The organism is Novosphingobium lentum NBRC 107847 (genome assembly GCF_001590965.1).
Classification (GTDB): domain Bacteria; phylum Pseudomonadota; class Alphaproteobacteria; order Sphingomonadales; family Sphingomonadaceae; genus Novosphingobium; species Novosphingobium lentum.
Genome location: NZ_BCTW01000006.1, coordinates 168,420 through 218,264 on the forward strand (window position 1 = coordinate 168,420; position 49,845 = coordinate 218,264).

The 49,845-nt window shown below is 65.9% G+C and carries 49 protein-coding genes (1 of these 49 cut by a window edge); 25 read left to right on the plus strand and 24 right to left on the minus strand.

Translation table 11 applies throughout. The features are described from left to right. Both NL2_RS07155 and groL read left to right on the plus strand, forming a co-directional pair. Nucleotides 1-18, plus strand: the 3' portion of a protein-coding gene (locus NL2_RS07155; RefSeq protein WP_068073391.1) for a co-chaperone GroES. The gene continues 270 nt to the left of window position 1, outside the view; the window shows 18 of its 288 coding nt (coding positions 271-288); the start codon falls outside the window, past its left edge; the stop codon is at nucleotides 16-18. A 41-nt stretch (nucleotides 19-59) separates the two neighbouring features. Beyond that, the gene (gene groL / locus NL2_RS07160; protein WP_068073393.1) at nucleotides 60-1,706 is read left to right on the plus strand and encodes a chaperonin GroEL; all 1,647 of its coding nucleotides are present in this window, start codon (nucleotides 60-62) and stop codon (nucleotides 1,704-1,706) included. A gap of 100 nt (nucleotides 1,707-1,806) precedes the next feature. Here the strand turns inward: groL and NL2_RS21765 are convergent, their stop codons facing one another. From NL2_RS21765 to NL2_RS21070, 8 genes are all read right to left on the minus strand, one after another. Further along, complete coding sequence (locus NL2_RS21765; RefSeq protein ID WP_369405440.1) at nucleotides 1,807-2,223, minus strand: DUF5615 family PIN-like protein; 417 nt, start codon at nucleotides 2,221-2,223, stop codon at nucleotides 1,807-1,809. Beyond that, nucleotides 2,202-2,852, minus strand: a complete 651-nt coding sequence (locus NL2_RS20690; protein ID WP_169799481.1) for a DUF433 domain-containing protein — start codon at nucleotides 2,850-2,852, stop codon at nucleotides 2,202-2,204. Before NL2_RS20690 ends, NL2_RS21765 begins: the two co-directional genes overlap by 22 nt. Nucleotides 2,853-2,947: 95 nt before the next feature. Next, nucleotides 2,948-3,484, minus strand: coding sequence for a GNAT family N-acetyltransferase (locus tag NL2_RS07165; RefSeq protein WP_068073504.1), 537 nt, complete (start codon nucleotides 3,482-3,484; stop codon nucleotides 2,948-2,950). A gap of 67 nt (nucleotides 3,485-3,551) precedes the next feature. Next, on the minus strand, nucleotides 3,552-4,757 hold the full coding sequence (locus NL2_RS07170; protein ID WP_068073506.1) for a DUF445 domain-containing protein: 1,206 nt from the start codon (nucleotides 4,755-4,757) through the stop codon (nucleotides 3,552-3,554). Between the two features lie 83 nt (nucleotides 4,758-4,840). Next, nucleotides 4,841-8,056: an efflux RND transporter permease subunit gene (locus tag NL2_RS07175; RefSeq protein WP_068073395.1), complete on the minus strand. Its 3,216-nt coding sequence runs from the start codon at nucleotides 8,054-8,056 to the stop codon at nucleotides 4,841-4,843. 18 nt (nucleotides 8,057-8,074) lie between these two features. Next, a complete protein-coding gene (locus tag NL2_RS07180) occupies nucleotides 8,075-9,268 on the minus strand; it encodes an efflux RND transporter periplasmic adaptor subunit (RefSeq protein ID WP_068073397.1) in 1,194 nt (397 codons plus the stop codon). Nucleotides 9,269-9,662: 394 nt separating this feature from the next. Next, complete coding sequence (sciP, locus tag NL2_RS07185; RefSeq protein ID WP_068073399.1) at nucleotides 9,663-9,962, minus strand: CtrA inhibitor SciP; 300 nt, start codon at nucleotides 9,960-9,962, stop codon at nucleotides 9,663-9,665. Further along, on the minus strand, nucleotides 9,959-10,318 hold the full coding sequence (locus tag NL2_RS21070) for a hypothetical protein (RefSeq protein ID WP_157083081.1): 360 nt from the start codon (nucleotides 10,316-10,318) through the stop codon (nucleotides 9,959-9,961). The genes sciP and NL2_RS21070 overlap by 4 nt, the downstream gene beginning before the upstream one ends. A 146-nt stretch (nucleotides 10,319-10,464) precedes the next feature. Between NL2_RS21070 and mnmA the strand changes: the two genes are divergently transcribed. After that, nucleotides 10,465-11,625 (plus strand): tRNA 2-thiouridine(34) synthase MnmA, encoded by a 1,161-nt coding sequence (gene mnmA / locus NL2_RS07190; RefSeq protein WP_068073401.1) that lies wholly within the window; start codon nucleotides 10,465-10,467, stop codon nucleotides 11,623-11,625. 134 nt (nucleotides 11,626-11,759) lie between these two features. On the opposite strand, the gene NL2_RS07195 is transcribed toward mnmA, so the two are convergent. Next, nucleotides 11,760-12,050 (minus strand): hypothetical protein, encoded by a 291-nt coding sequence (locus NL2_RS07195; protein ID WP_068073403.1) that lies wholly within the window; start codon nucleotides 12,048-12,050, stop codon nucleotides 11,760-11,762. A 131-nt stretch (nucleotides 12,051-12,181) separates the two neighbouring features. On the opposite strand from NL2_RS07195, the gene NL2_RS07200 reads away from it, so the two are divergent. Next, nucleotides 12,182-13,306: a serine hydrolase domain-containing protein gene (locus tag NL2_RS07200; RefSeq protein WP_157083082.1), complete on the plus strand. Its 1,125-nt coding sequence runs from the start codon at nucleotides 12,182-12,184 to the stop codon at nucleotides 13,304-13,306. A 49-nt stretch (nucleotides 13,307-13,355) separates the two neighbouring features. Here NL2_RS07200 and NL2_RS07205 read toward each other — a convergent pair whose 3' ends face one another. The 3 genes from NL2_RS07205 to pdxH are packed head-to-tail and all read right to left on the minus strand — an operon-like array spanning nucleotide 13,356 to nucleotide 15,895. Next, on the minus strand, nucleotides 13,356-14,183 hold the full coding sequence (locus NL2_RS07205) for a PhzF family phenazine biosynthesis protein (RefSeq protein WP_068073405.1): 828 nt from the start codon (nucleotides 14,181-14,183) through the stop codon (nucleotides 13,356-13,358). Between the two features lie 2 nt (nucleotides 14,184-14,185). Then, complete coding sequence (locus tag NL2_RS07210) at nucleotides 14,186-15,244, minus strand: cation diffusion facilitator family transporter (RefSeq protein WP_084355955.1); 1,059 nt, start codon at nucleotides 15,242-15,244, stop codon at nucleotides 14,186-14,188. A gap of 9 nt (nucleotides 15,245-15,253) precedes the next feature. Continuing rightward, nucleotides 15,254-15,895: a pyridoxamine 5'-phosphate oxidase gene (gene pdxH / locus NL2_RS07215; RefSeq protein WP_068073406.1), complete on the minus strand. Its 642-nt coding sequence runs from the start codon at nucleotides 15,893-15,895 to the stop codon at nucleotides 15,254-15,256. Nucleotides 15,896-16,177: 282 nt separating this feature from the next. Between pdxH and NL2_RS07220 the strand changes: the two genes are divergently transcribed. From NL2_RS07220 to fabI, 3 genes are read left to right on the plus strand one after another with little or no spacing between them, the layout of a single operon-like run. Continuing rightward, nucleotides 16,178-17,152, plus strand: coding sequence for a DnaJ C-terminal domain-containing protein (locus NL2_RS07220; protein ID WP_068073408.1), 975 nt, complete (start codon nucleotides 16,178-16,180; stop codon nucleotides 17,150-17,152). Nucleotides 17,153-17,177: 25 nt separating this feature from the next. Then, nucleotides 17,178-18,206, plus strand: coding sequence for a YihY/virulence factor BrkB family protein (locus NL2_RS07225; RefSeq protein ID WP_068073410.1), 1,029 nt, complete (start codon nucleotides 17,178-17,180; stop codon nucleotides 18,204-18,206). Beyond that, nucleotides 18,203-19,024, plus strand: coding sequence for an enoyl-ACP reductase FabI (gene fabI, locus NL2_RS07230; protein WP_068073412.1), 822 nt, complete (start codon nucleotides 18,203-18,205; stop codon nucleotides 19,022-19,024). Before NL2_RS07225 ends, fabI begins: the two co-directional genes overlap by 4 nt. A gap of 9 nt (nucleotides 19,025-19,033) precedes the next feature. Here fabI and NL2_RS07235 read toward each other — a convergent pair whose 3' ends face one another. Together NL2_RS07235 and NL2_RS07240 are read right to left on the minus strand one after the other, a co-directional pair. Beyond that, nucleotides 19,034-19,537: a nuclear transport factor 2 family protein gene (locus NL2_RS07235; protein ID WP_068073414.1), complete on the minus strand. Its 504-nt coding sequence runs from the start codon at nucleotides 19,535-19,537 to the stop codon at nucleotides 19,034-19,036. Beyond that, entirely contained in the window at nucleotides 19,534-19,947 is a 414-nt protein-coding gene (locus tag NL2_RS07240) for a VOC family protein (RefSeq protein ID WP_068073416.1), read from the minus strand. The genes NL2_RS07235 and NL2_RS07240 overlap by 4 nt, the downstream gene beginning before the upstream one ends. 127 nt (nucleotides 19,948-20,074) lie before the next feature. Between NL2_RS07240 and NL2_RS07245 the strand changes: the two genes are divergently transcribed. Then, nucleotides 20,075-20,884, plus strand: a complete 810-nt coding sequence (locus NL2_RS07245; RefSeq protein ID WP_068073418.1) for an SDR family oxidoreductase — start codon at nucleotides 20,075-20,077, stop codon at nucleotides 20,882-20,884. Between the two features lie 104 nt (nucleotides 20,885-20,988). Here NL2_RS07245 and NL2_RS07250 read toward each other — a convergent pair whose 3' ends face one another. The 3 genes from NL2_RS07250 to NL2_RS07260 all read right to left on the minus strand — a co-directional run bounded on the left by NL2_RS07250 (nucleotide 20,989) and on the right by NL2_RS07260 (nucleotide 24,272). Beyond that, nucleotides 20,989-22,044 (minus strand): LLM class flavin-dependent oxidoreductase, encoded by a 1,056-nt coding sequence (locus tag NL2_RS07250; protein WP_068073420.1) that lies wholly within the window; start codon nucleotides 22,042-22,044, stop codon nucleotides 20,989-20,991. Between the two features lie 158 nt (nucleotides 22,045-22,202). Further along, complete coding sequence (locus tag NL2_RS07255; protein ID WP_068073422.1) at nucleotides 22,203-23,288, minus strand: oxygenase; 1,086 nt, start codon at nucleotides 23,286-23,288, stop codon at nucleotides 22,203-22,205. A gap of 18 nt (nucleotides 23,289-23,306) precedes the next feature. Beyond that, the gene (locus NL2_RS07260; RefSeq protein ID WP_068073424.1) at nucleotides 23,307-24,272 is read right to left on the minus strand and encodes a Rieske (2Fe-2S) protein; all 966 of its coding nucleotides are present in this window, start codon (nucleotides 24,270-24,272) and stop codon (nucleotides 23,307-23,309) included. A 71-nt stretch (nucleotides 24,273-24,343) separates the two neighbouring features. Here NL2_RS07260 and NL2_RS07265 point away from each other — a divergent pair, with 71 nt between their 5' ends. Next, the gene (locus NL2_RS07265; RefSeq protein WP_068073426.1) at nucleotides 24,344-25,087 is read left to right on the plus strand and encodes a TetR/AcrR family transcriptional regulator; all 744 of its coding nucleotides are present in this window, start codon (nucleotides 24,344-24,346) and stop codon (nucleotides 25,085-25,087) included. Here the strand turns inward: NL2_RS07265 and NL2_RS07270 are convergent. Continuing rightward, nucleotides 25,080-26,648 (minus strand): phytoene desaturase family protein, encoded by a 1,569-nt coding sequence (locus NL2_RS07270; protein ID WP_068073428.1) that lies wholly within the window; start codon nucleotides 26,646-26,648, stop codon nucleotides 25,080-25,082. The genes NL2_RS07265 and NL2_RS07270 overlap by 8 nt on opposite strands. Nucleotides 26,649-26,803: 155 nt before the next feature. On the opposite strand from NL2_RS07270, the gene NL2_RS07275 reads away from it, so the two are divergent. Beyond that, nucleotides 26,804-27,937, plus strand: coding sequence for a phosphotransferase family protein (locus NL2_RS07275; RefSeq protein WP_157083083.1), 1,134 nt, complete (start codon nucleotides 26,804-26,806; stop codon nucleotides 27,935-27,937). A 60-nt stretch (nucleotides 27,938-27,997) separates the two neighbouring features. On the opposite strand, the gene NL2_RS07280 is transcribed toward NL2_RS07275, so the two are convergent. Continuing rightward, nucleotides 27,998-28,825, minus strand: coding sequence for an SDR family NAD(P)-dependent oxidoreductase (locus NL2_RS07280; RefSeq protein WP_068073430.1), 828 nt, complete (start codon nucleotides 28,823-28,825; stop codon nucleotides 27,998-28,000). A gap of 152 nt (nucleotides 28,826-28,977) precedes the next feature. Between NL2_RS07280 and NL2_RS07285 the strand changes: the two genes are divergently transcribed. Beyond that, on the plus strand, nucleotides 28,978-29,802 hold the full coding sequence (locus NL2_RS07285; protein WP_084355967.1) for an SDR family NAD(P)-dependent oxidoreductase: 825 nt from the start codon (nucleotides 28,978-28,980) through the stop codon (nucleotides 29,800-29,802). A gap of 63 nt (nucleotides 29,803-29,865) precedes the next feature. Here the strand turns inward: NL2_RS07285 and NL2_RS07290 are convergent, their stop codons facing one another. Together NL2_RS07290 and NL2_RS07295 are read right to left on the minus strand one after the other, a co-directional pair. Next, nucleotides 29,866-30,945, minus strand: a complete 1,080-nt coding sequence (locus NL2_RS07290; RefSeq protein ID WP_068073434.1) for a phosphotransferase family protein — start codon at nucleotides 30,943-30,945, stop codon at nucleotides 29,866-29,868. A 3-nt stretch (nucleotides 30,946-30,948) separates the two neighbouring features. Continuing rightward, the gene (locus NL2_RS07295; protein WP_068073436.1) at nucleotides 30,949-32,049 is read right to left on the minus strand and encodes a CapA family protein; all 1,101 of its coding nucleotides are present in this window, start codon (nucleotides 32,047-32,049) and stop codon (nucleotides 30,949-30,951) included. Nucleotides 32,050-32,187: 138 nt separating this feature from the next. Between NL2_RS07295 and NL2_RS07300 the strand changes: the two genes are divergently transcribed. Together NL2_RS07300 and NL2_RS07305 are read left to right on the plus strand one after the other, a co-directional pair. Next, on the plus strand, nucleotides 32,188-32,964 hold the full coding sequence (locus NL2_RS07300; protein ID WP_157083084.1) for an SDR family NAD(P)-dependent oxidoreductase: 777 nt from the start codon (nucleotides 32,188-32,190) through the stop codon (nucleotides 32,962-32,964). A 44-nt stretch (nucleotides 32,965-33,008) separates the two neighbouring features. Then, entirely contained in the window at nucleotides 33,009-33,734 is a 726-nt protein-coding gene (locus NL2_RS07305; protein WP_068073441.1) for an SDR family oxidoreductase, read from the plus strand. Here the strand turns inward: NL2_RS07305 and NL2_RS07310 are convergent, their stop codons facing one another. Then, nucleotides 33,735-34,559, minus strand: coding sequence for a hypothetical protein (locus NL2_RS07310; RefSeq protein ID WP_157083085.1), 825 nt, complete (start codon nucleotides 34,557-34,559; stop codon nucleotides 33,735-33,737). 206 nt (nucleotides 34,560-34,765) lie between these two features. Here NL2_RS07310 and NL2_RS07315 point away from each other — a divergent pair, with 206 nt between their 5' ends. The 3 genes from NL2_RS07315 (at nucleotide 34,766) to NL2_RS07325 (ending at nucleotide 38,127) form a co-directional block, all read left to right on the plus strand. Further along, a complete protein-coding gene (locus tag NL2_RS07315) occupies nucleotides 34,766-36,214 on the plus strand; it encodes a protein kinase family protein (RefSeq protein ID WP_068073512.1) in 1,449 nt (482 codons plus the stop codon). An 82-nt stretch (nucleotides 36,215-36,296) separates the two neighbouring features. After that, the gene (locus tag NL2_RS07320) at nucleotides 36,297-37,106 is read left to right on the plus strand and encodes an SDR family oxidoreductase (RefSeq protein ID WP_169799482.1); all 810 of its coding nucleotides are present in this window, start codon (nucleotides 36,297-36,299) and stop codon (nucleotides 37,104-37,106) included. A 34-nt stretch (nucleotides 37,107-37,140) separates the two neighbouring features. Continuing rightward, nucleotides 37,141-38,127, plus strand: a complete 987-nt coding sequence (locus NL2_RS07325) for a nuclear transport factor 2 family protein (protein WP_068073448.1) — start codon at nucleotides 37,141-37,143, stop codon at nucleotides 38,125-38,127. Nucleotides 38,128-38,376: 249 nt separating this feature from the next. On the opposite strand, the gene NL2_RS07330 is transcribed toward NL2_RS07325, so the two are convergent. Next, nucleotides 38,377-40,917, minus strand: a complete 2,541-nt coding sequence (locus NL2_RS07330) for a TonB-dependent receptor (RefSeq protein WP_169799483.1) — start codon at nucleotides 40,915-40,917, stop codon at nucleotides 38,377-38,379. A gap of 540 nt (nucleotides 40,918-41,457) precedes the next feature. Between NL2_RS07330 and NL2_RS07335 the strand changes: the two genes are divergently transcribed. Further along, nucleotides 41,458-41,841: a carboxymuconolactone decarboxylase family protein gene (locus tag NL2_RS07335; RefSeq protein ID WP_068073455.1), complete on the plus strand. Its 384-nt coding sequence runs from the start codon at nucleotides 41,458-41,460 to the stop codon at nucleotides 41,839-41,841. A 64-nt stretch (nucleotides 41,842-41,905) separates the two neighbouring features. Here NL2_RS07335 and NL2_RS07340 read toward each other — a convergent pair whose 3' ends face one another. Further along, a complete protein-coding gene (locus tag NL2_RS07340; protein ID WP_068073457.1) occupies nucleotides 41,906-42,325 on the minus strand; it encodes a nuclear transport factor 2 family protein in 420 nt (139 codons plus the stop codon). A gap of 160 nt (nucleotides 42,326-42,485) precedes the next feature. Between NL2_RS07340 and NL2_RS07345 the strand changes: the two genes are divergently transcribed. The 8 genes from NL2_RS07345 to NL2_RS07380 all read left to right on the plus strand — a co-directional run bounded on the left by NL2_RS07345 (nucleotide 42,486) and on the right by NL2_RS07380 (nucleotide 49,580). After that, nucleotides 42,486-42,887, plus strand: coding sequence for a nuclear transport factor 2 family protein (locus NL2_RS07345; protein WP_068073459.1), 402 nt, complete (start codon nucleotides 42,486-42,488; stop codon nucleotides 42,885-42,887). 225 nt (nucleotides 42,888-43,112) lie between these two features. Continuing rightward, on the plus strand, nucleotides 43,113-44,384 hold the full coding sequence (locus tag NL2_RS07350) for an aromatic ring-hydroxylating oxygenase subunit alpha (protein ID WP_068073461.1): 1,272 nt from the start codon (nucleotides 43,113-43,115) through the stop codon (nucleotides 44,382-44,384). A 152-nt stretch (nucleotides 44,385-44,536) separates the two neighbouring features. Continuing rightward, the gene (locus NL2_RS07355) at nucleotides 44,537-45,346 is read left to right on the plus strand and encodes an SDR family NAD(P)-dependent oxidoreductase (protein ID WP_068073465.1); all 810 of its coding nucleotides are present in this window, start codon (nucleotides 44,537-44,539) and stop codon (nucleotides 45,344-45,346) included. A 27-nt stretch (nucleotides 45,347-45,373) separates the two neighbouring features. After that, nucleotides 45,374-46,096, plus strand: a complete 723-nt coding sequence (locus tag NL2_RS07360; protein ID WP_068073467.1) for an SDR family NAD(P)-dependent oxidoreductase — start codon at nucleotides 45,374-45,376, stop codon at nucleotides 46,094-46,096. Nucleotides 46,097-46,190: 94 nt separating this feature from the next. Next, nucleotides 46,191-47,318, plus strand: a complete 1,128-nt coding sequence (locus tag NL2_RS07365; protein WP_169799484.1) for a phosphotransferase — start codon at nucleotides 46,191-46,193, stop codon at nucleotides 47,316-47,318. Nucleotides 47,319-47,335: 17 nt separating this feature from the next. Then, on the plus strand, nucleotides 47,336-47,803 hold the full coding sequence (locus NL2_RS07370) for a nuclear transport factor 2 family protein (RefSeq protein WP_068073471.1): 468 nt from the start codon (nucleotides 47,336-47,338) through the stop codon (nucleotides 47,801-47,803). A 114-nt stretch (nucleotides 47,804-47,917) separates the two neighbouring features. Continuing rightward, nucleotides 47,918-48,748 (plus strand): SDR family NAD(P)-dependent oxidoreductase, encoded by an 831-nt coding sequence (locus tag NL2_RS07375; protein ID WP_068073473.1) that lies wholly within the window; start codon nucleotides 47,918-47,920, stop codon nucleotides 48,746-48,748. A 49-nt stretch (nucleotides 48,749-48,797) separates the two neighbouring features. After that, nucleotides 48,798-49,580: a hypothetical protein gene (locus tag NL2_RS07380; protein ID WP_068073475.1), complete on the plus strand. Its 783-nt coding sequence runs from the start codon at nucleotides 48,798-48,800 to the stop codon at nucleotides 49,578-49,580. Nucleotides 49,581-49,845 lie beyond the last annotated feature (265 nt).

The window sequence follows — 49,845 nt, forward strand, 5'->3', positions numbered from 1 at the left end:
CTGGGCGTGCTCGCCTGATCCGCTTTCCCGCTTCACACTGACATTCAAAGGAACACATTATGGCTGCCAAGGACGTACGCTTTTCGCGCGACGCGCGCGAACGCATCCTCAAGGGCGTTGATATCCTCGCCGACGCGGTGAAGGTCACGCTGGGCCCTAAGGGCCGCAACGTGGTGATCGACAAGAGCTTCGGCGCTCCGCGCATCACCAAGGACGGCGTCACCGTCGCCAAGGAAATCGAGCTCAAGGACAAGTTCGAGAACATGGGTGCGCAGATGCTGCGCGAAGTGGCCTCGAAGACCAACGATCTCGCCGGTGACGGCACCACCACCGCCACCGTTCTGGCCCAGGCGATCGTTCGCGAAGGCATGACCTCGGTCGCTGCCGGCATGAACCCGATGGACCTGAAGCGCGGCATCGATCTGGCCGTGCACAAGGTCGTCGCCGATCTCGTCGCCCGCTCCAAGCCGGTTTCGGGCAACAACGAGATCGCCCAGGTCGGCATCATCTCGGCCAATGGCGACGTCGAAGTCGGCCAGAAGATCGCCGAAGCGATGGACAAGGTCGGCAAGGAAGGCGTGATCACCGTGGAAGAGGCCAAGGGCCTCGAATTCGAACTCGATGTCGTCGAAGGCATGCAGTTCGATCGCGGTTACCTGTCGCCCTACTTCATCACCAACCCCGACAAGATGACCGTGGAACTGGATAACCCGTATATCCTGATCCACGAGAAGAAGCTGTCGAACCTGCAGGCGATGCTCCCGATCCTGGAAGCCGTTGTCCAGTCGGGCCGTCCGCTGCTGATCATCGCCGAAGACATCGAAGGCGAAGCGCTGGCCACCCTGGTGGTCAACAAGCTGCGCGGCGGCCTCAAGGTTGCTGCGGTCAAGGCTCCCGGCTTCGGCGATCGTCGCAAGGCGATGCTGGGCGATATCGCCACGCTGACGCAGGGCGAGATGATTTCCGAAGACCTCGGGATCAAGCTCGAAAACGTCACCGTCGCGATGCTCGGCCAGGCCAAGCGCGTTTCGATCGACAAGGACAACACCACCATCGTCGACGGCGCCGGTTCGGCTGACGAGATCAAGGCCCGCGTCGAGCAGATCAAGGCCCAGATCGAAGTCACCACCAGCGACTACGACCGCGAAAAGCTGCAGGAACGCCTGGCCAAGCTGGCCGGCGGTGTTGCCGTGATCAAGGTCGGCGGCGCTTCGGAAGTCGAGGTCAAGGAACGCAAGGATCGCGTCGACGACGCACTCCACGCCACCCGCGCCGCGGTTGAAGAAGGCATCGTCCCCGGCGGCGGCACGGCGTTGCTCTACGCAACCAAGGCCCTCGACGGCATGAAGGGCGCCAACGACGACCAGACCCGCGGTATCGACATCGTCCGCAAGGCGATCCAGACCCCGCTGCGCCAGATCGCCGAAAACGCCGGTCATGACGGTGCGGTTGTCGCGGGCAACCTGCTGCGCGAAAACGACGAGACGCAAGGCTTCAACGCCGCCACCGACGTGTACGAGAACCTCCTCGCCGCCGGCGTGGTCGACCCCACCAAGGTCGTCCGCACCGCGCTGCAGGACGCAGCCTCGGTCGCCGGCCTGCTGATCACGACCGAAGCCGCGATCAGCGAACGCGCCGACGACAAGCCGGCCATGGGCGGAATGCCCGGCGGCGGCATGGGCGGCATGGGCGGGATGGACTTCTAAGTCCAAACCCGACCAAGCAAGCCGACAAGAATTGGGGCCGGAGGGGAAACCTTCCGGCCCTTTTTCTTGTGGTGCGGGGTGCGGGGATTCGGAGAAAGAATTACCGATGTATGCGGATGATTCCGTCCCCTATGTGGATACGGATTGGGACAGAGCTATCGCGCCGTGACCACTCATACTCTATGATCTCAAGTGCCGCTCGAACTCGATCAACAGCACGAAATTGCTCGCAACCGAGTTCAATCCTACATAGTCGATCGGTCTCGGCACGCGTGACCTCATAGTCTTTTACTATGGCTCGAAAATGTTTGATGTTGTGTGTGACGAGAACCAAACCGTGTTCCCTGCAAGCAGCAGCCACTACCGGGTCCGGTGAATTGTCGAGCATCACCTCTCGAAGCCTAACCACCTGATGCCCCGATTCCCGGAGCAAATCACCGACCTTGTCATCTACGTCATTGTCGGTGAAAAAGGGGACAGGAGATTTTTTCGAGCTCAAGCAGCCTCTGCTTGCCAATGTCGGGCTGCATCAATGTCAGCGACCTCTAAGCTCGGGAAACGGTCGATAATTTCGCCCGGTTCATATCCAGCCGATAGAAACCCAGTAACCGCAGTCACCGGAATGCGGGTTCCTGCGAAAACTGGTTCTGAAGAGTGAACGAATTTTTTTCGTGTAATATGTCCTACTTGACCGCCGTTGCGGCGATTCATTAGTTCGATATCCCTACGAGCATCGGATGTGACGACTTCAAGTGCGATTTCAGCGACGAATTGCTTGCTCGCGACCTCGCGCTTTCTCCTCGATTCTGGCTCTTCGAAAACAACCTTTCGGTTCCCTACCCAAAGCTTTTGCGAGGTCCATTTCTCGTCCCCCATGTGCGCCAATGCTCGCTCAACACGTTCCAACTCTGCCATTTGAACGCCGTGGACGTTTCTTAATTGGTTCAAAACGCGAAGTTTCAGGAGATCCTTAAACGAGTAAATGTAGCTGAACGGCTTGCGAGGATTATCGCTGATCCGAAATTCAGGTCGGATGAAGCCCCTGCGATTCCAACCCCGCAATTGGCCAAGTGACAGGCCTGTCAGGCGACTGACCTGTTCTTCGCTAAACGCGCCGAGGATACTGGTCGGTGGCATATCGTTCATAATAACAGATATCCTCCCCCGGTTGAATCCCTCATGAATCATGATTCACTGCCCTAGGCGCGATATCAATCATAGTAAAATTTTCATGCCACCCCCTACCCCCGCTCCAGCAACACCAGCGGCATTTCGCCTTCGCCAGGCACGGCCTCGTCGGGGAAGTGGCGGGCGTATTCGACGAAGCCCAGCCGCGATGCCACGGCGAACGAGGCGGCGTTGCCGTCTTCGATCATGCAGGCGACGCGGAGGGGGCCGTGGTTGGCGTCGAACCAGGCGAGCGCGGCGCTGGCCGCCTCGCTGGCGATGCCGCGTCCCCATGTCTCGCGCGCGAAGATCCAGCCGATCTCGGGCGTGTCGTCCATGCCTTTGCCGAAGCCGCGCCAAGAGTGGAACACGCCGCAGATGCCCAGCACGGCGTCGCTGCCGCGCGTGCGGCAGATGAACGTGCCATAGCCGTACAGCGCCCAGCTTCCGGCGTTGCGGCACAGGCGGTTGAATTCCTCCACCGCGCTGGTCGGCCGGTTGCCGAGGTGCAGGCGCACTTCGTCATCGCCCAGCAGCGTCAGCAGCGCGGCATGGTCGTGCGGCTGGGGGCGATAGAGATCGAGGCGCGGGGTTGTGAGTACGGGGTCCATCGGCGCCCGGTTGTAGCGCGTGCGCTGGCGCGCGCAATGTCCCGGCATCGCGCCGGGGCGGGCGCGGTTACAGCAGCACGTCGATCGTGTGGATCGCGACGCCGACCAGCCCGCCGACCAGCGTGCCGTTGATGCGGATGAACTGGAGATCGCGGCCGACCGCGCCTTCGATCCGGTCGGTGACGGTGCGCGCGTCCCAGCGGCGCACGGTTTCGGATACCAGCCGCACGATCTGCCCGCCATAGCGCGTGGCGACGCCGACGAGCGTGCGGCGGGCAAAGCGGTTGACCAGCAGTTGCAGCCGGGGATCGTTCTGCAGCGCGTTGCCGAGTTCGGCGAGGCTGAGGCCCAGCTGCCCCGCCAGCACGCCACCGGGTTCACGTACCGCCTGCAGGAGCCGCACGCGGCCGCGTTCCCACAGCCCGTCGAGCCAGCGCGCGAAGGCGGGGTTGGCGAGCACTTCGGCTTTCATCCGTTCCACCCGCAGCCGCATCGCGGGATCGTGGACGAGATCGTGTGCGAGTTTTTCGAGGCCTTCCTCGATCTTGGCGCGCAGCGGGTGATCGGGCACGACCACGGTTTCGGCGAGCAGCTTGTACAACCCGTCGAGGATGCCGTTGGCGAGCCGCTGGTCGAGGTTGGTGAAGCGCATCAGCGCGTTGGCGCGTTCGTGGATCATCGTGCGGATGAGGTCTTCGTTGTCCTCCAGCGTCAGTGCGGCCCAGCGCACGAAGCTTTCCATCACCGCCATGTGGCGCCCGTCGGCAATCGCCGCGCCGATCAGCTGGCCGAGCAGCGGCCCGATCTCGAGCTTTTCGAGCTGGGCGCGCAACGCCCCCTTGGCCAGTCCGCCGAGCTTTTCCTGGTCGAGCGATTCGAGCACATCGGCCAGCAGGCCGGCGGCCCCGGCGCGGATGCGGCCTTCGCCGCCGCGCGGATCGGCCAGGAACGCGCCCGCCGCCGCCGCCGCGTTCATCCCGGTCAACCGCCGCGCGACGACTTGCGGGGTGAGGAAGTTTTCCTGCAGGAACGCGGCCATCGTATCGGCGATGCGATCCTTGTTTTCGGGGATGATCGCGGTGTGCGGGATCGGCAGGCCGAGCGGGTGGCGGAACAGGGCGGTGACCGCAAACCAGTCTGCCAGCCCGCCGACCATCGCGGCTTCGGCAAAGGCGCGGACGAAGCCGATCGCGGGGTGCACATGTTCGAACTGGCGCGCGGCGAAGAACACCACCGCCATCGCCAGCAGCAGGCTGGTGGCGAACACGCGCATCTTGCGGGCGCGGTCCACGGGCGGAAACGGAAGGCGGCGGGCGCGCCGGCTCAGCAGGGACACAGGGCCGGGTGCAGTATCGCTCACTCGGCGGGAACGGCCTCACCCGGCATGGGTTCCGTAACGCGCCCGGCTTCTTCCGCCGTCGACAGCCGCGGATCGTAGTTGAGCACCTTGCGCCCGAGCCACGGGCCGAGCCGCTTTTCAAGGCCGTCGGCCAAGCTGAACCCGGCGGGCACGATCAGCAGCGTGAGCATGGTCGACAGCGCCAGACCGCCGATCACCACCGTGCCCATCGGCGCGCGCCAGCCGCTGTTGGTGCCGATCGAGACCGCAGTGGGGATCATGCCCGCGATCATCGCCACCGTGGTCATCACGATGGGCTGTGCGCGCTTGTGCCCGGCATCGGTGATCGATTCGAGCTTGTCGCGGCCTGTGCCCATTTCCTCGATCGCGAAATCGATCAGCAGGATCGAGTTCTTGGCGACGATGCCGAACAGCATCAGCATGCCGATGAACACCGGCATCGACATCGGCTGGCCGGCCACGCCCAGCAGCAGCAACCCGCCCAGCGGCGCGAGGAACAGCGAGCCCATGTTGACCAGCGGCGAGATCAGGCGGCGGTACAGCAGCACCAGCACCGAGAACACCAGCATCACGCCCGCCGCCAGCGCGATGGCGAAGTTGACCAGCATTTCCTGCTGGAAGCGATCCTGCCCGGCGGGCGCGTTGGACACGCCATCGGGCAGCGCCTTCATGATCGGCAGCGCCTTGATCTGCGCGTCGGCCGTACCCTTGGCCACGCCCGAGGCGAGATCGGCGCCGACGAAGATGCGGCGGCTCTGGTTGTAACGCTGGATCGTGGTCGGGCCCGAACCGAAGCCGATGTCGGCCACACGCGAGAGCGGGACCGACCCGCCGCTGGCGATCGGCACGGGCAAGTTGGCGATCGTGGTCAGGTCACGGCGCGAATCGACCGGCAGCTTCACCCGGATCGGCACCTGGCGGTTCGACAGCGAGAACTTGGCGCTGTTCTGGTCGATCTCGCCCTGCGTGGCGATGCGGATCGTCTGGCTGAGCGCCTGCGTGGTCACCCCCAGCGAGGCCGCCAGATCGGTGCGCGGGGTGATGACCAGTTCCGGGCGGCGCATGTCGGCGCTGATGCGCGGGGCCACCAGCGTCTTGAGCGACCCCATCTGTTCGATCAGCGTCTGCGCGGTGGACTGCAGCTTGGCCGGATCGGAGCCCGACAGCATCACGCTGATCGGCCGGCCCGAACCGCCGCCAGGACCGCCGCCGTTGTTGTCCTGGAACGTCACGCGCGCGTCGGGAATACGCTGCAGCACCGGGGTCAGCTGGCGCACGAATTCGATGCTGGTGCGGGCCCGGTCCTTTTTCAGGTTGATGTAGATGTTGTCGCTGGTTTCGCGCACGCGCTCGAACGCCACGGCAACTTCGGGCTGAGCGGCGATGACCTCGTACACCTGATCGACGATCTTCTCGCTCTGCTGCAGCGTTGTTCCGGGCACCAGTTCGATGTTGACCGAAACGAAGTCGCTGTCTTCATCGGGGAAGAACTGTTGCGGGATGACCATGGTCATCACCACCGTCAGCATCAGGGCCAGCAAGCCGATGCCCAGCATCCACAGGCGATGGTCGCGCAGCCGCGCGGCCAGCCGCTGGCGGAGTGACAGCCGGCCGCGAGGATCGGCCACGCGCGCACGATAGGCCCACGCCGACGCGGTATCGAGCGACCAGCGCAGCACACGCATGTAGCGGTCCATCATCGGGCCTTCGCCATGTTCGGCGTGGCCCTTGGCCTTGAGGAAATAGGCCGCGATCATCGGCGTGATCATGCGTGCCACGGCCAGGCTGAACAGCACCGCGACCACCACGGTCAGCCCGAAGTTCTTGAAGAACTGGCCCGATACGCCCGGCATCAGGCCCACCGGCAGGAACACCGCGACGATCGAGAACGTCGTGGCGACCACCGCCAGCCCGATCTCGTCGGCGGCGTCGATCGAGGCCTGGTAGGCGCTTTTGCCCATGCGCATGTGGCGCACGATGTTCTCGATCTCCACGATCGCATCGTCGACCAGCACACCTGCGACCAGCCCGAGCGCGAGCAGCGACATCGTGTTGAGCGTGAACCCCATCAGGTTCATCACCCAGAACGTGGGGATCGACGACAGCGGGATGGCGATGGCCGAGACCATCGTGGCGCGCCAGTCGCGCAGGAAGAAGAACACCACGATGACCGCAAGCACCGCGCCTTCGACCATCGCCGACATCGACGATTCATACTGGGCCTTGGTCTCGTCGACGCGGTTGAACAGCGGATGGAAGGCGACCCTGCCGCCCTGTTCCTTGGCCAGCGCGTTCATTTCCTTGATCGCGGTGTCGTAGACGCTGACATCGGATTCGCCGCGTGCGCGGGCGATGCTGAAGGCCACCACGGGCTTGCCGTTGAACTTGGCGATCGAGGTCAGTTCGCCATAGGAATCACTGACATCGGCGACATCGGCGAGCTTGACCGTGCGTCCACCGGTCAGCGCGATGTCGGTCTGCGACAGATCGTAGGCGTTGCGCGCGTTGCCCAGCACGCGGACCGCCTGGCGCGATCCGGCAACTTCGGCGCGTCCGCCCGCCGCATTGATGTTGACCGAGCGCAGCGTGGCGTTGACCTGGCTGGCGGTGACGCCGAGCGCCTGCATCCGCGCCGGATCGAGCGTGACCGCAATCTCGCGGTCCACACCGCCCGAGCGGTGGACTTCGGCCATGCCGGGGATCGCCAGCAGCCGCTTGGCCACGGTATCGTCGATGAACCATGACATCTGCTCGATCGTCATGTCGTTGGCGGTCACCGCGAAGTAGCCGATCGGATCGGACGACGTCTCCGCCTTGATCACCTGCGGCTCGAGGATGCCGTCGGGAAGATCGCCGCGGACCTGGTCGACCGCGTTCTTGACCTCGTTCACCGCCGAATTAATGTCGGTGCCGATCTTGAACATCACCAGCGTCTGGCTGTTGCCCTCCGACGCGGTCGACGTGATCGTATCGACCCCGGCGATCGAGCGGACGCCCGATTCGATGCGCTGGGTGATCTGGTTCTCGATCTCGGTCGGCGCGGCACCGGGCTCCGAGATGGTAACGATGACCATCGGGAACTCGATGTCGGGCTGTGACTGGACCTTCATGCCCATGAACGAAACCAGCCCGGCCAGCGTCAGGCCGATGAACAGGACCAGCGGCACCACCGGATTGCGGATCGACCACGCGGAGATGTTGCGGAAGTTCATGGGCCCGGCCTCTCGCGATCAGCCGGCGGTCGGCTTGGTCGCGACCGGAATCACGACGTCACCGGCATTGAGGAACCCGCCCGCACGCAGCACCACGCGTTCGTTGCCCGACAGGCCTTCCATCACCACGATGCCTTGTTCGGTGACGTCACCGGTCTTGACCGCACGCCGCGCGACTTTGTTGTTGCCGCCGACGACGAACACGTACTGGCCCTTTTCGTCGCTCAGGATCGCCGATTGCGGCAGCAGCGGCGCGTTCACCACACCGGACTTGATCGCGGCACTGGCGAAGCCGCCCGGACGCAGCGCCGCGTTATAGGGCAGCGCGACGCGCGCGATGCCTTCGCGCGAGATGGGATCGATCACCGGCGAAAGCTGCCAGATCTGGCCCGGAAACGCCGTGGTGGTGCCCACCGGGGTCACGCTGGCGGAAATGCCGACCGCCAGCTTGGCCAGATCGGCTTCGGAGACATGCGCCTGCATTTCCATTTCGCCGTCGCGCGCGATGCGGAACAGCACGCCGCTGCCCGCGCCCACGACCTGGCCGGGTTCGACCTTGCGTTCCAGCACGAGGCCTGCGGCGGGCGCGACGATGTTGAGCCGCGCGTTGCGCGCGTTGGTGGCGCCCAGGCTGGCGCGCGCCAGCCGCACCCGCGCATTGGCCGAATCGCGCGTGGCAGTAAGCTTGTCGACATCGGACTTGGAGATGAAGCCGCGATCGACCAGCTTCAGCCCGCGATCGAGATTGGCCTGCGCGATGCGCGCATCGGCGGCGGCGACTTCGATGCTGGCGGCATCGCTGACCGCCTGCTGCGCCTGCACCGAACGGTCGATCACCGCGAGCACCTGGCCCTGGCGCACCCAGCTGCCGGCATCGACCAGCACGGCGGCAACCTGTCCGCCCTCGCCGGCGATGCCGACCGGCAGTTCGCGCCGCGCGGCAAGCGTGCCCGACGACGTGATCGCCGCATCGACCGTGGTCCGGCCCGGCGCGATCACGCTGACGGTTTGCGCCTGCGCGCCCTTGTTCTGGTCCGCAGCGCCCGCAGCGACGTTGTGCCGGTAGGCAAACCATGCGCCGATCAGGATCGCCACGATGACGACAGCGATGATCCACCTGCGCCGCGAACGCGGTGCGCCGCCCTCGACATAGCTGTCGAAAGGCTCAAGCGAGGCTGGTCCGCCGGCGTCGATGCTCGTCTCGTAATTCATGTCGCTCACGTGCCTTTATCCCGGGCGGCCTGAAATCGGGGCCTGCCGCTGTTGGCAGCGGTGTATTACCCCCATAAGCCACCCCCTGCAAGCGGCCCGCGCGCCTTGATCTGACGCATTATCGTCCGGCAATAGACCGCGAAACGACGAGGCGCAATCGTCGCTCGATGAACGGGAATGGCCGAAATGGTGGCGTTGGCGCTTTTGGGGCCATTTCAGCTGAAACCAGTGGCGGCGGCGACACACCAGGCGCCAAATCGACCATGACAGCCGAACGGCCGCCCCCGGGATGGGAGCGGCCGCCCGTTGATGGAGGCCGGTTCAAAGAGCCTCAATGGTCGGATCGGGTATCGCGCCGGGACGAATCGCCCCGCTGCGTGATGCCCCGGTACAATCAGTACTTGAGCTGGCGCTCGTAAAGATCGCGGTAGTGCTGGATCCGCGTCACGCGCAAACCCTGCATGCCCGAACGATCGACCGCGCGTTGCCACGAGGCGAATTCCTCGAGCGTGAGGCTGTAGCGTTCGCACACTTCGTCGATCGTGAGCAGGCCGCCGTTGACGGCTGCCACGACTTCAGCCTTGCGCCGCACCACCCACCGCGTGGTGGAAGGAGCCGGCAGGCTGTCGACGGTCAGCGGTTCCCCCAGGGGGCCGATGACCTGAGCCGGTTTGATTTTCTGGTTTTCGATCATGGTACTTCTCGAAACAGCTCGGCACTGGCTGATGGGTCGGCATGCAACTGCCTTGAGACGGCTATGCATGCATCGGCTTTGCCATTCGTTGAAGACTTTGGGTTAACGAACCGGTCAGCCTGTTGTCGCATTGCGATCAGCCGTGCGGTGTTTCGGTGAAAACTGGCCTGTCCGGGCTGGCGCCGCGGGCGTCGTCCGGTTGTGTTGGTGTGGCCCGTCGCGTCGATCGCGATCAGGCGGCGCAGATCCTGCGCTGCGACGAGCCGCGCGCAAAGCTCGCTCCAGCCGAACGGCCGGAGATCTTGCGCCGACTCGCCGGAAAGGCGCGAGTCATATTCGGTGAATCCCATTTCCATGCGGCGGCTTTAGCAGCGGGGGAGCTAAGGGACCGTAAAGCCGCGATTTACCCAATCTTATTGGAGGTTAAGTGAATCCGGGTGCGAGCGCACGCATTGCCTTTTGCGCCTGCCATTTGGCGACAGAAACGCCTATGGGCCCGTAAATGCCTTTGCTTTCAACCTTGCCGGACCCGCTGGTCGACGATCCAGCCGCGCTGTTCCAGTTCGACGGGGCGATGGCGGGACGGCGGATCGTGGTCGCCATGTCGGGCGGGGTGGACAGTTCGGTGGTCGCAGGCCTGGCGGCTGCCAGCGGGGCCGAAGTGATCGGCATGACCTTGCAGTTGTACGATCACGGTGCCGCGACCGGGCGCAAGGGCGCGTGCTGCGCGGGCGACGACATCCGCGATGCGCGCAGCGTCGCCGACCGGCTGGGTATCGCGCACTATGTGTTCGACCATGAATCGCGCTTTCGCGAAGAGGTGGTCGAAACGTTTGCCGACGAATACCTCGCCGGGCGCACCCCGATCCCGTGCATCCGCTGCAACATGGGGCCCAAGTTCACCGACCTGTTCGCGATGGCGCGCGAGCTGGGGGCCGATTGCCTCGCCACCGGGCACTACGTCCGCCGCGTCGCCGGGACGGCTGGCCCCGAACTGTGGCGCGCAGCCGATCCGGCACGCGACCAGAGCTATTTCCTTTACGGCACGACCGAGGCGCAGCTCGATTTCCTGCGGTTTCCGCTGGGCGGCCTGCCCAAGCCCGCCGTGCGCCGGATCGCGCAGGACCTGGGCCTGGCCGTGGCGGCCAAGCCCGACAGCCAGGACATCTGTTTCGTGCCCGATGGCGACTATGCCAAAGTGGTGCGCAGCGTCCGTCCGGAAGCGGACGCGCCCGGCAATATCGTCGATGCAGTAAGCGGAGCGGTGCTGGGCACGCATCGCGGCATCATCCACTATACTGTCGGCCAGCGGCGCGGGCTCGAGATCGGCGGGCAGCCCGAGCCGCTGTACGTCACCGCGCTCGATGCGCCCGGTCGCCGCGTGCTGGTCGGACCCAAGGCGCTGCTGGCGGTCACGGCGGCGCGGATCGTCGAGACCAACCGCATCGGCGCGTTCGATCCCGCCGTGCCGCTGACCGCCAAGGTCCGCTCGCTGGCCAAGCCGGTTCCTGTCACGCTCGATGGCGCGATCGGCGACGGCGCGGCGGTCACCATCCGCTTCGCAACGCCCGAGTTCGGCGTCGCACCGGGCCAGGCGGCGGTGCTGTATGCCGGCGACCGGGTGATCGGCGGCGGCTGGATCGAGAGCACGCAAGGCCTTTGATCCCCCGCGAAGGCGGGGGTCTCAAGGGGGTGGACAGTTCGCTCGTACCCGAAACCCTGCGGTCCTTGCCTTCGCGGGGAGGCAAACTCATGCAGATTCATCGGCCAATGTGCCCTGCGCGGCACCGGCCCGCGTTAATCCTTCCAGTCTTCCAGCACGCAGCCCCAGCCTTCGCGGTAGGTGGCGGTCTGTTTGGCCAGCAGCGGGAAGCGCGCGGTCACGCTTTTGGCGGGAACATCCTCGCTCAGCGTGACCATCCCCATGCCCGGCTCGAAATCCTTCTTGCAGTCGCCCAGCGATCGCCCGCCGACAAAGCGGCACGAACAGGCAACGCGCGCACCATACGACGCGCCGGTCTGAGCATAGCCGTTGAGCGGCCGCCAGAAGAACGCCAGCAGCGCGCCGACCACGACCAGCGCCGCCACGAGCCACGGCCAGCGGCGGCGGCGCGGCTTGCCGGTTGAGCTTGAGAACGATGTCCCGGGGGATTTGCCAGAGGGTTTGGTTGTGTTTGCGGTTGCCATGGCCGGGTGATCTGGAGGAAAGGGCAGACCTTATGGTCCGGCGCTCCTGTATCCTGCCACTGCTGATGCTGCCAGCGCTTATCGGCTGCGGCAAGGCAACCGCGCCCGTGGCGCCCCCCCTGGACCAGGCGGCGATGGCCGCCGTGGTCGAAAATCCCGGCGTCGACCGTGACGTGCTGGCGCGCAGCGTCGATGCACTGTTCACCGATCCGGCGGCGGCGGAAACGCGCGCGGTGGTGGTGATGCTGGGCGGACGCATCGTCGCCGAACGTTATGCGGCTGGCTACCATGAGAACACGCGCTTCGTCAGCTGGTCGATGGCCAAGTCGATCACCGGCGTGATGATCGGGCTGCTGGTGTCCGACGGGCGGTTGCGGCTGAACCAGCCCGCGCCGGTCGCGGCGTGGCAGCGCCCCGGCGATCCGCGCGGCGAGATCACCTTGCGCCAGCTGCTGCAGATGCGATCGGGCCTGCGCCATGTCGAAAACGGCGATCCGATCTACACCTCGGACGAAGTGCGGATGCTGTTCCTCGACGGACGCGGAGATATGGCGCGCTATGCCGAGAACCAGCCGCTCGAGGTCGAGCCGGGCGCCAAGTGGAAGTATTCGACCGCGACCAGCGTGATCCTGGCCGATCTGGCGGCGCGCGCGCTGGCGCCCGATGGCGATGCCGAAACGCGCCGCCGCGCGGTGTCGGAATACTTGCGCACCCGGTTGTTCGAACCGGTGGGCATGAAATCCATGCTGCCCGAATTCGATGCCTCGGGCACGCTGATCGGTGGCAGCCTGATCCATGGCCGGGCGCGCGACTGGGCGAAATTCGGCGAATTTCTGCGCAACGAAGGCGCGGTGGCGGGCGCGCAGATCATCCCCCGGGCGTGGATCGAATTCATGACCGCGCCATCGCCGCGCCAGCCCGAATACGGCGCGCAGATCTGGCTCAACCGCAAGCCGTCGGGCAACGAACCCGCCGCGCTGTTTCCCGATCAGGGCCCGGCCAGCCTGTTCGCCTGCGTCGGCCACCTCGGCCAGTACGTGCTGGTCTCGCCCAAACAAAAGCTGGTGGTGGTGCGGCTGGGCAAGACGCAGGAACCGCAGATGCCCGCCGTGGTCCACCACCTGGCCGAGATCGTGGCGCAGTTTCCCGCAAGCTGACCTGAGGTCGTCCCGGGCCCGACCCGGGACGACGCCTTTTATCGGCGCATTACCCCGGCATCAGGAACGTGCCCTCCACCACCGTCACGCAATGGCCGCCGAGCCACGCGCGGTCGCCGTCGAGCCGGCAGGTGAAATCCGCGCCGCGGGCCGAGGCCTGATGCGCGGTGAAGCGATCGCGCCCCAGCCGCGCGGTCCAGAACGGGGTGAGCGCGGCGTGCGCCGATCCGGTCGCCGCATCCTCATCGACCCCGCCGCCGGGCACGAACACGCGGCTGACCACATCGGCACCGCCGGGGTGGCCCGCACCCGGCGCGGTGCAGATGAACTGGTGGTCGCCCAACGCTTTCAGCGCCTTCATGTCGGGCGCCAGCGCTGCGACTTCGGCGGCATCGGCGTAAAGCAGGATGTTGTAGCGATCCGGGCTCTGCCACACTTCGCCCGGTGTCGCTGTGCCGAGCAGCGGGATCACGGCATCCCACGCGCCGGGCTGGGTCGGGATGGCGGGCAAGCCCACGGCATAGCCGTTCGCGCCATCTCGCCTGACTTCGAGCACCCCGGCTTTCCTCGTCCGGAACGTCACCCGGTCCAGCCCCGCATCGCGCTGCAGCAGCACGTGGCCCGAGGCGAGCGTGGCGTGGCCGCACAGCCGCACTTCGAGTTCGGGGGTGAACCAGCGCAGTTCGTAAGCCGCCGCGCCGCTGGCGTCGGGCACGAGGAACGCGGTTTCGGCAAACAGGTTTTCCGCGCCGATCGCCTGCAACAGCGCATCGTCGGGCCAGCTGTCGAGCAGCATCACCGCCGCCTGGTTGCCCTTGAGCGGGGTGGCGGTGAACGCATCGACGTGAACGTACGGGACGGGTTTGGCGTGCGACATGGTCAGGCGGCATTCTCTTGTTGCGGGGCACCGGGTGCAATCGGCGTGGTGGCGGGCACCTCCGGCTCATCGGGCGACAGGATCGCCACCAGATCGGCTTCGGGGGCGAGCAAGTCCTGCGCGCTGACCCCCAGTTCGTCGACATGGCCTTCGGGATCGGGATGGATCAGCACTTCCACGCCGGGAAACTCGCGCATCAGCTTGGCCTCGACCTCGTCCATCACGCGGTGCGCCTCGGTCACGGTCATGCGGCCATCGACCCAGACGTGGAACTGCACGAAATCGCGGTTGCCGCTGGTGCGCGTGCGCAAGTCGTGCAGCCCGATCAGCTCGGGATGCTGGCGCACCACCTCAAGGAACCGCTCGCGCTTTTCGAGCGGCCATTCCTGATCCATCAGCTGTTCGACCGCCTCCTGCGACGCATTCCACGCGCCCCAGCCGAGCCAACCCGCGATCAGCAGCGCGAACCCGGCGTCGGCGCCGGTCAGCCCGGCGTACTGGTCGAGCAGCAGCGCCACGATCACCGCAAGGTTGAGGAGCAGGTCCGACTGGTAGTGGACGTTGTCGGTGCGGATCGCGACCGAATTGGTCCTGGCGATGACGTGGCGCTGGTAGGCCAGCAGGCCGAACGTGGCGACCATGGCGATCGCCGAAACCGCGATGCCGTCGCCCGCTGCTTCGGTATGCCCACCCGCGATCAGCTGCCCGATTGCGCGCCAGGCGATGCCCAGCGCCGAGAACGAGATCAGCATGACCTGGAACATCGCCGCCAGCGCTTCGGCCTTGCCGTGGCCGAACCGGTGGTTGTGATCGTCGGGCATCCCGCCGATCCACACGCCGAGCAGCGTGGCCATGCTGGCGACGAGATCGAGCACGGTATCGGCCAGGCTGCCGAGCATCGCGGTCGACCCGGTCGAGATCACCGCCCACAGCTTGAACACCACCAGCATCAACGCCACGCTGATGCTGGCATAGGCGGCGCGGCGATTGAGGTTGCCGTGGCCGGCCGTGGGGAGCGCGGCGGGAGGCAGCGCCGTAGAGAGGTTTGCGGTTTCGCTCATCGTCGATCCTCAGGGATACAGCAGCGTGCTGGACCAGGGCTGGTCCGGGCCGGAGCGCACGAAGCGGCGGCGTTCGTGCAGGCGGTGGTCGCGGTCCTGCCAGAATTCGATCGCCGACGGCGTGACGCGATAGCCCGACCAGTGCGGCGGGCGCGGCACCGGCGCGCCGTCGAGCGCGGCGCGCAAGGCCTCCACCCGGTCGAGATAGTCGCCGCGCACGGCCAGCGGGCGCGACTGGTCGGACGCGGCCGAACCCAGTTGCGATTCGCGGTTGCGGCTGGCGAAATAGGCGTCGGCCTCAGCCGGGGTAACCTCGGTAATCGGGCCTTCGATGCGCACTTGCCGACGCAGCGACTTCCAGTGGAACAGCAGCGCGACGTGGGGGTTGGCGGCCAGCTCCCCGCCCTTGCGGCTGTGGAAGTTGGTGTAGAACACGAACCCGCCGCCAGATGCGCGATCGGCACCTAGGTGTGCGCCATGCCCTTTCAGCAGCACCATCCGGCACGACGGCACGCCTTCTGGCGTCGCGGTGGCCAATGCCATCGCGTTGGCATCGTTCAATTCCGATTCGCGGGCGGCGGCGAACCACGCTTCGAAAATCGCATAGGGATCGTCGTGGGGAATCGCGTCCCGATCCTGTTCAGCTTTCACCGCGTTTTCCTGATGAAGTTTACGAAGTTGACACACCCTGCGCCACGCCCGCCTCCCCCGCTCGGCGTGCGAACAGTGCCCGGCAGGGCGGCGAGGAGATGCCGATGAAATCGTATCGAGCGGTGCATGTTCCCGGCCTACCGCAGTGCAGCGAAGTAGGAAAGTCCGGCATGCGACGGGCACCGCCCGATCGACCGGCCCGGTCCGGCATGCCAGCCTCGTTTGGCTCGACAGCGGCACGCGCCGCTTGCGGCGAGGCCTTGCGAACCCTAGCTATGCCCCATGGCAGATCCTTATGCGACCCTTGGCGTAGCCCGCAGCGCAAGCGAGAAGGACATCAAGTCCGCCTATCGCAAGCTGGCCAAGGAGCTTCATCCCGACCGGAACAAGGACAACCCGAAGGCGACCGAGCGCTTTTCGGTGGTGACGAGCGCCTATGACCTGCTGACCGACAAGGACAAGCGCGCCAAGTTCGATCGCGGCGAGATCGACGGCGACGGCAACCCCGCCATGCCGTTCGGCATGGGCGGCGGCGGCGGTTTCGGCGGCAGCGGAGCCCAGCGTGGCCATCGCCACGACGGCGGGTTCGAGGGCTTCGGCGGCGGCGGCATGGGTGGCGGTGCCGAGGGCATCGACATCGGCGACATTTTCGAAGGCCTGTTCGGCGGGCGCGGCGGTATGGGCGGCGGTGCCGGTCCCGGCGGCGGCATGGGTGGCGGCCGGCGCGGACCGCCTCCGCGCGGCGCCAACGTGCAATATCGCCTGCAGGTCGCGTTCGTCGATGCGGCCAAGCGCGAGACGCAGCGCATCACCCTGTCCGACGGCAAGACCATCGACCTCAAGCTGCCCGCCGGCGTCGACAGCGGCACGCAGATGCGCCTGCCCGGCAAGGGCGAGCAGGGCCCCGGCGGCGCGGGCGATGCGATCGTCTCGATCGAGGTCGGCAGCCACCCGTTCTTCGTGCGCGACGGCGACAACATCCGCATCGACCTGCCGATCTCGCTCGACGAGGCGATCAACGGCGCCAAGGTCCGGGTGCCCACGGTCGAAGGCGCGGTGATGCTCACCGTGGCGCCGGGCAGTTCGGGCGGCAAGACGCTGCGCCTGAAGGAACGCGGGTTCAGCCGCAAGGACGGCACCCGCGGCGACCAGCTGGTGACCCTGCAGGTCGATCTGCCGCCCGCCGACGCAGACCTGACCCAGCGGCTCGAAGGCTGGCGCGATGAACGCCCGCTGCGCGCGCGGTTCGGCGTGTGACGGTTCGGGAAATTTCCCGACAAGCATGACCGATTCGCTGCCTCCGGGTGCGCGCCCGCTGATTTCGGCGCCCGATCTTTCGCCAGAGGCGCGGCGCAAGGAGGCGTTGCGCTGGCGCGCCGGGCTGCAGCAGCACGGGATGCGCCATCTGGGCCCCGGCAGCCGCTTTTTCGAAGTGGTCAAGCGGGTGTGGACCGGCACGATCAACGACGGCTTCATCCACGCCGGCAACCTTGCCTACATGGTGCTGATCGCGCTGTTCCCGTTCTTCATCGTCGGCGCGGCGCTGTTTTCGCTGGTCGGCGAAACCTCGCAGCGGGCCGCCGCGATCAACGCGGTGCTGCTGGCGCTGCCGCCGGTGGTCGCGGCCTCGATCGGCCCGGTGGCGCGATCGGTGATCCAGGCGCGCACCGGCTGGCTGCTGTGGGCCGGCGGGCTGGTCGGCCTGTGGACCGTGGGCAGCCTGATCGAGACGATCCGCGACATCCTGCGCCGCGCCTACGGCACCAACTGGGAACACGGCTACTGGCGCTACCGCCTGGCCTCGACCGCGGTGATCTTGGTGGCGATGGTGCTGCTGCTGGTCAGCATCGGGGTGCAGGTGGCGATCGGCGCGGCGCAGCAGGTGATCGAGCAGTGGATGCCGCAGTTCGCCGCCGCGATCGGCAGCCTGGCGTTGTCGCGGTTCATCCCGGCGGTGGTGCTGTATATGTCGCTGTACCTGCTGTTTCTGTCGCTGACGCCGGGGGTCTATCGCAAGCGCGTCTACCCCAAATGGCCCGGCGCGCTGCTGGTCAGCGCATGGTGGATGGCGGTGACCGGAACGCTGCCGGTGCTGCTGCGGCGCCTGTTCAACTATGACCTGACCTATGGCAGCCTGGCCGGGGTGATGATCGCGCTTTTCTTTTTCTGGCTGGTCGGCCTAGGGATGGTGGTAGGCGCAGAGCTCAACGCCGCCCTTGCGGAATCGCCCGAGGAACGCGACATGCTCGGCCAGGCAGACAACCGCGCGCGCGATGCGCGCGGCAGGGAGAATGGAACAGGTAACGCATGAGCGGTCTGATGCAGGGTAAGCGGGGCCTGATCATGGGCCTGGCCAATGACAAGTCGCTGGCATGGGGCATCGCCCGCAAGCTGGCCGAACACGGTGCCGAACTGGCCTTTTCGTTTCAGGGTGAGGCGCTGGAAAAACGCGTGCGCCCGCTGGCCGAGAGTCTGGGCAGCGATTTCCTGATCGAATGCGACGTGTCCGACATGGCCGCGCTCGACACCGCGTTCGCGACGTTGAAGGCGCGCTGGGACACGATCGACTTCGTGGTCCACGCCATCGGCTTTTCCGACAAGGCGGAACTGCGCGGCAAGTACCTCGACACCAGCCTCGCCAACTTCCTGATGACGATGAACATTTCGGCCTACAGCCTGGTCGCGGTGACGCAGCGGGCGGCGGCGATGATGCCGCTCAACGAAGACGGCACCGGCGGCGGCGCGATCCTGACGCTGAGCTATTACGGCGCCGAAAAGGTCATCCCGCACTACAACGTGATGGGCGTGGCCAAAGCCGCGCTGGAAACCAGCGTGAAGTACCTCGCCAACGATCTTGGCCCCGCCAACGTCCGCGTCAACGCGATCTCGGCCGGCCCGATCAAGACGCTGGCCGCCAGCGGGATCGGCGATTTCCGCTACATCCTGAAGTGGAACGAGCTGAATTCGCCGCTGCGCCGCAACGTCACGATCGAGGATGTCGGCGGCGCCGGGCTCTACCTGCTGTCCGACCTCGCCTCGGGCGTGACCGGCGAGATCCACCATGTCGACGCCGGTTACAACGTGATCGGCATGAAACAGGAAGACGCGCCGGACATCTCGCTGGTGTGAGCCGGTGACCTAAGGCGTCACGCCCGCAAACACCGCATACGACGGATCATCGCGGTCGCGCCGGCCGCCGAATGCGCCGACCAGCGGCGGCCCGGCGGTCACGATCTCGTCGATGTCCTGCACGTACTCGCGGTGATCGATCGCCCAGCGGCCGTCCCGGCGCGACCAGCGATCGAGGTAGCGGCCATGGACGTTGCCCTGCCGCAGCACGCCATCCTGTTCGAAGCGCAGCACGGCGTTGACGTAGGCCTCGCTCGCCGCGCGGTCGCCATCGAGCACGACCAGGATGTTGGTGATGCGGTGCATGTGCGCGATCATCTGGCTGTGCGTGCCGCAGACCCAGTCGATGAATTCGCGCCCCGTCCCTTCGAACATCGCGCCGTAGCGCGCGGTGCCGTCGGGATGCCACACGCCATAGCCCATATCGCGGTCGATCCGGTCCATCGCCCGGGCATAGTTGGCCAGCTGCTCGGCAATCGCCAGCTTGTCAGCGGTTTGGTCAGGCGCGCTCATGCCGGGTTCTCCGCAAGCGCCGGCAGGGCAAAGCCGAGTTCGACCAGTATCCCGTTGGGGTCGCGCACGAACACCAGCTGCAGGCCGATGGCGGGAACCTCGGTCTGTTCGAACGCCAGCCCCGCCCGTTCCAGCCGCGCGATATGGCTCGCCCGGTCGTCGCAACGCAGCGCGAAATGGTCGATCATGCCGCGCTGCGCCGCGCCGCGCACCGGACCGCCGCTTTCGATCTCGTGCTCGGCCGCGACCAGATGGACCACCGCCTGCCCTGCCGAATCACGGCCCCACGCAGCGGCGCGCATATCCGCGCACATCGGCGGCGGCTCCATCCGCAGACCCAGCACCTCGCCATAGAACGCGATCGACGCATCGAGCTTCGCCGTGCGGATATTGATATGATCGAGCTGCATCGTGGCATCCCTTCCGTTGTGCCGGGGAATGTGACCGCCCCCCTGCCACCCCGCGCCTGACCGTTGGCAGGTGCGACCCACCGGCATTGCACGCCCCTTGCCGCGCAGGACATCACGGGAGAGTGACATGGATCTGGGAATCGCAGGGAAAACCGCGCTGGTCACCGGCGGCACGCACGGCATCGGCCGCGCCATCGCCGAGGAGCTGGGGCGCAACGGCTGCCGGGTGGTGGTGGTCGCGCGCGGGCAGGCCGGGATCGACGAGACGATCGCCGCGATCCGCGCCGAGGGCGGAACGGCAGGCGGGGTCAGCGCCGACCTGACCCAGCTCGACAGCTATCCGCGCATGGTCGCCGAAGCGACCGCGCTGTTCGACGCGCCCGACATTGCGATCTTTTCACCGGTGGGGCCGCCATCCGGTCGGTTCGACGCGATGGCCGACGAGGATTTCCAGACCACGTTCGACAATGTGGTCAAGGCGTTCGCCCACTTCGCGCGCGCGGTGACCCCGGCGATGAAAGCGCGCCAGTGGGGCCGCATCGTCACCGTGGGATCGGGGCATGGCCGCCTGCCGGGGCGGCGCGCGACGCTGGGCTTCGACTATGTCCTGGCCAACACGCTGCGCCCGTCCGCGCTCGGCCTCAGCCGCAGCCTGGCCGACGAGCTGGCCGAACACGGCATCACCGTGAACACCGTGCCCCCCGGTTTCATCGACACCGGCGCGCAATACGAGGCGTTCTTCCGCGAATGCGCCAAGGCGGTCAACCAGACCTATGAGCAGTTCATGGAAGGGCTGATCGATCGCATCCCGATGAAGCGCTTCGGCAAGCCCGACGAAGTCGCCAGCCTGTGCGCCTACCTGTGCTCGGCCCGCGCCAGCTACATCACCGGCCAGTACATGCTGGTCGATGGCGGACGCATGGAGATCTATTACTGAGGTGATGCGGTGCCCCCCTGCTCCCCCGCGAAGGCGGGGGCCTCAGGCCGGTTTCGCTTGCTTGCCCGGGCCCCCGCTTTCGCGGGGGAGCAGACTATTGCCCCTTAACCCTGCGCCTTCGCCGCGGCCACCAGCTGGAACAGCCCGCCGTAGTAATACATCAGCTTGTCCATCGACAGGTCGCGGTAGGGGGTCATCGGCGCGAGCGAATCGACCACATCCCAATAGGGTTCGATCTGCGCGAGAACTTCCTCGACCGACCCGCACGCGCAGAACGCCAGCACCATTTCGTCGGTCACGTTGTGCGCGACCGACGAGACATCGCCGTGATCGCCCAGCGCCAGCTGGCAGGCGCGCGCCTGATCGCCGAAGCCCTGCTTTTCGAAGAACGGTTCGTACTGCTTGTAGCCGGAATAGGCGGCGACCGTGGCGCGGGCATCGTCGATCGCCTGCTGCTTGTCCGGGTTGATCGCGATCCACGGCCAGGCGTTGATCTCGATATCCTCGCGCTTGCGGCCATGTTTGGCCAGCGCGGCCTCGATCACCGGCTTCTGCACTTTGGAGGTATATTCGGCCGACCACAGCGCGTGAACCATCAGGCCATCGCCGATCTCGATGGCGAGATCGGTCATCTTTTCCTGCAGCGCGGCGATCCAGATCGGGATGCGTTCGCGCACCGGCGGTGCGGTGATCATCATTTCCGCAAAGTCGGCCTTGAAGTACTCGCCGTCGTAGGGATCGAGGCCTTTGTGCGCGTTGGCGATGATGTAGCGCACCACGTCGACCGTTTCGCGCAAGTGGCCCAGCGGCTTGGCCTTGGGCATGCCGTACATGCCCTCGACCGCCGAGGGGATGCTGCTGCCAAGGCCGAGCACGAAGCGGCCGCCGCTGATCCGGTCGACATCCATCGCGGCGAATGCGGTTTCGACCGGGCTGCGGGTGCCGGCAATGGCGATGCCGGTGCCCAGCTTCAGCGTTTCGGTAACCGTAGCGGTGGCGGCCAGCGGCACGAACGGCGGGCCGTAGATCTGCAGCACGAACACGCCTTCGAAACCCAGCGCCTCCATCTGGCGCGAGGTTTCGGTCAGCTGTGCGGCGGGCAGCACGGGCATGGTGCCCCAGAAGCGGCGCGGCCCGCCGACGGCGTTGGTCTTGGACATCTGGGTTCGGCCTCTCGCTGGAAACGGTGCCTGCGATCCGCCTGCACCATGGTGCAGGATCGCCGCCCGTCGCTTTTTTCGGATAAGGTGAGTTCGGGCCGGTGTCCGGGCGCCGCTCGGTTCAGGAGCGACGCCCGGGCAACGAAGCGCCAGTCAGGTCAGAACTGGAACAGTTCCTTGCGCAGCCCGATGATGTCGCTGCAATCGGTGCCGACATTGTCGCGATAATCGAAATCGCCCGCGTCCTGGCGGTTCGCCAGTTCCATCATCAGCAGGCGATAGCGCTGGCCCGCCTGGTCGAACCGCGAATGCAGATCCTTGCGCGGGGTCAGATCCATGTAGCGCGGGCTTTGCGGGTTGGTCATCGAGCTGTCCTGGCGCGAGACCTTGTACCCCGCCTTTGGCATCACGTGGCGGAACATGCGGCCCGCGTTCGAGGTGTTCATCACCATTTCCATCCGCGTGCGATCGCGCGATTCGGGCGTGCACGGGTGGAACAGCGGCACATCGTCGCCCGGCGAAAAGCGGCCATAGGCGATCGCGCAGTGCGAGCGCAGGTAGATGCGGATGACCTGGCGAACGTTCTGCGTCGGCTGGCGGATGCCGCTGAAGAACTTCATGATCGGCGCGACCGACTTGTTGACCAGCGTGCGCACCATCGTGATCGTTTCGCTGTCGTAGAACACTTCGACCTGTTCGCTGTCGGACCGTTCATCGCCCACCACGTCGGCATGGAGGAAATCGGCGTGGGTCAGGTCGATCAGGTTTTCCAGGCTGATCGGCGCCGAGCAATCGAAGCGGATGGTGGCCGTCATGTGCTTGGGCAACCCGCCCTTGGGGGGCAGGAACGGCAGGCTGGGCAGGTGCGCCGGATCGGCGGCTTCGGGACGGCCGAACCAGCCCCAGATCAGGCCGTAGTGCTCCATCACCGGATAGCGACCGCGCGCGTCGGTGAACGGGCTTTTGTCGCGCGTGACGATTTCCAGCGGGTGGAATTCCGAAGCGACCGCCTTGCCGTCTTCGCGCCAGATATAGAACGGATGCGAATAGACCGCGCGGCGCACCGGCTTCTTGCCCACGGCATGATCGTGGGCGAGCGGGAACCACGAATCGCGCATCACCAGGTCATGCGGCACCCAGTTGTTCACGGCGTTCATCGACGGCTTGAGATCGCGCGGCGGAGCCGACGGCGCGTCGTGGTGATCGGTATCGGTCGAAGCGGGGCGGTCGGCGACTTCAAGCATGGGAATCTCCTGCAAAAATCAGGCTGCTGCCGAAATGGTTGGGGCCGGAACGGATGGTTCCGAAACTGATGGGCCAGAAACAGCGGGCGCTGAAAGCAACTTGTCGCGCAGCTGTTGTCCGTGATGCGATGCCGACCGGATGAGCACGCGCAACGCCGCAGCATCGACCGCATCGCGCACTTCGAACGATCCCTTGCGGCGCAGCGCCAGCGCGTGACGGCCCTTGAGTTCATCGCCAAGCTTAGCGCGCCAGCGAACCTGGGTGACGCCGCGCGCGGCCTGCACCGGGGCAAGCTGGGCGGTCAGCAGGGTGCGGAAGCTGTCGTCGCGCAGCACCACCTCGGTCTCGCCGGTATCGGGGCGGGTGCGGGTGATCAGCGTGATGGGAAACTCGGCGGTGGCGTACGAGGGGTAGTGCAGTTTGCCCCACTGGCAAAAGCGCTCCATCACCAGCAGGCCGTCTTCCTCGCGCAGTTCCGACATCAGGTACGGCGTGGGCTGAACGCCGCGGATGTTCAGGACCAGACCCGGATCGTCGAACAGCGCATCGATCCACTCGCCTTGGCTCAGGCCGACAACCGTGGTGCCGCCCAGCGGGAACGTCTGTTCGGCAACGGGTGCGGGTGCGGAGGTCTTCTGGTCGAGGTTGACCGAGACGAAGCCACCGCTTTCGGCCACGGCATACGCGGCGGCCTTGTAGACCGGCGGAAACTTCTGCTCGTCCTTCATGTTCGGAATGTCTTTGAGGCGGCCGGTCTCGCCATCATAGCTCCAGCCGTGATAGCCGCACTGGATCCAGCCGTTGTCGCGAATGCAACCGCGAGACAGCGGGGCGCGACGATGCGGGCAGCGATCTTCCAGCGCGCGGGCAATGCCTTGCGCGTCGCGCCACAGCACCACCGGCTGATCGCCGATATCGACCGCCAGCGGCTTGGCCGAGGTCACTTCCTCGCTACGCGCAACTTTCCACCAGGGACTCGCCATATCTTCGGCACCACTCTCCACATCAGGCGTTCAAATTGACACACGCCAATTTAAATGTCAACAATCGCTCCATGGCTGCGAGCGACCCTGCCCCGACCAAGACTCCGGCATCTGCCCCGGCGCCCAACAGCCGTCGGCGCGGGCGCCCGCCGGCCGACGCGGCGAGCGCGGTGCCCGAAGAACGCGTGCTGCACCTCGCCTTCGAAAGCTTTGCCGAATTCGGCTATGAAGGCACCACGGTGCGCGAACTGGCCAAGCGGCTGGGCGTCAGCCACAACCTGCTCAACGTGCGTTTCGGATCGAAGGCGGACCTGTGGCGGCGCGCGGTGGACTGGCGCGTCGCGCGGTTCGGCGCCCCGGTGTTTTCGGTGTTCGACCGCACCGATCTCGATCCGGAAAGCCGGCTGCGGCTGCTGGTGCACCGGTTTTGCGGATGGGCGGCGGAAAACCCCAGCTTCATCAGCATCAGCCACGCCGAGGGCCGGCGCAGCACGTGGCGGCTGGACTACCTCGTCGCGCTGTACATCCAGCCGTTCAAGCACAGCCTCGACGCGCTGTTCGGCGAGGTGCTGGCGATCCGGCCGATGCGCGGCATTTCATCGTCCGCGTTCATGGCCATGCTCGTGCAGGGGGTAGGGTTCTATTTCGCCTCGACCCCGATGCTCGAAGCGCTGGGCGTGGGCGAAGAGGCCGATCCCGAGGCCATTCCGCAGCGCGTCGGCCAATTTGCCGATACGCTGCTGGCCGGACTGCTCGGCCCGGCCTCGTCCATGGCTGTCCCCGATCGTCAGGCGGACGCGATCCCCGTTACTTGAGCGTGCGCAGGATGCGCTTGGCGGCGATCTTGCCCGGCAGGCCCGAAATGCCGCCACCCGGATGCGCGCCTGCGCCGCCGATGTAGAGCCCCGGCACCGCCGGCTTGGGCCCGCCGAACCCGGTCGCCGGGCGGTTCTGGCCCGACCGCAGCGACCCGAAATCGATGTGGGTGACGCAGCCGTTGGTGGCGTTCAGTCGCTGTTCGCGATCGCGCGCGGTTTCCACGAAGCGGCCGACTTCGGCATCGAGGCCGTCATAGAATTCCGACATCTGCGCGATCAGGTCGCGCATCGTCCGGTCCTTGATCTCCTGGCTCCACCCTTCGCGCGCATCGACCGCCATGCCCGGCACGTAGATGTACGCCAGCCCGCCGCCTGCCGGCGCCTGCGACGGATCGGTGTTCGACAGCGGGGTGACCGAGACCGCGTTTTCCTTGGGAATATCGCCGCGCCGCGCCGCCGCGAACGCTTCGCGCACCTGTTCGGGCGTGCCGATGTAGCCGACCGCCTTGTTCAGATCGGCTCCGTCGTGGCGCATGTCCTGATGGCGCTTGAGCGTCAGCGGCTTGGACAGCGCGAGGTTGGCGAGGAACGGCGCGGCGTTCGATCGGTTGGCCGGGGCATGCTTGATCCGTTCGAGCAGGCGCCGCTCGACCTTGCCGGGCGTGGTCATGGCAAAGGCGGTGCGCGGATCGCAACTGGCGATGACCGCCTTGGCCTTGATCACGCGGCCGTCTTCCAGCCGCACGCCGCGCGCCGCGCCATCGTCGATCAGGATTTCGGCGACCGGCGCGTTGAGCATAATCTTCGCGCCCGACGCCTCGATGCTGGCGGCCATGGCGTTGGCAAAGCTCTGCAGACTGCCGATCGGCTTGCCCGTGCCCAGCCGGTGCAGCGCCGCCAGGATCATGTAGGCCGCGCCGTTGCCATCGTCGTCGACCGGCCCCGCGCCCGCGGCGGTGTTGGTCATCAGCGCGATGTTCGCGGGATGCTCGAACCATTCGCAGGCGATCTGGTCGGCGGTGCCGGCGGCGAGGATCTGCAGTTCGTTCTTCAGCTTGGCGTTGCGCACCAGGCTGCCGACCAGTTTGCTCGCGTTTTTGAGATCGGGGCGGCCCGGTTCCGACTTCATGATCGGAAAGCCGATGTCCATCAGCGCGTTGAGCAGTTCAAGGAACTTGAGATAGTTCTTGCCGTCCTGCGGGTTGAGGCGGCCCATGTCCTCCGCCGTCCGCTTGGGATCGCGGAACAGGCACACGCTGGCGCCCGACGGATCGAGATAGGCGTACGTCGGATCGGGATCGACCCAGCGCAGCCCGTGCTTTTCAAGCTCGAGCTCCTCGATCAGCCCGCTGCCGCGCACGAACAGCAGTTCGACCGCGCACGGCGTGACCAGATGGCTCGGCGCTTCGGGGATCATGTAGCCCGCGCTGGTCATGCCGCCGACTTTGCCCAGCCGCTCGACCACGATCACGCGTTTGCCGGCGCGGCTCAGATAGCCTGCGGCGGCCATCCCGTTGTGCCCGGCGCCTACGACGACGACATCTGCTTCCTCGGTCACTTCAGGCCCTCCGGTTGCCGGGTGCCGACATGCGGCACGTCCGGTATGGTCGCACCATGGCGACGGACGGATTTTTGACGCTCCTTCCCGAAGACAGGTCATGGCGTGGGCGGGGCATTGTTTTGGGACAGGGAATTGTCAGGAGAAGATGAGCGATGTCGGTCAAGCTGGACGCAAAGACGGTCCATGATCGGTTGACCGAGTGGCTCGGCCGGACCAAGCCTGCCTGGCAGGGGCTGACCGTCGCGCCGATGGACGTCGTGCTGGGGTCGGGCTTTTCGGCCGAAATCTTCTTCGTCGATGTCGAATACCGCGAAAACGACGCGCCTGTCCGGCGCACGCTGGTGGTGCGCCGCCAGCCGCAGACGTTCGAAGTGGTGTTCGAAAGCGACCTGACGCTGCAGGCCAACATGATGGCCGCGCTCGATGCGCGGGGCGATCTGCCGGTGCCGCCGTGGGTGGGCAAGGAAGACGACGCCACGATCCTGGGCGCGCCGTTCCTCGTGATGGGCCGCGTCGAAGGCCAGGCGGCGACGCAGCGCCCCAACTACAATGTCGAAGGCTGGCTGGTGGACCGCACCCCGGCCGAGCGGATGGGCCTGTTCCGCAATGCGCTGACCGCGCTGGCCAAGCTGCACGAGATCGACTGGCGCGACGGCTTCCAGTTCCTCAGCCGGCCCGACCGGGGCGCACCGGGGCTGGAGCAATACCTGGGCTATCTGGTCGAATGGCATGCCGCGCGCGGCCAAGGGCGCAAGCTGCCGATCCTCGATGCGGCAATGCGCTGGGTGCTCGAAAACCGGCCCGAACAGACCGATACCTGCGTGCTGTGGGGCGATCCCACGCCGTCCAACGTGATGTGGCGGGCCGATGGCAGCGTGGCCGCGCTGATCGACTGGGAACTGGCCGCGCTCGGCCCGCGCGAGCTGGACCTGGCGTGGTGGCTCTATTTCGACGACCTGTTCAGCCGCCGCTTCGGCGTGACCCGGCTGGAAGGCCTGCCGACGCGCGACGAAACCGTGGCGATCTACGAGGCTGCCGCCGGCCGCAAGCTGGGCGATCTCGATTACTACGATGTCGTGGTGGCGCTGCGCATGGCGCTGGTCGCGGTCGGCGCGTTCGACCGGCAGGTGTCGCTCGGCAACATCGCGGCAACCAACACCTCGGCCGACAACAACCTGATGACGCTGTACATCGCCGAAAAGCTCGGCCTGCCGCTGCCCGAGCTGGGCAGCGACTTCCGTGACTTCATGCGCAACCTGACGCCGGTGGAAGAAGCGGCGGAGTAAGGATTTCGGCGGGCTGAGATCACCTGCTCCCCCGCGAAGGCGGGGGCGCGGGGCTTCAGATCATAACTGGTTGCTGCCCGCTGCGGCGAACAGCCGCTGGAAATCGACCATGCTCGCCTGGTGCGCGGTGAACCCGCCATCGACCGGGATCAGCGCGCCGTTGATGAACCGCGATTCGTCCGACGCGAGGAACGCGACGACGTTGGCGATGTCGCGCGGGCTGCCCAGTTCGGGGTTGAGGTGGTGCGCCAGCAGCACGTCCTTGACCGCCTGCGGCGTGGATTCGACCGCGTTTTCGCTCAGCACGAAACCGATCGCGATCACGTTCGAACGCACGCCCTGCTTGCCATACTGGGTGGCGATGAAGCGGCCCAGATTGATCAGCGCGGCCTTGGATGCACCGTAGGCGGTCAGGGTCATTTCGCCGAGCAGGCCGAAACCCGATGCCGAATGGATGATCGATCCGCCGCCGCCCGCGATCATCGTGGGCAGCACATGCTTGCACAACAGCATCGGCCCGCGCGCGTTGACGGCAAACGCCTTGTCCCACGCATCGGCGGGCAGGTTGATCACATCGAGGTCGCGGGCGCGCTGCTCGTTGGTCTGGAACGCGGCGTTGTTGTGGACGATGTCGATCCGGCCATGCGCCGCCACGATCTTGCCCACCGCTCGGGCGATGTCGTCCTCGTCGGTCAGGTCGAACACCGAAGCTTCGGCCCGAAAGCCGCGCGCGCGCATCGCAGCGGCGGTTTCCTCGACCCGGTCGGCCATGATATCGTTGAGAATGACCGTCGCGCCGCGCTCCGCCAGCACCGTCGCAACCTCCGCGCCGATCCCCTGGCCCGCGCCGGTGACGATGGCGATGCGGCCCTGCAATGGATTGGTCATGTTTCTCTCCCGAAATCTTCGCGGCCACTCAGAATGCGGCTCGCTGCGGCGACACCTATAAAGCGATAGGCACGCTTCGGCGCGAAGCGATGAAAATCGGCGCAACACGACAATCGGACCCTTGCGGCCCAGAACCGGGAAGAGAGATGCACATGGGCGTACTGGACGGAAAAGTGGCGATCGTGACCGGGGCCGGTTCGGGCATCGGCGCCCGCATCGCGCACGTGCTGGCCGAGCAAGGCGCCAAAGTGCTGGTCGCCGCCAGCCGCGCCGAAAGTGCGGCGGGCACCACGCAGGCGATCCGCGACGCGGGCGGTCAGGTCGCTTCGGCGTTTGGCGACCTTGCCGATCCGGCCACCGCCCAGCACCTCGTCGATGCCGCCGTCGCCGCGTTTGGCGGGGTCGACATTCTGGTCAACAACGCCGCGGTGACCGATGCCGCGACATTGGCCAAGGACGCCAACATCGCCGACATGGACGCGGCGACGTGGGAGCGCACGCTCAAGGTCAACACCATAGCGCCCGCGTTGCTGTGCAAGGCGGTGATCCCGCACATGATCGCGCGCGGCGGCGGGTCGATCGTGATGGTCGCGTCGGGGCGCGGCGTGCAGGGCGATCTGGGCATGCCGGCCTATGGCGCCAGCAAGGCGGCGCTGATCAACCTCGCGCTCAATGTCGCCACGCAATACGGCAAGCAGGGCATTCGCGCCAACTCGGTGGTCGTGGGCATGGTGATGACCCCGCCGCTGGCCGCGTCGATCAGCCCCGAGATGATCGCACTGTTCACCGCGCACCATCTGACGCCCTATGTCGCCGATCCGCAGGACATTGCCGGGCCGGTGGCGTTCCTTGTGTCCGATGCGGCGCGGTTCATCACGGGCGCGACGCTGGCGGTCGATGGCGGGATGACCTCGCACGCCGCCCCGTTTGCCGACGTGATGAAGCTGTCGTCGGCGGGGATGCTCAAGCAGGATTGACGCCCGGATTTGGCAACCTCAAGTGCGCTTTACCTTGCGGGGCACGGCGCATTCTCGGCCCGGTCAGCGGCCGGCTTTGAACTCGTGCAGATAGTGCGCCAGCCGGTTCACGAGGAAATCGGGCAAGGCTTCGGGCGCGCCCATGTCCTTGTCGTTGCCGTAATTGCGCACCGACAGGATCAGGATCTTCAGCGCGGCCACCGCCATGTAGAAGCTGAACTGCGGCATCGGCCGGCCATAGATCCGCTCGAACCCCGCCACAGCCTCCGCGCCGCGCGGCAGTCCGTCGATGCGGGCCACGCCGAAATTCTCGCTGAACACTTCGTCGAGATAGACCCAGTGCGCCAGATCGACTTCGGGGGGGCCGAGCGTGGCCACCTCGAAATCGAACAACGAGGCCACCGCGATACCGTCGGCGGTGTACATCGTGTTGCCCAGCCGTGCGTCGTTCCACACCAGGCCCGATTGCGCGGCGGGAGGCGCATGGGCTTTGAGATAGGCCAGCGCATCGGCGATGACCGCAAACGGCTGGCCATTGCGCGCCCAGTCGAACCAGTTGCCCACGAACCGGTCGAGGTAGAACACCGCGTCAGGCGGCGTGTCGGTGCCGCTCGCCAGAAACGGGAAGCAGCGCCAGTCGATGCGGTGGAGCCGCGCCATTTCCGCGATGCCGTTCCACCACAGCTGCGTCCGCTCCGCCGTGGTCAGGTCGGCCACCCAGCCTTGCGCATGATAGCTCGGAAAATCGGGCGGCACCCGGCCATACAGCCGCTCCATGATGAAGAACGGCGCGCCCACAACGCCCGGATCGCTTTCCGCAAACGCGATCTGCGGCACCTTGACAGTGGAGTTGGCCGCAATCGCGCGCATCACCCGGTACTGGTGGAACACGTCGGCCAGCATCGGCACCGCGACGTCGCGCTGGATGCGCGCGACCAGCGCGCGCTCCATTGCCCGGCCGCTTTCCTGCCACCGCGCGGTGAACAGGATCGTGCGGCTGGAAAAGCCCTGCGCCGGCTCGGTCGCATCGACGATCTCGACCGCCGGCGCACCGGGCCGTTGCGCGGACAGCCATGGCCCGATCTGGCGGGCGAAAACTTCGGTCGGCGTGGCGGTGCCGGTGGTGGGGGTTGCGCTGGTCATCGATCAGCCGAGCGCGATCCGGCCGTCGGCACCCATCGTGCCATTCAGTCCGGCGGCGGCGGTCCGTTCGGTCACCACGGCGAGGATTTCCGCGAAGTTGGGCTCGCCCGGTTGCAGGATCGTGGGCCGCCCGCTTTTGCCGAGGAACACCGGGACCACCTGCACCCCGGTGATCGCGCCATCGGTGATCGTCACCGACGCGGCCAGCCCCCGGCTGGTTTCATCGAGCAGCGGCGCCGATATTCCCGATGGCGTCTCGTCGCGCGACCATGGCGAAATCATCGCGAACTTGCCCATGCAATAGAGGATCGCCTTGCCGCGATAGACCTCGAAGCCCTTGATCGCCAGCGGCCCCTGGCTGACGATCAGGTCGACGCCGGCATCGATGAACGCGCGCGCCGCTTCGCGCTGATAATCGGCAATCGCCGATTCATGCTCCAGAATGCCCCAGTGGCAGCTCAGCACCACGATGTCGGCCTGCGCTTTGAGCTGGGTGATGCTGTCGATCATCGCCGCCAGGTCTTCGCGGTTGATCAGCGTGCGGGTTTCCGGCTCGACGCCCCAGTCGTGCCAGCTGTTGTTCTCGGCATAAGTATGGCGCCGCAGCGGCACGATCCCCGGGGTGCGCCGACCGGCATGCGCGCCCGGCAGGAAGCCCGATGTGCAGGCGAGGAAACCGATCCGGTGGCCGCCGCGCTCCACGATCGCAGGCTGGCGCGCGCTGGCGATGGTGTCGCCGCCGCCGACATGCGCGATACCGGCCTCGTCCAGCAGCGCCATCGTCCGCAGGAACGCGCGGTAGCCGCCATGCATGGTGTGGTTGTTGGCCACCGACATCACGTCGAACCCCGCCGCGCCCATCATCGCGATGCTTTCCGGCGCGCCCGGCGCGAACAGGTCGCCAAGCTCGAAATCGTCGTTGATATGCGCTTCGACCGGGTGGGTGTCGCCGGCTTCCTCGGCATACGGCCATTCGCAGTTGCCGAACGTCACGTCGGCCGCCGAGAGCACCGGCGTGACCGCCGCGAACAGGTCGGCCGGGGGTTCGCGGGTCATCAGTTGCAGGTCGCCGACCGCAAACAGGCGCAACGTTCCGTGGGCCATGTGGCTGTTCCTCTCCATTTGCCGGCGATGCTGCAGGGCGTGACCGGCACCTGCCCCTATCGTGTGGCCGGTTGAGCCGGCTGGCAGCACATTAATACGGTGAGGATCAAAAGCGGATACGAACGCAAGGGACAGGACATGGCAGGACGCTTTTCGGGCAAGGTGGCGCTCGTTACTGCAGGCGCGGACGGGATCGGCGCCGCCACCGCCCGCGCCTTTGCGCAGGAAGGCGCGTCGGTCGTACTGGCGGACATCAACGATGCGCTGGGCGAGGAACGCGCCGAAGCGCTGCGGGCGGAAGGTTATGCGGCGCGCTACCTCCACGCCGACGCGACCGACGAAGCGCAAGTCGAGGCGCTTGTCCGCCATACCGTCGAGCACTTCGGCGGGCTGCATCTGGCAGCCAACGTGGTCGGCGATGCCCATCCGGATTCGGCCGGGCCGGACCTGCACACGCAACCGGTCGAGGCGTTCGACCACACCATCAAGATGTGCCTGCGCACCACGTTCATCTGCCTGAAGCACGAGATCGCGTACATGGTCGAGAACGGCGGCGGCGCGATCTGCAATGTCACCTCGCTGGCGGGCATGATCCACAACGGGTTCGGCGGGGCGGGCTACGGGTCGGGCAAGGCCGGCGTCATCCGCCTGACCAAGTTCGCCGCCGTCAGCTATGCCGATCGCGGCATCCGGGTGAACTGCATCGCGCCGGGGGTCACGCCGACGCGCGCCTACTACAAGTTCGGCGATGACTACGCGAAGGTGCTGATCGACGAGCAGGTGAAATTCCAGCCGATCAAGCGCGCCATCGGCTGCGACGAACAGGCCGCCGGGATCATCTGGCTGTGCTCCGACGAAGCCGCGATGGTGACCGGCCATGTCCTGCCGATCGACGGTGGCTGGACCGCGCAATAACCGACGCACCACGTCACCCGAAAGACACTGCGAGAGGAAGACCGATGGGATCGCTTGACGGAAAGATTGCGGTGGTGACCGGCGCCTCGGCCGGGATCGGCGAGGCCACCGCGCGCCGGCTGGTGGCCGCCGGGGCGACGGTCGTGCTCGCCGCGCGGCGCGAGGACCGGCTGGCGGCGCTGGCAAAGGAACTGGGCGGCAACACCGGGTATCTCGCCATCGATCTGGCGCACCCCGATGCACCCGCCGCGCTGCTGGCCGATGTCACGGCGCGATTCGGCACGCCCGATATCGTGGTCCACAACGCGGCGGTGCTGCACGTCGGTTCGGTCGAGGACTTCGACCTGGCGCACCTCCAGCCGATGATCGCGATCAACTACGAATCGGTCGTGCGCAGCTGCTATCTGTTCGCGCGCGCGATGAAGGCGGCGGGCAGCGGCCACATCGTCAACATTTCCAGCATCGGCGCCAGCATCACCGCCGCTGGTTCGGGCATTTACGGCGGGCTGAAAAAGGCGGTGGAGATGTTCACCGATTCGCTGCGGATCGAACTGGCCGGCACCGGCGTGAAAGTCGGGCTGGTCGCGCCGGGAACGACCAGCACCGAGATCTTCGAACCGATGAAGGCCGACGGCAAGGCGGCGTGGGACACGTACATCCCCGCGCTCGATCCCGACGATATCGGCCGCGCCGTCCTCTACATTCTCGAACAGCCGCCACGCGCCAATGCCGCGCGCGTGCACGTCTATTCGGCGCACGAAGGCTTCTGATCAGCCGAGCCCGAGCATCTCCGCGTCCGCTGCTTGCGGATAGATCGACAGCGGAAAGCCCTGCACCGTGGGCCCGAAGTAATAGGCGTTGCCGCCGCTGGCCAGCGGCTGGCGGTGGCGCACCGCAAAGCCGGCCGCTTCCAGCGCGGCCCGCGCGGCTTCGACGTCGTGATGGACGATGTCGACCGACGCCAGCGCGCTGCCGATGCCATCGAGCACCGCCGACGGTCCTTCGATCAGGCGCACCCGGTGCGGACCCGAAAGCCCGCGCTGGCCCAGCCCGCCCGGGTCGAACGCGTGAAACTCCATGTCGTAGAACCGCTTGAGGTCCGCCGCCAGCGCGTCGATGTCGGGCGACACCAGCGTCACGCACCCGATCTTGGGCGGGGGCGCATCGTCGAGCGCCTCGAACGGAAATTCGGACCGAACTTGCGCCTCGTTCACGCCTTCGGTGCAGGCGAGGAACTGGATGCCGTGAAAATCTCGGCCGAACAGGTATTCGTTGACTGCGGGCACCGGCAGATAGCTGGTGGCGATCGGCTCGTGCCCCGCCGCCTGCAGCCGTGACAGCACCGATTCGGCATCGGCCACGTCGATCGCGATTTCGATCAGCGGATCGCCTTCGGCAAAGCCCAGCCCTTCTGGTCCCGGCTGGATCGGCTCGATGCCATGCTGGCCGAAAAACACCTTGAACGTCGCGTCGGGATAGACTTCGGCGATCAGGCCGGGCGTGAAGAACGTGAAGCCGAACAACGCACCCATCTGGCGGGTAAAGTCCGCCATGTCATCGACCCGCCACGCCATGCGGCAAAACTTCGGTACCATCAGGACTCTCCCATTCCAGCCGGTCCGAACCCTTGGCTTCGGCCGATCGTTGGCTGCGGCAGAAATAGGCATGGCTGAACCGGCCCATGCCCCGCCTTTTGGTAGGAAGCCGGTTCGGGTGCGGTGCGTAACATCCGCTCACAACGATGGTTCGGGAAGAACGGGACACCAGACACCCCGCCCTGATCTGCATGAAGGAGAGCGAGATGGCTGACCCGCACGATCCCACCAACCGCGGCGCTTCCGAAAGCGCGGACCAGCTCGAGCGGATCACCCGCTGGGCGGAAGCGAACCTGGGCGGCAAGGTCACCCGCGTCGAACGGCAGCGCCGCTGGCGCCCGGTGTGGCGCATCAGCATGGAAGACAAGGGCGAGTTGCGCGAATATCTGTTCAAGGCCGACCGCGTGTGGGCGGCGCACCCCTATCTCCACGTCCACGAAATGCACTTGCTCAACGTGCTGGCCGCGCACGATATTCCGGTGCCGCCGCAGCGCGGGTTCTGCGACGATCCGCCGGCGATCGTGATGGATTGGGTGCGCGGCGGACGCGATCCCGGGCTGGTCATGGAAGCGGTGGAAACCGCCTCCACGATGACGCCGGATCGCTGGTCGGCCTCGCTGCAATACATGGAGCAGCTGGCCGCCATGCACAAAATCCCGGTCGAGGCGCTCGAAGCGATCGGGTGCAGCAAACCGGAAGGGCCGACCGAGCTTGCGCTGCAGCACTACGAACGCTTCCAGGCGATGTATGACGAGGCGGGCATCGTCGATCCGCCGATGGAGTTTGCCACGCGCTGGCTGCGCCGCAACGTGCCGATGCACCGCACCCGGATATCGCTGGTCACCGGCGATTGCGGCCAGTTCCTGTCCGATGGCCCCGACCTGACGTGCGTGATCGACGTGGAAATCGGCCATCTGGGCGATCACCTGCACGATCTCGCCTGCTTCCGTGGCCGCCATCCGGTCGAGAACATGGGCGATCTGCCCTCGCTGTTCCGCCACTATGAAACGGCGATGGGCGAACCGCTCGATCTGGGCGTCATCGCCTACCACACCGTCGCCTTCCTCGGCGTCGGCTACTTCGGCCCGCTGTTCGCACTGGCCCGCACCGATGCCGGTGGCGACTGGGTGGAAGCGGCAGTGCAGTGCGCCTTCATCGGCCGCCGCATGCTGGAAGCGCTGGCCGAAATCGAAGGCATCGCGCTGGACGATCTGGCCCTGCCCGCTCCGCGTCCCTCGCCGCTCGAGGAAATGGCGCTGACCAAGCTGGCCGCCGATCTTCACCGCCTGCCGCTGAGCGATACGTTCGCCAGCTGGCAGCGCGGCATCCTTGCCAGCGTGCCCGAATACCTGCTCAATCAGGCGCGCTATCGCCGCTGGGCGGAGGACACCGACCTCGATGAGCTGGCAGCGCTGCTGGGTGAACGCCCGGTCGACCTGCTCGACGCGGACAAGAAGCTCGTGGCGTTCATCCGCTCAGCCGGGCCGGAACATGATGCGGCGCTGACCCGCGTGATGCACCGCCGCCTGTTGCGCCAGTGCCTGATCATCGCGGGACCGGATGCGCCCGAGGATCATCTGGCGCTGATGAAAGTCGAGCCGCTGCTCGATGGCCGGATGGATCGCGTGGGCGATCCGGCGCTGGCTTTCGCCTGACAGCCTTGAAGCGGGCGCCGGTTTGCCGGCGCCCGCCACCACAGGGTGCGCCGGGGGTGCACCGGAAAAGAGTGAGCTTACCATGGACTTGGGCATCAAGGGCAAAGTGGCGCTGGTCACCGGCGGCACCCACGGCATGGGCCGCGTGGTTGCCGATCGGCTGGGCGACGAAGGCGCGCGCGTCGTCATCGTGGCGCGCGGCAAGCCGGGGCTTGACGACACCGTCGCCGCCATTGCCGCAAAGGGCGGCGAAGCGGTCGGCGTTTCGGCCGATCTCACCGATCTGGCATCGTTCGACTTCATCGCGGAGCAAGCAAAAAAGGCATTCGGCGCGCCCGACATCGCCATCTTCACGCCCGTGGCGCCGCCCTCTGGCGGGTTCGATGCGTTCGACGACGATGCCTACGACGAGGCTTATGCCAATATCGTCAAGGCCTTCCGCCATTTCGCACGCGCCGTGGTGCCCGCGATGAAAGAGCGCCGCTGGGGCCGCATCGTCACCATCGGATCGGGCGCGGCGAAATCGCCGGCGCGCGCTTCGGTGCTCAATTTCGACTATATCCTGGCCAACACCGTCCGGCCCGCCGGGCTCGGCCTCAGCCGCAGCCTGGCCGACGAACTGGGCACGCACGGCATCACGGTCAACACCGTGGCGCCCGGCTTCATCGATACCGGCGAGGCCTATGCCGCGTTCTTCGAACAATGCGCGGTCGATGCGGGCATGGCCTACGAGCCGTTCATGGCAGATTTCCTGCGCCGCATTCCGGCCAACCGGTTCGGCCGGCCCGAGGAAGTCGGTTCGCTGGTGGCGTTCCTGTGCTCGCAGGACGCCGGTTACATCTCGGGCCAGTATATCGTCGCCGATGGCGGTTACATGCAGGCCTATCACTGAATTCGGGCTTGCGAGCCAGTTGAGGGGACACACTATGAAGGCATCGCGTTTTCTGGCGTTCACGGCCGCATTGGCCGTCGCGTCCGCCACCGTCACTGTCGTCGGCGCCAAGGCCGTCCGGCAGCCGGTGTTCAACGCCAAGGCGGACGTTGCCGCGATCAAGCAGGTCGAGGAAATTCTGGCGACCGAAATCGACATCGACAAAGTGATGCCGCTGTATGCCGATAACGCGGTGGTACTCGACCTGTTCTCGCCCGGGATCTTCCAGGGCAAGGCGCAGATCCGCGCCGGGTTTGCCCCGCAGCTCGCCGCGATCAAGTCGATTGCCAAGACCACGCCCGAAATGACCGTGGCGACCAACGGCCGGTTCGGCTGCGCGGCCAGCCAGATCGCCTACCAGACGGTGATGAAGGATGGCACCACGTTCGCCATGAACGTGCGCGTGCTCGATGCGCTGAAGAAGGTCGATGGCAAGTGGCTGGTGGTGCAGCAGCACCTGTCGTTCCCGGTCGATCCCGCCACGCTGACGGCGCAGACCAGCGCCCCGATCCAGCCGCGTACGCTGGCCTGGTCGGCGCACCCGCTCGCCCCTGTCTCGACCACCCCTGCCAACGGCAAGGCGCAGATCAGGGAATGGATGGATGTCGGCGGCGCGTCGGTCGGGCTGGAAAAGCTGATGAACTACTACGGGCCGGGCGACGACACGCTGCTGTACGACGCGTTCAGTCCGAAGGCGTTGATCGGCAAGCAGGAAATTGCGGATTTCTACGGGCCGATCATGGGCAGCTACAACGGCATCAGCCTGACGATGCCGCTGTTCGCGGTCGATTCCGATGGGTCGTTCGGGGTGCAGATCGATACCCAGCACCTGACGCTGAACATGAAGGACGGCACCAAGCGCAACGTCGCGCTGCGCCAGAGCGACTGCATGCGCCGCGTCGGCGGCAAGTGGTACAGCTTCATGGAAATGGTTTCGTACCCCGCCGATGCGAAGACAATGAAGGCACAAATGGCCTACTGATTGCGATACCAACTGGACGAAACCGAGGGGGTCGCCGAAAGGCGGCCCCTTTTTTGTGCGGGTACGCTGCGCCCCCGCGCAGGTGGGGGCCTTGGGCGGGGGTAGCGCTTCGCGGCCTGAGGCCCCCGCCTTCGCGGGGACGCAAAGCAAACAAGGCAGGAATGCCGCGCGGCGTTGCCTGCCAATTGCGCGCACAAAAAAACGGCGGCCGCACCAGGCGACCGCCGTTCGATTTCGTCAGATCTCAGATCAGAAGCTGTACTTCACCGTCGCGCCATAAGTGCGCGGCGCGCCCTGGTACTGCACCGTGGCGCCAAGCCCGGTGTAGCTGTTGAACACGTTGGTGAAGTTGGCCTTGTTGGCCACGTTCTTGCCCCACACCGTCACTTCGATGGCGGGATCCTTGAACGTGTAGGTCGCCTGCAGGTTGAGCAGGCCGTAGGCACGGACGCGCGAGGCTTCGTTGGCGATCGCCACGGCAGCGGCCTGCGCCGGGTTGCCCGTGGTGAAGAAGTCGTAGTAGCGCGACGAGATGTACGAATAATCGCCGTGCAGCTTCAACTCACCCGAACCCACGTCGAGCGTCTGGGTCAGCGAAACGTTGGCGGTCCACTTCGGCGCCTGGGTGATGGGTTCACCCGAGCGATCGACCACGACCGTAGCGGCACCAACGATCTGGCTCTCGAACCGGCTGCCGGCCGCATACTTGGCATGCAGGTAGGCGACGCTGGTGCCCACTTCCATGCCGGTCCACGGCACGACCGTACCTTCGAATTCAAAGCCGTAAGTGCGGGCCTTGCCGGCGTTGGTGACGAACTGCGTCAGGCGGGTTGTGTTGGTCGAATCGACGAAGGTCGCGTTGATGATGCGCTGAACATTGTTCTGCCACGCATGGAACACGGCCAGGTTGGTCCGCAGGTGACGATCGAAGAATTCACCCTTGAAGCCCGCTTCCACGTCGCGAACCGATTCAGGCTTGAACGAGCTTGAATACGGCGGCGGCACCGGACGCGCGTTGAACCCGCCCGAGTTGGAGGCGCCGCTGGTCTTGGCGTAAAGGAACACATCCGGCGAGATCTTGAAGTCGACACCGGCGGTCCATGCAGGATAGCGGAAGCTGGCGGATTCGGCGTTGTGACAGCCGCTGTTGGGTTGCGCCAGGCCCGTGGGGGTGGGCTTGCCGGCGTTGGGACCCGCCTGACAGGTGAAGGGCTGACCCGGCCTGGGAAGGAACGGGGTGGTGCCCTGACGATCGATCTGGCGGGTATCCCACGTATAGCGGATGCCGCCGGTGAGACGGACGGTATCGGTGACGTTGTAGTAGAGCTGCGCGAACAGACCTTTCGACGTCGAGACGAACGACGCAAACGTGTTGTCGCCACCGGTTGCAATCGGAGTGTTGAAGAAAATCGCCGACTTCGAATTTTCGTCGCCCGCTTCACGGAAGTAGATGCCACCGAAGATATACTGCAGATTGCCGGTCTTGCCCGACACCTGCAGTTCTTCGCTGAACTGGTGCTGGCGATAGATGCTGAGGAATGCGCCCACGCCGGTGCCGGTACCTGACAGATCGAGGTTGTCGAGCGTGTTGGAGTGGCGATAGCCGGTGATCGACTTGACCGTCACGTCGCCCAGATCGACCGCAAGGTTGCCGGTCAGCGAGTAGGCTTCATTGAAGTTGAAGCTGTTGTCGAGGGCGGGAACGCCGGTGCGCGGCGAACCATAGCTCGTGCGCCAGTCTTGCGACAGCAGTGTAGCCTTCTGGGCATCCGTGGCGAATTCGGGGTTCAGGTACTGGGTGACCGGACCCAGCGGACCTTGCGAGAAGTTCGCAAAGGTTCCGGCGAGCAGTCCGCCCAGTGCCGGAATCGGGGTGCTGCCCGGCAGAGCGCCCGAGCGTACGGCCTGCGAAATGCCATAGAACGAAGCCAGCGGACCGGCCGGGTTGATCGCTGACACGGCCGTCGGGTTACCGCTGTCGCGATAGTGCGTGTAGTCACCAACCACGTTCAGCGTGAGCGGGATCGACGAAGGTGCCCACTTCAGCGCGCCACGACCGTAGTATTCGCCCTTGATCGCGCCGTTGGGGGTGGCTTCGAACGGGTTGGGGTAATACCCGTCGCGCTTGTTGTAGCGACCGGCGAAACGCACGGCCAGTTCATCGCCCAGCGGCACGTTGACCACGCCTTCGGTGACGACCTGCGAATAGTTGCCGAAGCCGACCTTCATGTAGCCTTCGGTCGTGTTGAGCTTGGGCTGCGTCGTGGTCAGGTTGAGCGCGCCGCCGGTCGTGTTGCGACCGAACAGGGTGCCCTGCGGGCCGCGCAGGACTTCGGCCGAGGCCGGATCGAGGAAGCCGAGGTTGCCGACGATCGGACGACCGACATAAACGCCGTCGATGTAGATGCCGACAGCGGCGTCGGAAAACGAGTTCGGGCTGTTCTGGGCCTGACCACGAATGGCGAGATAAACGATCGAAGCAGGGCCGGTGCCGCCGGTGCCGATCGAAAGGCTCGGTGCGGTGCGCATCAGGTCGGTGACCTGCGTGACCTGGCGTTGCTCCAGAGTCGCCGCCGACAGTGCGGTCACGGCGACGGGAACGACCTGAAGGTTTTCCCCGGTGCGGCGTGCGGTCACGACGATGTCGGCAAGGCCGCTCTCAGGTGCGCTGCTGGCAGCATCCTGCGCGGCCTGCGTTGCAGCCTGGGCGTGCGCGGTACCGGTGATTGCAAGCGCTGCAACAGGTGCAACGGTCGCAAGCAAAATCCGATTATATGTAGAAATCCTCATCATCGTAATCCTCCCATCATTTGCGCGGGCATTGGTGTGCCCGGCCATTTTTTTGCGGTTACCGACCGACGTCCTTAAACGGACGTACTGCGTCGGCGCGCGCGCCAGATCCAAGCGATTCCGGAGTGTCTATTAACGTCAGCCTGCAAATTGGAGCAGCCTGAACTCTGTAGAGATCCTGCCATAGAAAGTCGCGAAACAGCAATTTCGTCCTGCAATTCGCCGCGTGTTGCGCGGCCCGCGAAATCATCAACGAAATGCCGCACTAAGGCCAAAACACTGCAAACACAGGCCAACCGCGCCATCCCCCTGGCAGATATTCCGATGTGTGCATGGTTTGTATTTGGTGGTCTCCGGTATCACTGCACCGGGGTCTGCCATGCGTCCGGCCAGCACCCTCCTGCCAGAAGATAGGGGGTATCCGATGCGGTTTTTCGCCAGCGACCAGCCGACGCCGCGCCGGGCCTGCAGGCTTGGCAGCGAGACAGGTATCCGGCACGGGTGCCCGCCGTTCGCACGCAGTCATGAGGAGATGGATCAATGACCGACAAATGGGCCAAGGGTATCGAAGTGTTCGACGCCGTTTACGGCAAAGGTTCGTCCGCGATGGTCGAGGCCGCGCCGCGCTCGCCTTACCTCGACGAGACGGTCGAGCACCTGTTCGGCGACATCTGGGCATCGAGCGCGCTGTCGATCCGCGACAAGCGCCTGATGGTGATCGGCGCAACGACGATGCTGGGCCGCGCCGACCTGCTCGAAATCCAGATCGCCGGCGCGATCGTCAATGGCGAGATCACCGACGAACAGTTCGAAGAGATGAAGATGCTGATGCTGTTCTATGCGGGCGCCGGCAACACCACCGCGCTGGTTCGCGGCATCGACGCGGCGCGCAAGCGCGCAGCGGAAATTCAGGCCGCCGGCTGACGCCGCCAAGCGGGCCGGGGCACGATGTTGCGCCCCGGTTCGTTTGCCTGGCGTTCCACCATGCTCAGCCGGGCGCCATCCGGCTTGCGTCGAAGCCCGGCGTCTGCGCGCTGTCGATATATTCCTCGATCCGCGAAATCCGGTCGCCGTCGAGCGTGAACACGATCAGCGCGGGCAAGCCGGACAGGCGGAAGCCATCGGGACCTGCGGCATCGACGCGATGCTGCTGCACCCAGCCTGCCGGGGTCGGCAACCGGCGCACGTCGCGGAAATGCACCTGCACGCTGGTGAAGTACGACCCGAAAAACGCCAGCGCCTGCGCGCGGTCGAGCGTGGCATCGGTGAAATTGTACCAGACCTGGAAATCGGGGGTGAACAGGCGATCGAGCGTGGCCATGTCGCCGCCCGCAATCGCCGCGGCAAAGCGATCGGCGATGGCGTCGATGCGCGCCACGTCGGTTCCGGCGGTGCCTGGTGCGGTCATTCCGGCCTGTCCTCCAACCTCGTCACGCCGCGTGGCGGGCGCAATTCAGGGTTCTGTTCCACCGGCAACGGTGCGCCGGGAGACCTGCCCGGTGGCAGGTGCCGTGCGCGCCCCCCCGGTGAATTCGGGGCGCGACAAGCAGGCAATGGGGAGATGACGTGTGGCGGTCGATCGTGAAGAGGCCCTGCGCCTGGGCCAGTTCTGGGCTACCGTTTCCGAAGAGCACGACACCGACAAGTTCCAGACCGTGCTGCACGACGATTTCGTGATGTGGTACAACTTCGATCCGCAGGATCGCACCCGCGCCGAATTCATCGAAACGCTGAAATCCGCGCACGCGATGTTCCATGACCAGAAGAACGAGGACGCGCGGATCACCGTGACGGACGACGGGTTTGTCCTGCAGGCCACGATGACCGGGATACTCGACGGCACCGCGATCCGATCGCCCTATTGCTTCGTCGCGCGGATCAAGGACGGGTTGATCATCCGGGGCGACGAATATTTCGATACAGCGCAACTGACCAAGAAGGCCGGCCGCCCGGGCGAAGGCATGGTCTGACGCCGCGTTTCGCAGCGATCGCCTGTTGCGACTGCTCGCCTGTTAGACTGGGCTGTTAGACTGGGCTGTTAGACTGGGCTGTTAGACTGGGCGTCAACGCTGAAGGTTGGGAAAAGCCCGACGGACGCCTTATAGGTTCGGGCATAAGAACGGGACTGGCCTGTATCGCGCATCCCGCACCGGGCGCGCCGTGCCGGCGACGAGTCGAGGAGAGACATCTTGGGAATGGAAAAGCCGGTCCTTCGGCCGTTCGATCTTGGCACGGGCCCGCTCATGCCGGACGCGTTCATCATGGAAACCGGCAAGGTCGATCTTTCGGTCTACACGTCGCAGGAACGGTTCGAGGCGGAGCGCGAGATTTTCGGCCGGGTGTGGCTGAACATCGCGGAATCCTCGGAAATTCCCAACGCGGGCGACTGGATCGTGCGCGACGTGAAAGTGCGCTCGTCCTCGATCATCCTGGTGCGCGGCAAGGACATGGTGATCCGCGCGTTCCACAACATCTGCGCGCATCGCGGCATGAAGCTGGTGTGGGACGACAAAGGGCGTGGCGGCAAGTTTTCGTGCCCGTACCACGCGTGGATGTTCGATTCGGTCGGCGCCCTGCTCCACATTCCCGACGAGGGCTGCTTCCCGCACGTCGACAAGCAGGCCAGCGGCCTCACCCCGGTGCGGTGCGACACCTGGGAAGGCATGATCTTCGTCAACCTCGACATGCAGGGCACGCAGTCGCTGGCCGACTATCTCGGACCGGTGACCGAACGCCTCAAGGGCGTTCCGTTCGCCAGCTATCCTTACACCGCGCGCGTCGGCTCGCTGATCAATGCCAACTGGAAGCTGGCGATCGAGGCGCAGTGCGAGGCGTACCACGTGCGCGCGCTGCATGCGCGCACCGTTTCCAAGATGCTGTCGTCGACGGACAATCCGTTCGTCCATCCGCTGCACACCGAATTTCTCGGCGCGCACCGCATGAACTCGGTCCCGCGCAATCCGGACTACGAACTGTCGCCCGAAAAGCTTGTGCAGGCGTTTTCGTTCATGAATGCCCAGCAGATGGTGATCGCGGACACCGGCGCGCAGGACAAGCCGGAGGAGACTTTCGCCGGGCATTCCGACGTCAATCCGATCCGGTCGAACCTGTGGGGCAACGACCAGTACGTGCTGTACCCGCACTTCATCTTCCACCTGTCGCTGGGCGGCTGGTGGCTGCACCGGTTCTGGCCGATCGCTTCCGACAAGTGCTATTGGGAGGCGGTCTACCACTTCGAGCAGCCGCAATCCTTGCGCAACCAGTTCGCGGTGCAGTATTCGCTCGCGCTCAACCGCGACACGCTGATGGAAGACAACCTCGCGCTGGTCCAGCAGCAGGAAGTCATGGAAAGCGGCGCGAAGAAGATCGTGCAGTTCGGCGAACAGGAAGCGCTGTGCAAGCACCTTGCCGCCGTGTCCGAAGCCGCCGCGAACGACGCGCAGGCGCTGCGGATCGCCGCCGAATAGGCCGCGCCCGGCCCCGCCCCGGCATCGCGTGGGGCTGTGGAGCGAGTGCCGGTTATTTCAACATGCCACACCAAGGATAGGCGTGCCTGCCCTCGCGACGCGGCAGGCACGCTGGCATCGGCAGTAGGCAAACTGCGGGCGGGGATGACGGAATGGACCTGGGGATCGCAGGAAAACGCGCGCTGGTGACCGGCAGCACATCGGGCATCGGTGCCGCGACGGCCAGGATGCTGGCCGCCGAAGGGGTGCGCGTGATCGTCAACGGCCGCAATGCCGACCGGGCCGAGGCAGTGCGCGCCGGGATCGAGGCGGCTGGCGGCACGGCAGCGGTCGCGCTGGGCGATCTGGCCACCGACGATGGCGCCGATGCGGTGATGCGCGCCGCGCTGGGCGCGTTCGGCGGGATCGACATCCTCATCAACAATCTGGGCCAGTACGAACCGTTCGCGCCGGTGTGGACCGACGCCACGCCCGCGCAATGGGCCGCGACATACGAAGCCAACGTGATCGCCGCCGTGCGCACGATCCGCGCCAGCGTGGACGGCATGAAGGCCGCCGGCTGGGGCCGGATCATCAATATCGCGAGCGGCGCCTACACCGAACCGCCACCCGAATTCCCGACTTATGGCCCGTCGAAAGCCGCGCTGGTCAATCTGTCGGTCGGGCTGGCCAAGTCGCTCGCCGATACCGGGATCACGGTCAACACGGTCAGCCCGGGCAACGTCCTGACCGAGGCGCTGAAGTCCAACCTGCCGATCATCGGCCAGGCCAACGGCTGGGAAGAAACCGGTATCGACGCGCTCGAGCGGCGCTTTGCCAAACAGTGGCGAAGCCTGGTCAGCCGCACCGGCCGGGTCGAGGAAATCGCCGCGGTGATCTGCTTCGTGGCGAGCGCGCATGCCTCGTACATCACCGGCACCAACTACCGCGTCGATGGCGGCTCGCACGCGACACTCAACTGAACACGAAGCGCACCTGAAGGGATCACCATGAAGCTTGCAGGCAAAGTCGCGATCATCACCGGCGCGGGCAGCGGCATGGGCGCGGACGAGGCGCGGATGTTCGCCGCCGAGGGCGCGAAAGTGGTCATCACCGATATCGTCGGCGATGCCTGTCGCAAGGTGGCGGCGGAGATCGGCGAGAGCGCCATCGCGATCGAGCACGACGTGGCGGATGAGGCGGGCTGGAGCCGCGTGGTCGCAACCGCGCTGGCCCAATTCGGCAAGATCGATATCCTCGTCAACAATGCCGGGCTGACCAAGTCCGACACGTTCGACAACACCGATGTGGCGTTCATGCGCCGCATGCTCGACGTGAACATCATCGGTTCGTTCCTGGGCATGAAAGCCGTGCGCGGCCCGATGAAGGACAACGGCGGCGGCGCGATCATCAACATCGCCTCGGGTCTCGCCTTCACCAGCCTGCCCGGCTATTTCGCCTATGGCGTGTCCAAATGGGGCGTGCGCGGCATGACCCGGCTGGGCGCCAAGGAGCTGGCCCCCGACAACATCCGCGTCGTCACGTTGACGCCTGGCGCGATCGAAACGCCCTCGCTGGTCCCGGCGGTGCGCGAGAATGCCGCCACGATGATCCCGATGGGCCGCGTCGGCGGCGCCGACGAATTTGCGCGCGTGGTGGTGTTCATCGCGTCGGACGACGCCAGCTACGTTTCGGGCGCCGAATTCCTGATCGACGGCGCGATGATCTGCTGAATCGAAATTTGCTGAACTACGATTTGTTGAAGTGATTTGGGCGCATCCTGCCGCCACGAGGCGGACGGAGCGCCATCAACCGGAGATGGACACGATGGGCAATGCACCGCCGAACGGGATCGTTCCGGCTCAGGGAATTCCGTTCGATCCCGACGCCTATGACGCCGCGCTGCTCAACGCGATCATCGCGCCGTGGCGGCCCGACGTGCGGATCGCGGATGTGCGGGTGAAGAACGCCAAGCGCTATGGCGACGGCATGGTCTCCACCGCCGCGCGTGCGTTCCTCGATGTCGACTATGCCCCCGGATCGCCGGTGGACCTGCCGCGCCATCTGGTGCTGAAGCTGGGGCGCTCGCCCGATTTCATGATCGGCCCGCTCTACCAGAACGAAGTGCGCTTCTATAACATGCTGCGGCCCGAAGTGACCGACATCGAGGCGCCGTTCACGCTGGGCGGCTCTTACGATCCTGCCACGCAGGCGTTCGCGCTGCTGCTGGGCGACCTGACCGACCAGGCTGCACGCTTTCCCAACGTGCTGTCGAAAACCACGCTCGACGAGGTTCGCGCCATTCTCGATGTGCTGGCGCGGCTGCACGCGCGGTACTGGCAATCGCCGCGTTTTTCAGGCGACCTCGCGTTCCTCGAAACGCACACGCAGGGCGATCTCGCCACGTTCATGCACGATCTGGTGCCGCACGCGATCCAGCAGGAAATCGATACCGAGAACTTCAAGCGCGAACTGGTTGCGCGCCTGCGCACTTCGGGCGACGAGCTGCGGCGGGGCGTGGCTCGCCTGCACCAGCACCAGCAGACCCTGCCGCACACCGTGCTCCACGGCGACACGCACATCGGCAACACCTACCTGCTGCCCGATGGCCGCGCCGGCCTGCTCGACTGGCAGCTGACGGTGCGCGGGCACCACATGCACGACGTCAACTACCTCATTACCACCGCGCTGCCGATCGACCTGCGCCGCGACAACGAGCGCGACCTGCTGGCCTTCTATCTCGACCGGCTGCAGGCGTATGGCGTCGCCGAGATGCCCGGGTTTGATGAAACCTGGGACGAATACCGCCGCTGCCTGGTGTGGGGCGTCTATATCGGCTGGCTGACCACCAACATCGCCAACTATGGCTGGGAAATCAGCGTTCTCAACCACTTGCGCCTGACCACGGCGTTCGAGGATCACGACACCGCCGCGCTCATCCGTGCGCTGGGCTGAACCGGAGCATCATCACCATGACACTCGAAGAACTTTCTGCGCGCGAAGCGATCAAGGACGTGAAGGCCCGCTATTGCTACCACATCGACCTCAAGCACTGGGACGAATACGCCGGCCTGTTCACCGCCGACGCGATCATGGACGTGGACCAGTCGGTGTCGACGCGCGGGCGGCCCGCCAATCCGACGCCGCGCATCACCGGCAGCGCCGCCATCCGCACATTCATGCCCCAGATGCTGGATAATGCGGACACCGTGCACCAGGTGCATTCGCCGATCATCGAACTGACCTCGCCCACCACCGCCAAGGCGATCTGGGCGATGGAGGACATCGTCAAGATGCCGGGGTTCCATCTCGAGGCGCGCGGGCACTATCACGAGACGTACGCGCTGGTGGGCGGCAAATGGTACATCGCCTCGCTGCACCTGACCCGCACGTTAATCAACATCTTGGAAGGGACCGAGGCCGGACCGGATCTGGGCTGAACCGCGCGCCTTGCCGTTTCCTATCCAGAGGCAGGGACACCCCGGAGCCACGCCGCATAGTCTGCCGATCACGCGGGCGGGTTGCCGCACCGATAGATCGCGAGAGAGAATCTTATGACCAATACCGTGGCGCTGGTGACGGGCGCGAGTCAGGGCGTGGGCCGCGGGGCCGCGCGCGGGCTCGGCTCGAAAGGCATGACCGTGTACCTCACCGCCCGCAACGCGGACGGGCTGAAAGCGGCGGCCGCCGAAGTCGATGCCGCCGGCGGCAAGGGCATCGCGGTCGTCTGCGACCATCGCGACGATGCGCAAGTCAAGGCCGTGTTCGATCGGATCGAGCGCGAGCAGGGCCGGCTCGACCTGCTCATCAACAATGCGGCTGCGGTCTATGGCGACGAACTGTCGAAGCCGGGCGGGTTCTGGGAAAAGGATCTCAAACTTGCCGACATGATCGTCGTGGGGCTGCGATCGGACTATGTCGCGGCGTTCCATGCCGCGCCGCTGATGATCCGCACCGGCGCCTCGCTGATCGCCAACATCTCGTTCTATGGCGCGGCGTCGTACTTCGTCGGCCCGGCCTATGGTGCGGCCAAGGCCGGGACCGACAAGATGGTGCACGACATGGCGATCGACCTTGCCGCCACCGACGTGGCGATCGTCTCGTACTGGCCGGGCTACGTCCGCACCGACGAATTCCGGGCGATCCCGGAGGAGTTTTTCCCCGAGCCGCTGCGCGCCATCCTGCCCGAGTTCGAGACGCCGGAATTCACCGGCCTCGTGATCGCCGGCCTGCTCGCCGATCCGGAGCGCAAAGCACTTTCGGGCAAGGCGCTGATCGGGGCCGAGCTGGGGCTGAAGTACGGCATCAGGGACATCGACGGAAAGCAGCCGCGCACCTGGACGGCGGAAATGGGCCGACCGCTCGACTTTTTCGTCGCGGGCTGAAGGCAACTGAAATGCGGGGTGGCTCAACCGCCCTTGTGGGAGAGAACCGATGATCGAGGCGCTGCTGGTCGTCTTCACCAACCCCGCCGAGGGGCGCGACGACGATTTCAATGACTGGTACACCAACGTCCACACCCGCGACGCGCTGGGCTATCGCGGTTCGATCGCGCAGCAGCGGTTCCGCCTGTCGGATGAACAGGTTCAGGAATTCCCCGGTGGGCGCTTCTTCTCGAAATATCTGGCGCTGTACGAAGTCTATGATGCCGAACGGTTCGTGCAGGAACACATCGACAATGCCCTGACCACGCGCATGGTGATCGAGGATTCGATCGACATCTCGCGGCTCGACGATTTTCACTACTACCCGCTGCAATACCGCGACAAGGCGCCGCGCACGTTCCAGACCGGCAGCGTGGTGGTCGAACAGATCAAGGCGAAGCCGGGCCACGAGGCGCAGTTCCGCGACTGGTACAACGATCACTACCTGCCCGCCCGCTTCCGCGAGGACGGCATCATTACCGGTGCGCTGCTCGCTTACGACCCGCACGCCCAGCTGGTCGAATTCAGCCCCGAGCACGATCACGTGGGCATCTGGCGCCTGTCGGACGATGGCGCCCGCGCGCTGTGGCGTTCGCGCGCGCTGAGCGAATGCCCGCACCTCGACGCGGCCTCGCTCGCGGTGACCTGCTGGGATATCCTGACCGAGCGGATGACCGAGGACGCGATCCATCATCCCACCTCCGCCGGGCTGGCCGGCGCGGAACGCGCGCGCGCGCGCATCAAGGCCGGCGGCACCGAGATGAAGGATCGCGGCGACCATCTGAAGCACTGAACGGCACGGCCTGCGATACATGCACGATCAAATCATCGTGCATGATGCCAATTGATTTCGCCGAACGGCGATGCGATGCAATCGGACAAGCCGCGCGAATCCCCGGGAGTTGATCGATGAAAGTTTCATACCTTTGCATGACGGGCTACGATGGTCCGGCGCCGGGGATCGAGATCTGGCCGGCGTCTCCGGAGTTCTGCCGGCCGGCGGTGGCGCAAGGGTCGTATGCGCGGTATCTCGAGATGGCCGAGGCGGCGGAGGACTT

Coding starts and splice junctions, on each gene's coding strand:
- groL (WP_068073393.1), top strand. CDS start 60: ATGGCTGCCAAGGACGTACGCTTTTCGCGCGACGCGCGCGAACGCATC.
- NL2_RS20690 (WP_169799481.1), bottom strand. CDS start 2,852: ATGAACGATATGCCACCGACCAGTATCCTCGGCGCGTTTAGCGAAGAA.
- NL2_RS07165 (WP_068073504.1), bottom strand. CDS start 3,484: ATGGACCCCGTACTCACAACCCCGCGCCTCGATCTCTATCGCCCCCAG.
- NL2_RS07170 (WP_068073506.1), bottom strand. CDS start 4,757: ATGCGCGTGTTCGCCACCAGCCTGCTGCTGGCGATGGCGGTGGTGTTC.
- NL2_RS07175 (WP_068073395.1), bottom strand. CDS start 8,056: ATGAACTTCCGCAACATCTCCGCGTGGTCGATCCGCAATCCGGTGGTG.
- NL2_RS07180 (WP_068073397.1), bottom strand. CDS start 9,268: ATGAATTACGAGACGAGCATCGACGCCGGCGGACCAGCCTCGCTTGAG.
- sciP (WP_068073399.1), bottom strand. CDS start 9,962: ATGATCGAAAACCAGAAAATCAAACCGGCTCAGGTCATCGGCCCCCTG.
- NL2_RS21070 (WP_157083081.1), bottom strand. CDS start 10,318: ATGGAAATGGGATTCACCGAATATGACTCGCGCCTTTCCGGCGAGTCG.
- mnmA (WP_068073401.1), top strand. CDS start 10,465: ATGCCTTTGCTTTCAACCTTGCCGGACCCGCTGGTCGACGATCCAGCC.
- NL2_RS07200 (WP_157083082.1), top strand. CDS start 12,182: ATGGTCCGGCGCTCCTGTATCCTGCCACTGCTGATGCTGCCAGCGCTT.
- NL2_RS07205 (WP_068073405.1), bottom strand. CDS start 14,183: ATGTCGCACGCCAAACCCGTCCCGTACGTTCACGTCGATGCGTTCACC.
- NL2_RS07210 (WP_084355955.1), bottom strand. CDS start 15,244: ATGAGCGAAACCGCAAACCTCTCTACGGCGCTGCCTCCCGCCGCGCTC.
- NL2_RS07220 (WP_068073408.1), top strand. CDS start 16,178: ATGGCAGATCCTTATGCGACCCTTGGCGTAGCCCGCAGCGCAAGCGAG.
- NL2_RS07225 (WP_068073410.1), top strand. CDS start 17,178: ATGACCGATTCGCTGCCTCCGGGTGCGCGCCCGCTGATTTCGGCGCCC.
- fabI (WP_068073412.1), top strand. CDS start 18,203: ATGAGCGGTCTGATGCAGGGTAAGCGGGGCCTGATCATGGGCCTGGCC.
- NL2_RS07235 (WP_068073414.1), bottom strand. CDS start 19,537: ATGAGCGCGCCTGACCAAACCGCTGACAAGCTGGCGATTGCCGAGCAG.
- NL2_RS07240 (WP_068073416.1), bottom strand. CDS start 19,947: ATGCAGCTCGATCATATCAATATCCGCACGGCGAAGCTCGATGCGTCG.
- NL2_RS07245 (WP_068073418.1), top strand. CDS start 20,075: ATGGATCTGGGAATCGCAGGGAAAACCGCGCTGGTCACCGGCGGCACG.
- NL2_RS07250 (WP_068073420.1), bottom strand. CDS start 22,044: ATGTCCAAGACCAACGCCGTCGGCGGGCCGCGCCGCTTCTGGGGCACC.
- NL2_RS07255 (WP_068073422.1), bottom strand. CDS start 23,288: ATGCTTGAAGTCGCCGACCGCCCCGCTTCGACCGATACCGATCACCAC.
- NL2_RS07260 (WP_068073424.1), bottom strand. CDS start 24,272: ATGGCGAGTCCCTGGTGGAAAGTTGCGCGTAGCGAGGAAGTGACCTCG.
- NL2_RS07265 (WP_068073426.1), top strand. CDS start 24,344: ATGGCTGCGAGCGACCCTGCCCCGACCAAGACTCCGGCATCTGCCCCG.
- NL2_RS07275 (WP_157083083.1), top strand. CDS start 26,804: ATGTCGGTCAAGCTGGACGCAAAGACGGTCCATGATCGGTTGACCGAG.
- NL2_RS07280 (WP_068073430.1), bottom strand. CDS start 28,825: ATGACCAATCCATTGCAGGGCCGCATCGCCATCGTCACCGGCGCGGGC.
- NL2_RS07285 (WP_084355967.1), top strand. CDS start 28,978: ATGGGCGTACTGGACGGAAAAGTGGCGATCGTGACCGGGGCCGGTTCG.
- NL2_RS07290 (WP_068073434.1), bottom strand. CDS start 30,945: ATGACCAGCGCAACCCCCACCACCGGCACCGCCACGCCGACCGAAGTT.
- NL2_RS07295 (WP_068073436.1), bottom strand. CDS start 32,049: ATGGCCCACGGAACGTTGCGCCTGTTTGCGGTCGGCGACCTGCAACTG.
- NL2_RS07300 (WP_157083084.1), top strand. CDS start 32,188: ATGGCAGGACGCTTTTCGGGCAAGGTGGCGCTCGTTACTGCAGGCGCG.
- NL2_RS07305 (WP_068073441.1), top strand. CDS start 33,009: ATGGGATCGCTTGACGGAAAGATTGCGGTGGTGACCGGCGCCTCGGCC.
- NL2_RS07310 (WP_157083085.1), bottom strand. CDS start 34,559: ATGGTACCGAAGTTTTGCCGCATGGCGTGGCGGGTCGATGACATGGCG.
- NL2_RS07315 (WP_068073512.1), top strand. CDS start 34,766: ATGGCTGACCCGCACGATCCCACCAACCGCGGCGCTTCCGAAAGCGCG.
- NL2_RS07320 (WP_169799482.1), top strand. CDS start 36,297: ATGGACTTGGGCATCAAGGGCAAAGTGGCGCTGGTCACCGGCGGCACC.
- NL2_RS07325 (WP_068073448.1), top strand. CDS start 37,141: ATGAAGGCATCGCGTTTTCTGGCGTTCACGGCCGCATTGGCCGTCGCG.
- NL2_RS07330 (WP_169799483.1), bottom strand. CDS start 40,917: ATGAGGATTTCTACATATAATCGGATTTTGCTTGCGACCGTTGCACCT.
- NL2_RS07335 (WP_068073455.1), top strand. CDS start 41,458: ATGACCGACAAATGGGCCAAGGGTATCGAAGTGTTCGACGCCGTTTAC.
- NL2_RS07340 (WP_068073457.1), bottom strand. CDS start 42,325: ATGACCGCACCAGGCACCGCCGGAACCGACGTGGCGCGCATCGACGCC.
- NL2_RS07350 (WP_068073461.1), top strand. CDS start 43,113: ATGGAAAAGCCGGTCCTTCGGCCGTTCGATCTTGGCACGGGCCCGCTC.
- NL2_RS07355 (WP_068073465.1), top strand. CDS start 44,537: ATGGACCTGGGGATCGCAGGAAAACGCGCGCTGGTGACCGGCAGCACA.
- NL2_RS07360 (WP_068073467.1), top strand. CDS start 45,374: ATGAAGCTTGCAGGCAAAGTCGCGATCATCACCGGCGCGGGCAGCGGC.
- NL2_RS07365 (WP_169799484.1), top strand. CDS start 46,191: ATGGGCAATGCACCGCCGAACGGGATCGTTCCGGCTCAGGGAATTCCG.
- NL2_RS07370 (WP_068073471.1), top strand. CDS start 47,336: ATGACACTCGAAGAACTTTCTGCGCGCGAAGCGATCAAGGACGTGAAG.
- NL2_RS07375 (WP_068073473.1), top strand. CDS start 47,918: ATGACCAATACCGTGGCGCTGGTGACGGGCGCGAGTCAGGGCGTGGGC.
- NL2_RS07380 (WP_068073475.1), top strand. CDS start 48,798: ATGATCGAGGCGCTGCTGGTCGTCTTCACCAACCCCGCCGAGGGGCGC.